Consider the following 54,246-nt stretch of genomic DNA (forward strand, 5'->3'; position numbering starts at 1 on the left):
TTTCTATCCAAATTTTTCGTCTGGGTAGAATTCTATTTAATCTTACAATCTACCGTATAAAAAAAATGTTGATATTCCATCAACATTTTTTGAATTTTTTGTGAAAGCCTTATGACAGAACCTGCCAATGAGGATATTCAGTATCCTTAGTTTCAAATGTTTTTGTCAGAAGATACTCTCTTGCTTTAAGAACCAAAGGAGAACTATTATTAACATTCAATTCAGACAATGGTATCCAAATTGCACCTAACGAATCTTGACCAATAAATTGTGTCACAGTGGTTTGGGCCTTTCCCTGATATTCTTCTATCAGGTTGAACACACAAACATGTTCGTTCCACGTATATCTTTGATACTTCCAAGGAAATCTGAAACTGACTGTTCCCAATTGATGCAACTTTGTTACCTTCAATCTTGTCTCTTCAGCAATTTCTCTAACAGCAGTATTTTCTAATGGTTCTCCCTCGTCCATACTTCCACCAGGCAAATCGTAGCGATTAATGTATGGACCATCATTTTTCTTGATCACCAATAGCCTTCCTGATTTATGAATAATTCCGTAAGATCCGAATGCAAAATGAAAAGTTTTACTGCTCATTTAGCCCAACCTCCCCTATCATTGAATTGAAAGTATTATTATAATAGTCATAATAAATATTAAATTCAATAAAATCTTATTCAAGGGGTAGATATTATGGCAGAGATTTCATCAGACGACTATTTCAAAATTGTTAAAAAAGTATGGGCAGGCGGAAAATTCAAAGACATGGGCGTTACAACTGGTAAGAAATATATTCAAATGTACAATGAATTCATGAAAAATGTCGGCAACGGTCAAACAACTGAAATTGAAGAAAAATTTCATCCCGATGATTGTGAACTAATCGCCTCAACAAATGTTGACGAGGGCCAAATGGTCATCATGTGTTCTCAAGAAAAGAATGGTAAAACCTATTTAGAAACATTTTCAGCCATCACTGATATTGATTTCTCAAATATGACACCCGTTGAAAGTGAATTTTATCATGAAATGATCCGTGCAGATACACAAGGACGTATTAAGGAAATTTAGGGAACAAAAATAAATTCTTAACATACAGCACCAATTATTTAATCCAGTAACAACCAATAAAAATAGTTACTGGATATTTTTGTGTAAAGTAGCGGACTTAGTCCACTACTATGCTATAATATCCTTAATTCAATAAAGGAGGTTTTCTATTGTTAAATCAAAGTGAGATTACATCAATTCGTAGTTTTAATCGTAACTACACTAAATTACTAGGCATTCTTAACAAAAAAGTTTTAGATACTCCTCTTAGTTGGACCGAAGGCCGTGTCATTCTAGAAATATATTTTAATCAAGACAAAACTCCAATTGAGGTTGCCAATCACCTATCCCTTGATAAAAGTTATACCAGTCGTATCCTCAAGCGCTTTGAAAAAAATGAATTACTCTATAAGTCTCCCTCCTCCACAGATCTCCGTTCTAAAAAGATCCATTTAACCTCTCAAGGAACAAAACTCGCTCAACAGTTAGATGAACGTTCCGACCAGCAAATCAAAGATTTATTAATCAATTTGTCCCCTCAACAGCAACAAGAATTTTTTGAAGCCGTCGAAACATTAGATAAATTACTATTCAATAGAAAGTAGGTTCTTTTCAATGTGGTATTCCAAAAAATTTTCAGAATTAAGCACCGATGAACTTTTCAAAATTTTATATTTACGCACAAAAGTTTTCGTAGTTGACCAAAATAGAGTCTATCAAGAAGTCGACGAACATGATCCCGAAGCTATTCATATATTCGACTTAGAAAATGGCCAAATTGTAGCTTATGCTAGAGTCTTTAACCAGAATGACAAAGTTACTTTCGGTCGAGTTCTCACTAGCCCGGACTACCGTGGTCAAGGATTGGGAAATGAACTAATGCAACATATCCTTAACACAATAAAAAAAGACTTTCCAAAGAAAGAAGTCGAAATTGATGCTCAAGTTCAAGTAGAAGGATTCTATCAAAAATTTCATTTTCAAACACAAGGTTCAGCCTTCTTGTTTAACCACACACCTCATTTAAAAATGACTCATGAAATGATTAGCTAAAAAAATTCACTCATCAATTTGAGTGAATTTTTTATTATGCCTAAATATTTATTAACGAGACTGTCTTTTGCCATCCTTGAACTTTTTCATTACATTCATTAATCGACATTTTGGGTTCAAAACTACGATATTCAATTGCAGCCTGCAAGACTTTTTCATCATAAAGATTTAGTTGCAGACCAGCTAAGAAGACTGCGCCCAAAACACTTAACTCTTCCACATTAGGAATCTTCACAGTTGCTTGTAACAGGTCACATTGAAATTGCATCAAGTAATTATTAGATGTGGCCCCACCATCAACTTTCAAAATATTAATTTGACCGCCAGTATCTTTTTTCATTAATTGCAAAATATCATTGATTTGATAGGCAATACTCTCTAAGCCTGCTTTAACAACTTCATTCTTTCGGGTTTTACGAGTCATACCGACAATAGTTCCTGTAGCATCATCATTCCAGTAAGGTGCACCCAATCCAGTGAAAGCTGGTACTAAATAAGTCTTGTCACTCTTATTGGCTTGATAAGCCATCTCTTCAGTTTCAGCACTGTGCTCTATCAATCCCAAATCATCTTTTAACCACTTGATAACTGCTCCGGAATAATTGACATTACCTTCCAAAACGTAATTCGACTGACCATTAATTCTCCAAGCAACCGATGTGATTAAACCATTTGACGACTTAACTGGTTTAGAACCGATATTCATCATGATTGATGATCCCGTCCCATATGTGGATTTAACATCCCCAAAGTTGGTGCATCTTTGACCAAATAAAGCCGCCTGCGAGTCACCTAACACTCCGTAAATTGGGATTTGATGATTCAAGATTCCTTCAAAATCAGTCATTCCAAATTTATCATTTGAATCAACAATTTTAGCTAAATACGATCTCTTTAAATCAAAAATTTTTAATAAATCATCGTCCCAGTCACCACTCTTTAGATCCATTAGCTGTGTTCTGGAAGCATTAGAAGGCTCAGTTTTAAAGCTTTGACCTTCAGTTAATTGATAAATTAACCAACTATCAACTGTTCCCAGACACAAGTCATTCTTTTGAGCAGCATCTTGAACTTCCGGAATATTCTCTAGTAGCCAAGTAAACTTAGCTGCTGTGAAATATGGTGACAAGGGCATACCTGTTTTTTCATAAATAGCTTGTTCAACACCAGTTTTTTCAATTCGTTCACAAATATCTTTAGCACGTGAACATTGCCAGACAACTGACTCTGACAAAGGTTTACACGTAGATTTTGACCAAGCTGTTGCCGTCTCTCTTTGATTAGTAATTCCTAATCCAACAATTTTAGCTGAATCAACTTTAGGGTCATCTAGAATTTTTCTTACCAAAAACAAAATATTTTGGTAAATCTCACGTAAATCATGACTGACCCATCCCTGCTTGCTAATAATTTGTCGATGATTACGTGTTACTTTTCTTAAAATCTGACCATCTTGATCTACTAGAACCACTTTGGTACCCTGTGTGCTCTGATCAATTCCCAACAAATACTTCATAATAATTTCTCCTTAAACTAAGAAATTGATTTTTCAACATTTTTGGCAATTCCGGCACCATCTAGACCATAGTAACTAAAGACTTCATCTTGGGTACCAGCAATTGCAGGTGCATCTGGGAATCCTAGAATATGAAGTTTTGCACTGCCTGATGTAGCAACCACTTCAGCTACGGCTGATCCAATACCGTTATAAATACTATGTTCTTCAATTGTATAAATATCAGAGAACTCATTACTAATCTTACTCAATAGTTCCGTATCTAATGGCTTCAAGCTAACTAAGTCAACAACTGTAGCTTTGATACCTTGTTTTTCAAGTAAATCTGCAGCCTTCAACGCTTCGGGGACTGTTTCTCCCATAGCTACCAACGCAACATCCTTACCGTTTCTCAAGACATTGGCTTTACCAGGTTTTACAAAGGCCTCTTCAGGGTTACTGTAACAATTGTTTAAAGCTTTCTTACCAATTCTGATATAGGCAGGTTTATCCGATTTAACTAAATACTTAAACAAGCCAACTGTTTGATATTGATCACAAGGCATATAAACTTCCAAATTTGGAATAGCTCTAGTGATTGCCAAATCTTGTAGAGAATGGTGAGTACTGCCCAAAACACTATAGGAATTGCCACCACTGATACCTAGCAATTTAACATTAGTATTAGAGTAAGAAACATCCACTTTAACTTGTTCGATACTTCTCATTGTCAAAAAGGCGGCTGGTGATACGGCGAATGGACGTTTACCACTGTGAGCTAATCCAGCACTAATTGTGACAAGATCTTGTTCAGCAATACCAACTTCGACAATTTGCTTAGGCAATTCCTTGGCAAAAGGAACTAAAGACCCCGAACCTCTAGAATCACTAGTTAGAACAACAATATCAGAATCCTTCTTCCCAGCATCTACTAATTGTTCACAGATTACTTCTCCAACTTTACGTGCTTTTTCTTCTGACATTATTTTCTTTCCTCCAATTCTTTATCAAATACATCTAAGGCTTCTTTATATTGTTCTTCTGTTGGTACTTTGTGATGCCATTCAGCCTTGTTTTCCGCGAACGAAACACCACAACCCTTAACCGTGTCAGCCAAAATCAAAGTAGGTTTATTTTGAACTGGCTTCAAATCGAAAACATCAACCAATTGCGACATATCGTTACCATCAATTTCAACGACATTCCAACCAAAGGCTTCATATTTAGCTTTCAAAGGTTCACTATTCATAACATCCTTAGTCTTACCTGTAATTTGAAGACCATTGTGATCAATAATAGCCGTTAAATTATCAAGTTTGAAACTACCGGCAGCCATGGCTGCTTCCCAAACAGAACCTTCTGCTTGTTCGCCGTCACCCATTAAAACGTAAGTATGATAATCTTTGTCATCCATCTTAGCTGCTTTAGCAATTCCAACACTCAAAGCCAAACCATGTCCCAGTGAACCGGTATTCATTTCAATTCCCTTAATGTGATTATTAGGATGGCCAATATATGGTGATTTGAATTGTGAATATGTTAGAAGATCTTCTTTAGGAAAATATCCTCGATCGGCTAAAATATTCAAAAGAATTTCTACAGCGTGACCCTTTGATTGAATGTAACGATCACGATCTTCATTCTTAAATGTTTCTGGAGTTTGATTAAGTACCTTATAGTAGAGAGCAACCAAAATATCTGTACATGAAAGATCTGAACCAGTGTGTCCGCTTTTGGCACGATAAATCATTTCCCATGTCGCCTTTCTCATTTCAATAGCTTTTTTCTCTAGTTGTTCGACATCCATAGTAATTTCTCCTTACAGTCAATTTCAGTAATCGCTTTCAAAATTTATACTAAACTGTTTATCTAAATTTTTCAATAGTTTAGTTAAATAAATTAATCATTTAAAATGATCAGATTTATTTTATATGACATATATTCCCGTCAAATAAGCATTTATAGAAGATTGTTCTATTTTTGTTTAGTTATTAGTTTTCATAAACTATTGAATATTAGTTAATTCAGTTTTATAGTTTAGTTATGGAAACGTTTTCCCAATAATTAATTTATTAAATTAAGGAGCAATTATTTATGAGTGTAGATAAAATCAAATTAGGTTTCGCACCTACTAGAAGAAATATTTTTTCAGCTGACGCTGCTATTGAGTTCGCTAATTACACACGTAAGAAGCTAGATGATATGGGAGTCGATTATGTTGATATTAAAGATGTTAATGATGATGGTCTTCTTTATGATGACGAAGGCATGAACAAGATTGCCAAGAAATTTCAAGATGCTGACATTGGTGGTTTGTTTTTAGCTAATGAAAACTTTGGTACTGAATACGAATGTGCTCGGTTAGCAAAGAAATTAAACGTTCCCGTTTTACTTTGGGGACCAAAAGATGAAGCACCTGCGGCAGATGGTTCACGTTTAAGAGATACTCAATGTGGTCTATTTGCAATTGGAAAAGTTCTACGTCGTTTCCAAATTCCATTCACTTATGTTAAAAACTGTGATCTTGACGACCCTGCTTTTGAACAAGGTGTCAATGATTTCATCAAAGTATGTAATGTTGTTAAGACATTCAAAAATACTCGTATCTTACAAATTGGACCTCGTCCATTCGACTTTTGGAGCACAATGGTCAATGAAGGTGAATTGCTAGAAAAATTCAATATCTCACTCTCACCTATTCCAATTACAGAATTGGTAGAAAAGATTCATGAGTTGATCGACAAGAAGGATCCTGAAATTGCAGAAACTGAAAAGACTTTGAACTCTGTCGCCGATGTCCAAATTTCTGACAAAGATTTACAAATGGTTGCTACACTTAAAGTTGCTATCAAGAGATTAGCTAAGGCCTATGGTTGCAATTCTGCCGCTATCCAATGCTGGACTGCTCTTCAAGACGAAATCGGTATTCTTCCTTATGCTTCTGAATCCTTGCTTCAAGATGAAGGTTTACCCGTAACTTGTGAAACTGATATTCACGGCGTTATCTCTGAACTATTGGTTGAAGCCGCAACTATGGGCGACCACAGAGCCATTTTTGCTGACGTTAACTGTCGTCATCCAGAAAATCCTAATGGCGAATTACTACAACACTTGGGTGTCTTCCCATATTCAACTGCTAAAAACAAACCTATTTTGCCAAAATCACACTTTGTTTTCGATTATCCAGGGTCAGTAGGATTCCAAGCTCAAGATGGTAACTACACTCTCTGCCGCTTTGATGGTGATAACGGTAAGTACTCAATGTTAATGGGTAACGCTAAAACATGTGAAGGACCATACGAACAAGGTACTTATATTTGGTTACAGTTTGCTAACCTCAACCGCTTCGAAACTAAACTAGTTTATGGACCATATATCCATCACATGGCTGCTGTTCGTGATGACGTTGTGCCTGTTCTCTATGAAGCATGTAAGTATTTAGGTGTTACTCCTGATTTCTATGATCCTATCGAGGACGATGTTAAAGCTTATCTTCGTGGCGACACTTCCTCAATCATTAAATAATTCAGTACGCAAAAAGAGTGATGTATTCTATTAAAAATACATCACTCTTTTTATTTCAAAAAAAAAGCCAAACCATTTCTGATTTGACTTCTTCAAATAAATTAACTACAATTCTTGACCATTTGATTCAATAACTTTTTGATACCAGTAGAATGACTTCTTCTTGTATCTGTCCATATTACCATTGCCATCATCGTCTAAATCAACATAGATAAAGCCGTAACGTTTGGACATCTCACCTGTAGAAGCACTAACTAAATCAATGCAGCCCCATGGAGTGTAACCCATCAAGTCAACCCCATCGTCAATTGCACCGGCCATCGCTTGAATATGTTGTTTCAAGTAATCAATACGATAATCATCTTCAACATAATGATTATCATCTGGTTTATCGATAGCACCTAAACCATTTTCAACAATGAATAGTGGTTTTTGATAGCGATCATACAATTGGTTCAAAGCAATTCTCAAACCAGTTGGATCAATTTGCCAGCCCCAATCACTTGCTTTAAGGAATGGATTTTTAACACCACCTAATAGATTTCCACTAACTGTATCGTTATCTTTCTTAGTAGTTTCAACTGCTGAAGACATGTAATAACTGAAACCAATGTAATCAACTGGATACTTCTTGATCAATTCCAATTCTTCATCAGTTCTATCCAAATCAGAAAGTTTCAAACCGTATTCAGCTAACAATCTCTTTGTATAACTTGGATATTGACCACGAACTTGAACATCGCCACAGAAGAAATTGAAATCTTGGTTTTGTTGCAAAGTAGCCAATTGGTTGACTGGATTTGCATCATAACTATAAGTTGTAGCGTACAGAATCATACAACCAATTTGTAGGTTTGGATCCAATTCGTGACCGATTTTAACAGCTTTAGCACTAGAAACAAATTGATTATGCCATGCTTGGAAAACATTCTTCTTGTCGTTAGCACCATTTGAAGGAACTAAGCCTTGACCCATAACTGGGAAATGAGCAGCACTATTGATCTCATTGAAAGTCATCCAGTACTTAACTTTCTTGTAGTAACGTGTCAAAACAACTTTGGCAAATCTTTCGAAGAATGTGATTAACTTCTTATTCTTCCAACCACCATAATTTTTAGCCAAATTTAATGGCAATTCATAGTGAGAAATAGTAATTACTGGCTCAATATTGTATTTTAGACATTCATCGATTACTCGATCATAAAATTCCAATCCCTTTTCATTTGGTTCTGTTTCGTCACCATTTGGAAAGATTCTTGACCAAGCAATAGAGAAACGATAACACTTAAAGCCCATTTCTGAGAATAATTTGATATCTTCTTTAAAACGATGATAGTAATCGATACCGACATGATTAGGATATTTATATTTACTTTCATCAATCGTCCAGTCAAATTCAGGACTTTGAACAATTTGGAATCTCTCTTTGCCACCAGGTAAGGCGTCCGCAATAGATAGGCCACGTCCATCTTCCTTATAGCCACCCTCTAATTGATTAGCAGCTGTAGCGCCACCCCACAAGAAATTCTTTGGAAATTCTGTCATTAGATTCACCTCAAAATAAATTATTTAATTAAATGATACCGCATATTAATCGTTTTTGTAAACGTTTTACTAAACAAATTACATTATTTTACATAAAAAGTGTAATAAATTTTGCAATACCGATTTTAATTTAGTATTATTTTATGTGATAGGAGGTCATCTCATGACAGTAAAAATGGATGACATTGCACGTCTCGCCAACGTTTCTAAATCGGCCGTATCCTTAGCCCTAAATGGTAAAGACGGTGTGAGTCAAGAAACTAGAGACAAGATTTTTGATGTAGTAAACAAATATGGGTATAAACCACTTAGAAAGAACAAGAAGAATACTGATAAAGTTCTTACCAGCGTTAACTTCTTAGTTGTTAAAACAGCCGGCTTAGTTAGTGGAAATTACCGTTCATTACCCTTCTTTGATAGTTTAATTTCTTCGCTATCAGAAAAAGTTAGTGAAACTGGTGGTAGCTTAAAGATAATCACTACTGATAGTGAATCGCTCCCTCAAACATTGGATGAAATTAAAAAGGATCAGACCGATGGTACAATCGTTTTAGGTACTGATTTGAATGCTACCCAAGCGGAACTAATTAACAATAAACTAAACAGTGTAATATTTGTTGATACATATTTCGACAATATAACAGCTGACTTTGTAACAATGGATAATTATCAGGGAGCTATGCTAGCAGGTAATTACATTTTAAGTAAAGGTTATAAAGATATTGGTTATTTTGCTTCCGATAAAATTATTTCCAATTTCATTGAACGAAGACGAGGTTTCCGTGATTCTCTTAAATTGGCCAACATTAAAATTAGCAATGATCATTTTTATTCAGTCTCTCCCACAGAAGTTAATCCAAAGGGATTAGATATTGAAAATATAACTAAAAAAGATTTACCTGAAGTAATCTTTTGTGAAGATGACTATATTGCCATTAGATTAATAAAAGCTGCTCAACAAAAGAACATCAAAATTCCTAAACAATTGGCTATTATTGGTTTTGACGATATTTACGAGAGTTCTTTGATAAGTCCTGAATTAACAACCATTCATGTCCCTGTTGATCAAATGTCCGAACAAGCTCTTTTCCAATTACAAAGACGACTATTCACTCCAAATTGGTCTCCACAGAAAACTCTTATCTCTACTAAATTAATTAAACGTAATTCAATTTGAGTCGAAGCAAAAAAGTTTCGACTTTTTTTATTGTCCAAAAATCCAATCAAATCAGTGTTTTTATAAAACACACATTTTATTTTAGTTCTATTTTAGTAAAATACTCTTGATGTTTAATAATCTATGTGGTAATTTAGAGTCGTTAAAGAAAGCGGATACATAAAAAGGAGGACAACAATGCTTAAAGTAAATAATCATCAAATATATAAAGATGATAAGCCATTCTTCTACTTAGCAGATACTTGTTGGAGTGCTTTTACCAATATTTCAAACAGTGATTGGAAATATTACTTAGATTATCGTAAACAACAGGGATTCGATGCAATACAAATCAATGTTCTTAAACAATGGGATGCTAGTGGAGATGATTTAAATTTATATCCATTCCCCATCACTAGACACGAAGACGGAAGTTACTCATTTGATTATACAAAAATAAATGAAAAGTATTTTGATCGTGCCGAACAAATGCTATTCGAAATGCAAAAGCACGACATGGTTCCTGTTTTAGTTCTAATGTGGTGTAATTACGTGCCCGGAACCTGGGCATCACATTTAGCTATAAACAATCAGTTCCCTTACGAACAAATTGAGAATTATGTTAAATACGTTACAAATAGATTTAAAAAATTCAATCCAATTTATTTTGTAAGTGGTGATACAGATTTTCCGACTGAAGAAACTATTAAATACTACAGAGAAGTTTTTAAAGTAGCTAAAGAAAATGATCCTAACGCAATTTACACTTTCCATATTAAAGGAAGATATGAAGAGTTACCTGAAGAATTTAAAAAGCAAATCGACTTCTTTAGTTATCAATCTGGACATAATTTTGAAGGACAACACACCGCATATGATATTCCTATGCATCAAAGGTCTTTAGGGTTTGATAAACCAATTATTAATACAGAGCCATGTTATGAACAAATCAGCTACAGCCGTAACATGTATGGTCGTTATTCTGCTAAAGATGTTAGAGCTGCTTCCTGGAGTTCGGTTCTATCAGGTGCTAACGCCGGTATTACCTATGGCGCTCATGGCATTTGGAGTTGGCATCACACTGGTGCAACATTCGGTGTAGTTGAAGGTGAAGGATTTGATTCTCCCTTTGATTGGCACGATGCAATTCATTTTAACGGTGCAAACGACATAGCCTTCTTAAAACACATTATGGAAAAAGAATTTCCAAATGGATGTCAGCCAACTAATATCAAAATCAATAAAGAGGAAAGTATTAGATCAGCTATAAATGATAAAAAAGATAAAATGATTATTTATCTTCCAACTAATACTAAAATTGATTTAAAAGATTCTGATTTTAACGAAAAAAATTCTCATGCAACAATTACTGACTTATTAACTTACAACACAAAAAATCTAGATTGGTTTAAACCTAAAACTCTGAATATGAGTAATGTTCAATCCGATTCAATAATTATTCTTTCAAAGGAGTAGAATCATGACTGATAAAGAATTAGCGCAAAAGATTGTTGATCTAGTTGGTGGAAAAAGCAACGTTAATAGCTTAATTCATTGTGTAACTAGATTAAGATTTAAATTAAAGGATGAAAGTATTGCCAAAACAGATGACATCAAAAATCTTGATGGAGTCATGACCATAATTAAAAGCGGTGGTCAATATCAAGTCGTCATCGGTGACAAAGTAGCAGACATCTATAATCAAGTTATGCCTATATTAGGTCTAAAGATTGATGATGATAACGCTGCCGAAAATATCGACAATAACAAAAAAGAAAAGAAAAACATTTGGAATTCATTAGTTGAATTACTATCATCCCTATTTATGCCTGTACTTGGTCCTTTAGCTTCAGCAGGTATTCTAAAAGGTATTTTAGTATTATGTACAGTTACTGGTATTCTCACCGAAAAGTCCGGTACCTACATGATCCTTTACGCAGCTTCAGATGCTGTGTTCTACTTCTTACCAATCATTTTAGGTTTCTCTGCAGCTAAAGCATTTAAAACAGATCCATTTCTTTCAGCAATTATTGGTGGTGCTTTAGTCTATCCTAATATGGTCAGTGCATACAGTGCTGGTAAGGCTCTACACTTTATGGGAATTCCTGTAATTCTTATGAATTATACTCAAACATTAATTCCTATCGTTGCCGCAATTTATTTGCTATCAATCGTTCAAAAGTACTTAAACAAAATTGTTCCTAAACAATTAAAGGGTATCTTTGTTCCTCTATTATCTCTAGTTATCGTTGTTCCATTATCATTCCTTATTGTTGGTCCTGTTACAAGCACTCTAAGTCAATGGTTGGCTGACGCTGTTCTATGGATTTACGGAATTGCACCAACATTTGCCGGTTTTCTTTTAGCTGGTATTTGGCAATTGGCTGTTCTTTTAGGTTTGCACTGGGCATTCATTCCTATTTTCCTAAACAACATTGCAACAAAAGGATTTGATCCAATTAACGCTATGCTTTACTGTACTGTTTTTGGTCAAGTAGGTGCTGCTTTAGCTATGTCTATTAAAGCCAAAGACCCTAAGTTTAAGGAGCTGTCTATTTCAGCAACCATTTCTGGTTTCCTTGGAATTACAGAACCAATTATTTATGGTGTTACCCTTCCACATAAGAAATCATTCCTAATGGCATCTATTGGATCTGCTTTTGGTGGTGCTATCGCCGGATTCTCTGGTGCCAAAATGTTTGGTGGCTTTGCATCAGGTGGTATCTTCGGTATCCCAATGTTCATCGGTAATCATGGTATCAATTCTTCATTTATTGGTTTTCTAATTTCATTGGTAGTAGCGTTCTCAATTGCATTAGTTTTAACATTAGTTTTAGTTCCTAGTGTCAAAACAAGTAAAAAAGATACAAAAGGAGCTACTACCGAAGTAACAGATTCAAGCATTGAATCACCATTATCAGGTACAGTAATGCCTCTTTCATCCGTAAACGACGAAGTATTTTCAAAAGGATTTATGGGTAAAGGAGTTGCAATTAGTCCCACTCTCGGAGAGGTATATGCACCATTTGATGGAGAAGTAGTATCAGTATTCCCTACAAAACATGCGATTGGCTTGAAATCTAATGCAGGTGTCGAATTACTAATTCACATCGGTTTAGATACAGTTAACTTAAAGGGAAAACACTTTGACACTCAAATCAAAGCAGGAGATACTGTTAAATCTGGTCAACTTATAGAAAAATTTGATTACAAAGCAATTCAAAAAGATGGCTATGATATTACTGTTCCAATCATCATAACTAATTCAAATGATTTTAAAGACATTAGTGTTTTAAAATCCAATCAATCAATTGAGCATGGTGACGATTTACTTAATGCGTCAAATCAAAATAATGATGATGAAATTAACAGTACAGTTACTAGTCATGCTTAATCAATAAAAAAGAGGCTTCCAGTCGGAAGTCTCTTTTTTATATAAATCCTAATATCTTAATAACTACCATAGCTAAAACAATGCTGACAATAGCATGAAACATAAACAAAATTGAAAATGCTACAAAGTAAATTGCTCCAGTCATAACAGCTGTCCTTAAATTAAACAAATAAAGTATTGATCCCAAAATTAATAGAATTACGACCCATGGCAAAATGCCTTTATTAACGGTGATAAAATCGTTCTTACTCAAGTCATAACCGGTGCTGGCTATCATGATGGTTAACAATACATATACCAGAATCATCCACCATGAGGCATTAGCAAAACTTGATTTCATATTATCCAAAACGGAATCAAAGATTATGCTAATGGAAACACTCTTGTTAACATTCAAACTCTGAATCAATGTACTAAAACTAAATTGAGCTTTTAACAAGAACTTCTGTAACAAATACAATGCTAACGAACACATATAATACGGTGCTAGGCCTATAAAGAAGTTCCCTAGCATTTGATAAACATTGTGATCATTCCACTTATGATCTACAGAACCTAATGATCCTGATTGACGATAATTCAAGTTTAACAATTGAACGTTAGTTACCTTATGTCCAAACAGATAAGCAAAAATGGCATGACCTAATTCATGAATAATGACGCCGACTCCACCAACAATTAGCTGACTACTGTTTCCCAAATTATTAACCAAAGTAATTTTTGACAGATGTCCCAACCAGGAAGTTACCAGTGACGTTAAGTACGGAATTAAAGTAAAAGTAGCTACGAAAATTAACACGAAATCAAAATAATTATTCCACAAAGCTCATCTCTCCTTAGTGTAATTTTGTAAATTATATAACTATTTTACTTTTTCTATTCCATTTAGCCTGCGATTTGTATCATTCTTAAGTAATTGATAAATAGTTGCGGCTACGGGCACTCCCAAAAGCATCCCGACGATGCCGCCAAGTCCACCACCAACAGTAATTGAAGCCAAAACCCAGATTCCTGGTAGTCCAATTGAAGTCCCGACAACTCGTGGATAAATAACGTTACTTTCAAACTGTTGTAAAACTAATAGGAAAACGATGAAGAAAACTGCCTCAATCGGTGATTTAACAGCAATCAACAGGAATCCAACAATTCCACCCAACCATGCTCCCAAAATGGGAATCAAAGCTGTAATACTGACAAATGCACCAACTGATAAAGCATAAGGAAATCTAAATATTATCATTCCTAGTGAACATAAACTTCCTAAAATAATTGCTTCTGTAACTTGTCCAGCAATAAAATGGCTAAACATATCATCTGCAATATCAACTACATACTTAACCTTTTGGATATGTTCATTTTTCAAATAAGCATGAGCCAACTTTTTAATCTGACGACCTAACTTTTCCTTAGTAGCCAGAATATAAATAGCAAAAGTTAAAGCTAAAATGAAATTGACAAAGCCTTTAGTAATACCAGTCACAATTTTAAAAGTTGAGCCAAAGACACCACCCATTCCGCTAGTCAGATACTTCATAACTTTGCTTTGTACGGATGACCAATCAATATTCATTGACTCCAATTGATCAGAGATAACCGAATTATGATTTATTTTTTCTAACAGAGCCGATAAGCCTTCAAAGAATGAAGGAATATTTTTGAAGAAATCAGCTAAGGCATTGAAAAATTGAGGCAAGACCAATCTAAATACTCCTACCATTACTAAAGTCACAATAACCAAAGTGGTCAAAATAACTAGTGCCCGACGACTCTTCTGTAAAATTTTGATCTTAGTATTAGGAAAAAAATATTTTTCCAACTTAACACATAAGATATTTAAGACATATGCCAATACAGCTCCCAGAATCAGTGGCATCGCAACTCCCAAAATATTTAAAAAAATATTATAGATTTCTACTGGATATATCAGGATAAACAATACTAATACTATGATTATTCCATATTGGATTAATTTTTTTCGACTTAGCTTCATAGACTACTCCCTAATTTACTTGTCTAACCAATATATCATAAAAAAGGATGCCATAAATACCATGACATCCTCTTTCTTTTAAAGATTATTTGCTTTAACCCATCGTTTAATAACTTCAATCTCTTTTTTGTTACCATTAAACTCTGAGAAAACGAGTGCTTTATCGATGTAATCCTGTACTTTCCCATTATTACCGTTAACTCGATTTTCATTCATTGCTAGTTGAGCATAAATTCGAGCAATGTAATATGTAACATGATTCTCAGCACAGACCTTAACACCATAATTCAACAATGCATTAGCTGTTTCCAAATCCTGTTTTTCCGAATAGTAAATCGCAGAATAAAAAATAATATTGATATAACGCCAGATCTTGCTTACATCATCAATAGACATTGTATAAATATTATTGAATACCTTGCTGAAGTAGTATTCACTCTTCGAATCGTCACCTTGCTTGGCATAAACCATACCCATACCTACAAATGATAAGAAGGTAAAAATGGTTTCACCACGAGTATCTAATTCCGATAAAATACGATTGAAATCAAAGACCGCATCAAACAAATCTCCGTCATCCAAAACATTCAAATAACCTCTCAAATAATAATATTGCATCAAGAGGTTCTTATCATTATTCAAAATGTCAGGGTCAATCTTATTAATAATTGCCCAGGCATCATCATATTCCTGAATAATCAAATTGAATTCTGCTTGGCTCATTTCTTTAGCGACTTTTTTACTGCTGCTATCATTTACGCCAATAATACTATCTAAGGATAGACCGAGACGATTACATAATTTAATTAAAATTTTCAATGATGGAATTTTACCATTATTCTCAAACTTACTTAATGTAGCTTGAGTACAGATACCATTGCTCAATTCCTTTTGTGAGAGTCCTAACTCTTTTCTTTCATCAATAAACGCCTGTATATCCACGCCATCGCCCCTGTATAATAAATTTATATATAATTAATATAATTATATACCCATAATTAAAGCGTGTCATTGGTATAAAGTTGTCATATTGTCTAGTCCATTGTAAAAATATTGTTTTATATAATTAATACCATGACAAATAGATAATTTTATTCCATTTATATATTTAAAAGCTATTTAACGCAAAAAAAAATTGGAATTTCTTCCAATTTTTAATAAATTATTTATTTTTTAGATCATTAATGGAATTGATATTAGTCATATATTTTGGAACGGCTAATCCAACTTTGGCACCTTCCAAGTTAGCACCGAGATCTTCAAACTTACCTTTGTAATCAGAATAGAACTTAGCTGATGTCTTAGGCAACCAGGCACTGACAGTTGCATCAGCGGCTTTTGTAGAAATAGAAGCCCAGACAGGTTGCATTTCCATAGCTTGAATAGTTACTTTATAACCTTGATCTCGCAATACTTGTGCAATCACATTAGTTGAGGCAATTTCTGAATCCCAGGCAACATATGTGATCTTCAACGATTGACCATGAACCTTCTTGACGCCTTTAGTCCATTGTTGAACTAATTTAGGATTATTTTTAATCCATTGTTTAGCGGCCTTATCAGGATCCATACCACCATTAACTTTCAACATAACATCTGACATCTGTGAAGGTGTCCAATGGAAACGATCCAGAATAGTGTATGCTTCAGGCTTATCCTTCTTCAAACCTTTACGAACAACAGTACTGATATGTTCTGCTTTACCATAAACGTTCTTAGGATCTTTCAAAAACTTCAATTTATATTTTTTGAACATCCAATGTGGTTGCCATCCGGTAATCACAATTGGTTGTTTATTTTTGTAGGCTTTATCCAAAGTACTTGTCATAGCTGAAGTTGAACTAGGCTGTAATTGCCAGTTGTTCTTCTCCAAACCGTAATCTTTCAAAGCTGTTTGAGTAGAGGCCATTACACCAGCACCGGCATCAATACCTGTAATTGTGTAATTAATTTGTGGGCCCAACTTTTCCTTACTTTTGTACGGAGCTGTTTGGGAACTACATGCGGAAATAATTGGGATGATTAATACTGCTAACAAGAAAAGTTTAATAAACTTTTGTTTTTTCAAAAAATCCCTCCTAGTTCTTTCTGCGTGTTCTTGTTAATGATTGAGTCAATCTATCTAAGATGATAGCTAAGATAACAATAGCTAAACCAGCTGAGAAACCATTACCAGCATCGTTTCTACCAACGGCGAAGTAAACTTTAGTACCAAGTCCCATTGCACCAATCATAGAAGCAATAACAACCATTGATAGTGAAAGCATCATACTTTGGTTAACACCAGCCATTAAACTAGTCTTGGCAATTGGTAATTCAACCTTAAATAGTTTTTGCCATTCGGTTGATCCGAATGAATCAGCGGCTTCGATCAATTCATCAGGAACTTCACGAATACCCATGTTTGTCATACGTACTGTTGGTGGCATAGCGAAAATAACTGAGGCTACAATACCAGGAACCATACCAATACCGAATAAAGCAACAGCTGGAATCAAGTAAACAAAGGCAGGCATTGTCTGCATGAAATCAAGAATTGGTTTCAAAATAATCTCAGCAGTATGACTCTTAGCCATCAGAATACCCAATGGAATACCAATAACTAAGGCAATCAAACTTGAAGTTAATACTAAGGTCAAAGTTTGTGTCATATCACGCCAGTAATCTAGGTTCCAAATCAATAAGAGACCTAAGAATTCGAAGATCAATAGACCCCAATTTTGCTGATCACGATTAACGTAATATGTTAAAGCAATAACTAAAACAATAAAAAGCCAAATTGGAATAATGTCGAATAACCATTGAAAGGCATTATTGATTGATCCAATAAAATTAGTGATGGCATTGAAAAATCCAGTAAATTGAACTAACCAATCAACAAAATTATCAATACAGTGTGCTAATGGAATTTGTGGAATACTACCTAATAAAAGACTATTCAAAATCACTCACCTCATTTCCGGCTAAGGCACCTAGAACGGCACCACGAACGATGATTCCCTTTAATTGCTTCTTATCATTGATAACAGCAAATGGAATACCTGTTTGGGAAATATCATCCATTAAATCAGAAATTGGTGTATCTTCTTCAGTTGTTGGAACTTTAGTTTGAATAATAGGTGTAATATCCCCTTTCTTCTCACGAACTAGTTTAATAACATCATTGGCATCAACTACTCCGAGTAATTTACGTTCGGCATTGACAATATAAGCGGTTGAAACTTCGTTAGCCTTCATCATCTTCAAGGTCAAACGAGGACCAGCCTTTTCAATATTAACTGTCATTGGACGAATCATTACGTTACCAGCAGTCAAAACCTTACTTCTATCAACATTTTCAATAAACTCTTCAACATATTCATCAGCAGGATGTGTCAAGATATCCTCTGGCGTACCAGTTTGAATAACTCGAGCATCCTTCATAATCATGATACGATCACCGATCTTCAAGGCCTCATTCAAATCATGACTGATAAAAATAATTGTCTTATGCAATCGTTCTTGGATATCCAAGAGTTGATCTTGCATATCGGTTCTGTTCAATGGATCAAGAGCTGAGAAAGCCTCATCCATTAATAGAATTTCTGGATCATTTGCAAGAGCACGAGCTAATCCGACACGTTGTTGCATACCACCTGACAATTGATCAGGATACTCATCGTTGTAACCAGTGATACCAACGGTTTCCAAAGCTTCTTTAGCTTTCTTTTCACGTGTATCCTTATCTACACCTTGAATTTCCAAGCCATATTCAGCATTTTCCAAAATAGTTCGATTAGGTAACAATCCAAAACTTTGGAAAACCATGCTCATTTTCTTACGACGAACCTCACGAAGTTCTTTCTTATCCATCTTCATTAAGTTTTCGCCATCAATCAATATTTCCCCATCAGTTGGGTCGATAAGACGATTGATCATTCTTACCAATGTTGACTTACCACTACCAGACAGACCCATAATAACGAAAATTTCACCATTATAAATCTTAAAGTTTGCTCGGTCTACACCAAGTGTGGCACCTGTTTCCTTGAGAATTTCCGATTTATCTTTTCCCTGTCTGCTTAACTCTTTAGCTTTATTGATATGCTTACCAAAAATCTTAGTTAAGTTTTTGACTTCTACTTTTGTACTCTTATTAGTACTCATTAAATCCCCCATTCTTGGAATTGAAATAAACATACTTTCCTATGCTCATTAATTAGAAATAAAAAAGCTATTATTTAAAAGTATAAATAACAGCGACCTTTATAACCCTAACAAATATTTCAAGCTTGTGCAAATATTTGAATCCATTGTAAGCCGTTTAGATTCGTAAAAAGTCCCGATTTTCGGCATTTTCAGGCACCATTCAACTCCACTTATAGTATAGGCTTAAGAGCTTTCACAAAGTTTCTAAGACAATTTATAAAAAAATAATCTATATTTCTCAAAAAAATATTATATTTTTTTCATTTAGCAACACAAAAAAAGAAATCTTTTTCTTTCTAAAAGACAGTTTAGAGTATGAATGTGCTTAAATTTTTATTTTCAAATCAAAAGAGGTGTTCATTATTGACCGAATTTAAACGGTTAATATCAACACCTCTTTTAAAGAACCTTTTAAGGTCTTTCTAAATGCATTTCTTTTTTAACATACTTTTCTGTACCATCTTCCGTGGCTTGTCCATAATACTTACATTTAAAATCAATTGTATTGAGAGTATTTTGCATAGCTTCCATTTGTTTCAAAACAGAAACACGTAATTCTTGAAACATCTGATAACGTTTATCCAAACTGGCATCCCCTTCAAGGGTCCATTGCATAAACTGCTTAATATCTCGAATAGGCATACCTGCATTCTTTAAGCATTCAATCATCTGCAAAGAGCCAATATTTTCTTCTGTAAAGCGTCTCACACCAGCTTCATTCTTATTAAGGTTAGGAATTAATCCTTCTTTATCATAGTAACGAATTGTTGGTAAACTCAATCCAAATTTTTCTGCTACCTCTCCAATTGAATAAGTAGTAATCATTTCTTGCATAAATAAACCTCCATATGCTTAACCTAAAGTTAAGTTTAGGTATTTGAGCTTTATCATAACATCAAAATAAAAAAGATACAGAATTCTGCATCTTTTTTATTTTGTAACATTTTTAGTTTGTGCCCATTCGTTAGATAGGAAGTAATCATCCATCTTATACTGTGTATTTTCAGGATTTGCCTTCTTATCTTTGTAATAGCCTTTCAAATGATGATCTAGCATTAACCAGCCACGCCAGCCCATATGGATAGTATCTTCAGCAATATAGTTAGAATTCTTAACATTAGAAAGGTCTACTATATTATTGAAGCCTTGAGTTCTCAACTGATACTTAATTTTCTTATCGAAGTTAGTAATTGAACTCTTTGGCATTCCAGTATACTTAACCCAATGTGGATTAATAGGTTGAATTACAAACATTACTTCTACCTTATTCCTAGCAAACATATAAAGTAGTGCTTGAAAATCATTATACTCTGGCGAACTAGTATATTTAACGTGACGATGAGTATTCTTATAAGTTCTAATTCTCTTTCTTAATTGACGCTTGTAGAAAGAATCGCCAATTTGCATATCGTTATCACGTGAATTATGCTTTGCCATCTTAGTAGCTAATTTATTTAAATCCTTATAATTATAACTATCAGGCAATTTACTTGCGGCATCATTAATCATATTCTCATGATCATTCATTGATAATGATCCGAACAGATTATCCTGACTTTGTAAGCTTGAACGTACAAATGTCTCAATATAGAAACGTTGGAAACTAGTAATCTGTTTACCTTCAGAAATACGTTCTAGAGCATCATCTTCGATGGGGCCTTTGCTGACTCCCAAATCAAGAATCCTTCCAGCAACATATTTGTTCATTGCTTTATCACCAGTATTAGATTTCAAAATGAAACCTGTTAATTGCAATGGTGATAGGAAATATTTGAAAGCATCAGCTTGAACACCGGATTTACTAAACCATTGTGGAGAAATAATGAATACAGCTTTATTTCCCTTAAGATTAGACATCCCACCAACATTCATTGCTTGTGTCAATGAAGCAGTACCAGGATTCCCCTGCAAAAATGGTTTATTCTTCCAGTGATATTTTTGTGCCATGGAAGATGGATGGAACGGATCCATTCTAGAAAGTTCTGACGAACCAATAATAGGAATATAGTTTTCCTTTTCAGCAGCATTCTTCACACTTTCACCCTTCAAAACTCGGATGTCCAATGAAGTAGCGGCCTGTCTAACTTTTTGCGGTGTAACCGTCTTAAAGTTGATTGGCGCCCAGAGAAGAATTAATAAAGCAGCAATGGCAACTATAACAGGTCCAAAAATCATCCATAACTTTTTTTTCATAGTCTATTCCAATTCTTGTACACGTTGAGCAATTTTGTTAACTGTTGACCATTGTGAACGGTCGAATTCTGAAACTGGTACTTGAATTCCGAAATCATCTTGGAGTGTTACCAAAACTTCTACTGTTGCCATTGAATCTAGAACACCATCTTTAAATAGATCTTGATCAGCATCTTGGCCGACATTGTCTAGGCCTGTAACATCTTGTAAAATACCTACGATTTTTTCTTTAATATCATCCATAATAAACTCTCCTAATTTTTAAATTAAACGAACCATAATTTATTTAAAATACCTGAGAAAATCATAAAACTGAAACATACAACATTAAATGTTAAGAAGATAGCAAATGCTTCTGTAAACTTATTGCTTGGAATTTGTTTACGATGTTTCTTCTTATATCTTAACCAGGCATCATTGGTAATCATTGCGCAGGCGTGGAAAATACCATAAACAATGTAGTACCAAGTCTCACCATGCCAGAATCCCATGATCAGGAACAAAGTAATGTAGCCAACATTAGCAATTGTGACACGGTTCTTTAACCATTTATGTTTGATAACAGTGAACATTAAACGCATATAGATGAAATCACGGAACCAAAATGATAAAGTGATATGCCATCTATTCCAAAAGTCCTTAATATTGTGGGACTTGAAAGGAGCTCTAAAGTTCATTGGTGTCTTTACACCCATGAAATTACTAATTGCTACAGCAAACAGTGAGTAACCAGCAAAGTCAAAGAATAAATACATACTATATACATACATGTAGGCTACTAGTGCCCAAGAAAGTCCTAACGGAGTCTGACCTTTATAAGATAAAGTCAAAATCTGAATCTTCGGTAACAATAATGTGCCAAAGAAGTATCCGATAATGAATTTATATAGCAACCCTTGCATCAATTTGTTAACACCACTGTGCAAAAGTTCAACATACTCATCACGACTAGGAACATTCATAACATCTTTTTGGAAACGTCTAAATCTATCAATAGGTCCAGACGAGATGGTTGGGAAGAATAGTAAGAAACGAACGAATTCATATGGCTTAATATCCTTAATTACACCATCACGAATTTCCATAATTATTTCGACCGCTTTAAAGGTTAAATAACTGATACCTAAAAAGGCAAATAATGAAATGGTTTGATTCTTAAGAAGTGGATCTAACTTTACGAAAACTAGAGGAATGATTGCCAATACAACATAACTGGTAAAGATCCAGAAATTATTGTGTTTTTTACGATACGACAGATATGTAAACACTAATAACATTTCGTAAAGAACATAGAAAATCAATGAAATTCCTTGAGACATATTGCCACCAAAGAATGTGATTATTAAGATAATGACTGTTGCGATAAAATCATAAACTCTGAAACGTTTACCAAACCATAAACCAATCATGATTGGTAACAAGAGCAACATTAAATAGATAAAATAATGTGGACTACTATAGGGTGTAATGTTATTCATTAATCTGGCCTATTAAAGTCTTTCTATCAATTTTTCCATTTTTACTAATTGGTAGTTGCTCTACAAATTTCAAAACGTTAGGAATCATATATTCCATTGTCGTTTCTCTCAATGAGTCTTTAATATCAGAATTTAAATCATTCGCATCATTATCTTTAAATTCATCTTCCAAAACGATACAAGCAATCATCTTGCTTACTTGTTTCTTATTGTTATACAAAGGAACTGTACATGATTGCTTTACCTGTCTTAGGTTACCAAGCATTGAATCCACTTCTTCTAGTTCAATTCTGTAGCCATGCATCTTAATTTGGAAATCAGTTCTACCATGATAGAACAATAAACCGTCATCAGCTTCACTGACCATATCACCGGTATGATAAAACATCTTACCGTCAATCTCTTCAAAAGCTTTTTCAGTTTGGATAGGATTATTGAGATAACCCTTTGATACATCCGGACCACTGACGAGTAATTCACCTGTCATCAATCCAGTTTTTTCATCAATCGCACCGATAATTTGATGATCCATATTTGATTTCAAATAACCAATTGGTAGACGATCAAATTTATCTAATGCATCTTGATCAATTTTGATCGATGTAATTGCAACTGTGTTTTCAGTTGGTCCATAAGTGTTGTAAAGCTCAGCACTAGGGAACTTCTTCAACAGTTTTTTAGCAGTTGCATGAGTCAATTCCTCACCACAGAAGATAAACTTATTCAATTGTGGCATGTGTTCTTCATCAAAGCCTCTAAATAATAGACACATTTCAAAGAATGATGGTGTTGAAACCCATGTATTGAAATCTGATTCAATAATAGCCTCTTGCAATTTACCAAAATTCTTAGTTGTATCTTTATCAACTACATTTAATGTAGCGCCATTCATCAAGCCTGGATAAATATCAAAGACTGACAAGTCGAAAGAAAATGGTGCTTGCAATAACATATTCATTTTATCTGAATAGTTAAATTCTTTCTCAGCCCATTGAACAAAATCCAAAATGTTGTTCGTACTAATTTGTACACCCTTAGGAGTACCTGTTGTTCCTGAAGTAAAAATGATATAGAAATTGTCATTCAATCCAACACTACGATTGCTGTCATAAATGTTGTTGTCAGAATTTAGTACATTGGACATCTCTGCTTTAGTTATTTGCGGAGTATCTACTCCAAAATCTGTTGTGTCACTCCAATTAAGGATCAAAGAAGGTTTAGCAACCGAATTAATTTGAATAATTCTTTGTGGATCCGAACCATCATCAACTGGAATGTATGCGTGGCCGGCTTTAATTGAACCTAAAAACATTACTAACATTTCAAATTGTTGTCCACCATAGATGATAAGTGGACTTTTAGCAGGAAGAAATTTGTCCTGTATAAAACTTGCTACACGGTCTGATTGTTGCATTAATTCTTGATAAGTATGTGTCTCTGACCCATTCTTGTAGCAAACTTTGTCAGGGTTTTGTAATGCGACGGTGGTTATTTTTTCAATGATTTTATTCATTAATATTACCTTCTCCCGTTAAAATTCGTTGTAAATAAATTTGGCACTACCAACACCGTTATACCCATATATATATAAGAGCACTAAGAAAATAGCGAAAAATACAACTGTCTTAATAACAAAAACCGTGGCCGGCTTTTTTAGAAAAACAAGTAAACTATTTTTCATAATTAACACCTCGTTAAAAAGAGTTTGCTTTATGCGAAAACTATCTAACCATTCAATATAAATGGTGTCAAACCAAGAAATGAACCTAAATAATTGATTATTGTTATTTCTATATCATTTGTATAAACATTATAATAAAATCTCTAGTGTCATACGAAGGCTCTTTTTATAAAGAAATTTATTACTTTTTGACCAAACGCAACGCTGACATATGATTGATCGATTATCTGTTTAAACAAATTTATTATAATTGAAATAACTTTAACTTTCCACAATATACGCTTTGTAATTGGCAAGCTTTCTTAATAAAAACTACTTTTCACTTTTTAGAAAATTTCAATAAGGAATTGCTTTACCGTTTTTTATTATGAACGACACATATTAAAAGTAAATGAATGATCGTCACAATTACCAAAGTGTTAGTCTCATGTGACATTTTTGTAAGATAAATCGGTTACATTGAAACGATATATTTTTTGCTTTATTTGTTTAAAATAACAAAAATCACAATTATCATATTTCTTTATTTTGTTATTTTTGAAATAAAGAAATAACTTGATATATTCGATTCCACTAAAACTTTACTAGAATGTGAATACGTTCAAATTCCTGTTTTACACAAAAAGAAGTGTTCATACTGACCAAATTTAATTGGTTAATATGAGCACTTCTTTTTCCATCAATTGATAATTCTACAATGTACGTCTTGGCAAAACTTTAGTAAGATTCTAAATGCTTTGTTTGAAATCAACATAAGCACCAATTAGATTAGCATCGTTACGATACTTACATGCCTTGATCATTGGCATGAATGGGGCGATCTCTACCTTATCTAATATAACTTGAATTTCTTTTTCAATATTTGGTATTAATGTATCTGATTGAGAAATTCCTCCACCTAATACGATCATCTCTGGGTCAAAACCATATTGTAGATTATAAATTGCTACAGCTAAGTGATGATATAAATCATGAGCATACTCTTGAGCTAGCTTATCGCCATTCTTAGCCAAATCAAATATATCTTTTCCAGAATAGTTAGTTCCTTTAGCATCATTGTAACGTTTAGCTAGTGACACAGCTGTACCAACGTTGCTTAACGTCTTATATCCTTCTGCAATAGTGTAACCAAATTCACCACCAAAAAGATGTTTTCCATGATGAACATGTCCGTCCATGATAACTGAACCACCGACACCTGTACCAATAACAATAAAGATCAAATTCTTTAGTCCTTTAGCTACACCACGATCCATTTCGGCCAAAGCAGCACAGTTAGCATCGTTTTCCATGCTTACTGGTAGGCCAAATCTTTTTTCTAATTCAGTTTGTATTTTAAAATTGTGAATATAAGGTAGGGCACTGGCACCCTCAATAACACCAGTTTCCTTATTAACTGCTCCTGGAGTACTCATCCCTACTCCCGCTAGTTCATGATTAGTTTTAAAATTATTAATTACTTTGGTCAAGCCTGCATAATAACCTGTGAGATCTTTCGGAGTATCAAAAGCACCCTTTTCGATTAACTGATCATTTTGACTATCCCACAATCCGTATTTAATACTTGTACCGCCGACATCTATTAAAGCAACATCCTTCATTTTTTCTCTCCTAATGCAATCGTTTTCATTTAATACTTCTAGATTAACATATCTATTAATAAATCGTTCAAAAGATTAGAAATCGAACACTTTTAATATATATAGCTGTTTAAACACAAAATATACTTATTTACATTTTTTTAATAGAAATGGTCTTGTTTTTGTTTATAATCATTTTTCAATTTAGATAAAAAACATTTATAAATTTAGATACAAACCGTCTGGCTTCTTTTGATAAACTCTAAGTATGAAATAGTTTCATGAATATCACAGTTAGGGGGTTAGCTAATGAAATTCTTAAAAAATATCATTCGTCTATTAGCTTTGACAAGTCTTAGTTTGTCTTTAACTCCCCTAACAACTATTAAGGCTGCCGAAGCTGATGCTATTAGTGTTGATAAATCTGACTCCGTTGTTACCTCATTAGCAGCCAATGATTCAACTGAACCTAATTCAACGACCTCAACCGTTACTGTGACCGTTCTTTCAGGTTATTTAACACTTGATGCTGTACCTGATTTCAATTTTGGTAATATTGCTTTAGGCTCAACGGCTAAATTGAAAAATAACACACCTGATACGACTGGTATCAATAATGCTGTTGATGATGGTAACAGCAAAGGACTTTTACAAGTCACTGATTCACGTAATTTAACTTCTAAAGAAGATATTCCCGGATTTAATTTATCAGCTAAAATGGGATCTTTAGTTGGAACTGATAACACATCACTTGATGCTATTTTGGATTTAAGTTCTATGCCTTTATTGGATTCTAATAACAATAACGTATCTAGCAGTTCCACTTCTCTTTCAACTCAAGCTGCTTCTTTAGTTTCAAATGCCAGCTCCACTTCAACTGTTATGGATCTAAAAAAAGGATCATACAATCCTGGTGTTATTAAGGCTGAATTTAATACACCTGATTCAGCAAGTATGACTCTCCCCAAAAATTCTGACTACAGTTACGACAAAACATCTAAAAATATGAATGCTGTGGTAACTTGGACATTAACTGCAAATCCTACAACAACAACTAAATAGATATCAAAATCCTCTAGCTTGAATATAAACTAGAGGATTTTTTATGATTAATTACAAAAAAAGACTTCCATTAAGTATTCAAGATATATTCTTTACTTGAATCTCTTAATAGAGGTCGTTTTTATTTTACAAAATTACGTATTAAACACACTCACATTTTAACCAAATTTGATTTTGATCTAACTGTCTTCTTTAAAATCCGTTATCAGCACTAATTTTAGCATACCATTGTCCTGATTTTTTCAATGTCTTTGTTTGCGTATGAATATCATCGCGAATCAAACCGTAACGATTACGATAGGCATTCTTCCAGGACCAACAGTCGATTGCCGTCCAAACAAAGTAACCATGGCAATTAGAACCAGCTTCGATACCCTTGTGCAATTGGACCAAATGATCATGAATAAAGTTGATTCGATAATCATCTTGAATAACGCCATCTTTCATGAAACGCTCTTCTCTTGAGACGCCCATACCATTTTCGGAAACGAACCATGGAATGTTTTTGTAGTTATCACGAATATTAATTGCAATATCGTAAAGCGTCTGTGGATAAATTTCCCATCCTTTATCAACATTCATAACTCGACCAGGCATTTCGTAATTATCAAAATAAATATCGGGCATCCAGTCTTGAAGACTCTTTGGTGAAACACTAGGTCTCTGGACTCTTTCAGGATGATAGAAATTAACGCCTAATACATCGACTGTATTGTCAGCAATCAACTTCAATTCTTCTGGTGTGCTTTGGAAAAGTACACCTGCATCATCTAATATTTGTACCAACTCTTCAGGAAAGTGTCCTAAGACAGCTGGATCCAAGAACATATTGTCATCCCACATAGTGGCGAATTTAGCAGCTTTGACATCTTCTGGATCATTTGAAGCTGGATAGGCTGGTGTTAAGTTCAAAATGGTTCCAATCTTAGCATCAGATTTGTTAGTTTTCTTCCAAGCTCTGAAACGCTTAATAGCTTTAGCAGATGCCAAATTCAAATTATAGGCAACTTGAACAGATGCTGGTCCATCAACTTTTAGTGGATAGTGAAATTGATACAAATATTCGCCATCCAAAATAACTTTAGGTTCATTAAATGTAAACCAGTTTTTAACTCGATCACCAAACAACTCAAAACATTTTTCAGCATAATCAGCAAATAGGTCAGTTACATGTTTTGATTCCCAACCACCAAATTCCTGATAGAGTTGAATAGGTAAATCAAAGTGAAACAAATTGATATACGGCTCAATTCCATTTTCAATCAAACAATTGATTACATTGTTATAAAATTCAGCACCATCTGGATCAACTTCACCAGTATCCAAATTTTTGATTAGACGTGTCCATTGAATTGAGGTTCTTAAAGCTTTGATACCAGCCTTTGCCATTAATGGAATATCTTTTTGATAGTCGTTATAGAAGTTGGAGGCTTCATCAGGCCCTACCCCATCGTAAAAATCATCCGGTTTCTTTTCAAACCAATAATCAAAGACATTTTGATTAGGCTTGTGAAAGTTACCTTCCGATTGTGGACCTGAAGTAGCTGCTCCCCAGGCAAAATCATCTGGAAATTTTACCATCGTTTAAGCATCCTCCTTTGGATACGTTTGAGCAAAATCAACTGCTGCTCCACGTAAATTAGCCTCGTCAGTGTAGTGACATGGTACGATTTCAGGTTTAATTGAAGCAATTTTAACAACTTTACGGATCTTTTCGATTTCCTTATTAACTTCAGGAATCAGATGTGGATTGTTAGATACTGCTCCCCCCAGAACAATCAATTCGGGATCAAAACTATATTGCAAGTTATAGATTCCTTTGGCTAAGGAATAATACATCGTCTGAACTTCTTTTTGTGCGCGTGTATCTCCATGATCAGCCAAATCAAAAACTTCTTTACCACTATAATTCGTAATTGGTTTGGAATTGGCATTATATCTTTGAGCCACACCAACTGATGTAGCCAAATTACTCAAAGTACTTTTATCATCAGCCAGTGTAAAACCAAATTCACCGCCGAATAAATGTGCACCGTGCCAAATTTGATGATTGATAATTACTGATCCACCGACTCCTGTACCAATAATTAGAAACAGCAAACTTGAAACATCCCTACCAGCTCCTGAATCTAGTTCTGCCAAAGCGGCACAATTAGCATCATTTTCCATGCTAACAGGTAAATCAAAACGTTTGCTTAAAGCCTGTTGAATTTCAAAATTATGAATATACGGAATAGCGGAGGCTCCTTCAACTACACCAGTCTTCTTATTAACAGCTCCCGGTGAACTGATGCCAACACCTGTAATTTGATATTGTGCCTTCATCGAATCCACTTTATTTGTCAAAACTTGATAAAACTCTTCGAGTGTTTGCGGAGTTTTAACTGGTTCTAATTTTTCTAGTTGGTCATCTTTCATCACTGCAAATTTGATAGATGTTCCACCAATATCAACCAAACCTAAATTACTCATCTTTATTCAATCTCCATTTCAAAAGGTGCTAGTGGAGCACCAAATTCATTAAACAAGGTACACTTTGGATAATTTGCATAAGCATAGCGAATCTTTTCAATATCTTGAGCGTTACTGATTACGATAACATTACCAACTGCGGAAACTTCTTGTGTCGACCACTTACCTGCTTTTCTAACTTCCATTTCGGCTTTTCCGCGTTGAACCAAGGCACTTACCGATGCAACAAACAGAATTAATTGATTGCCTACTATTTGTTTCCGATAAACATATGGAGTCGAATTGTAACTTTTATCTGAGAGAATTTTACCAATTCTAGTTCCTGCTATTCGTTTATGAGTAGGATGAATATTGTGTTTTTCACCTGTATCAGCAATAGAAACTAAGTGAACATCATTCAAAGTTTGCGTAATTTCTAATTGGTGTTGTCGAATAATAGCCCAAGCATCTTGTGGTTCATCGTAATAACCTGGCAATTGCACAATATAAAATGGCAATGATTGATCAGCAAACAACTTACGCCAACTCGAAACTAAACCACGGAGCATAATGGCATATACATCAGGATTGTCAGCATCATTTTCTCCTTGATACCAAACAACTTTATTAAAAGAGTAATTACTTACTTGTTCAATCATCGTATGGAACAAACCATTGGGACGTAAATAGGAAGTCGGTGTCATTGGAGGTGGCCACGGTGTGTGACCAACTTTATCCTTGGCATCACTCAATGAAACCTCAGGATTTTCTTTTTGAAATTTGGCTAAATCGGTATTATGTTTTTCCACCGAAGCATTGTAGTCAGCAAACTCGCGGTCATAATCAATTTGAGTCTTACCAGTCGTAGCTTCTTTAAATGGTTCAACATAACGATCAATTAATTCTTGGCTACTTTGCAAAACCTCTTCTGGCACCCATGATGATATTGAAGTTCCACCTTTATAACAGTCAATAATACCAACCACTTCATCAGGATCCAATTTTGATAATTCTTTGGCGATCCAATAACCAATATCGGACATTTCCCAAAGAGTATCTTTGTCTGCAATTTCCCACTTAGATGTAGTTAAACCTTTTGGTAATGTGATTTCATTATCCTGATATTCTAACTGTGGAACATTATAAAAATAAACATTTTGTAGATTCAAATGATCAATTTGTTCTTGATATTCGGCGTCATCTCGAAATTTGAATTCAATATTAGATTGTCCTGTCAATAAAATAACTTTACCCGTTTTAATATCTTTTAAAGTTAACGTCTCGTCTAAATTCTTCAATTCAATATCAGCAACTGTCTTTTCTGGCAAGGCCGAAATCTTAATTGTCCATAAACCATCATCATTAGTATTTGTGATAAAAACCCGATCCAATACTTTGGCACTGACAATCGTATTACTAATAGCTCGTCCACTAATCTTAAAAGACTTATTTTCAGGAACAACCATCTTATCTGTATAGATACCGTCTACTTGTAAAGTCCTATCCATTTACTTGTTCCTTAGCCTTTAATTGAGCGATTTCATCATGCAAATTAATTACCTTTTCAGCCACAGTCATCATAATGTCAGCTGAAATGAAATGATCTTGAGAATGAATCAACATGATTGATTTCTCAACCTTTTCCCCATTCATCTCATCAGTCATCCATTTAGTCTGAATATTGTGTGCCTCATGTAAAGTTTTTTTAGCATCTTTTAAAGTTGTTCTAGCAGTGTCGATTTCACCTTTTTCTGCTTGATTCATAGCATTGATACACATTGATTTAGCAGTTCCGGCAACCGAGATCAATTCCATTGCACGTTTTAATTGTTTTTCATCCAAGTTAATGACATCTCCTATGCTTGACTTGTCTTTAATTCCTTTTCTGATTCTTTATGAGCTTCGTTCATTTCTGTTTCTTTAACAATATCTGGATTCAACTTGTTATCCATCTTAATGAATGGGTAGTAAATGGCTGTTGTAGCAACAACAATAACTGCCTGAACAATTAATCCATTGATTGATCCAGTGTATAGAAGTCCTGAAAGTAACGTAGGCACTGTCCATGGAACATTATTTACGATAGGTCCAATAAAACCAAGTTTTGTAAATAATAGTCCGATGTAGAATGCTAATGGTTGAGCTACTAACCATGGAATAAAGTACAAAGGATTCAAAATAATTGGCAAACCGAAAGTAACAGGTTCAGAAATATTGAAGATAGCAGGCATCAAAGAAATTTTAGAAACTTTCTTTGCGGCAGCTCTCTTTGAAAATAGGATCAAAGCTAAAACTGGTGATACTGAACATGAACCAGCAGCAACAGTTGAGAAATTCATGAACAATGTTGAGTAAATATGATGTGCTTGACCTAGCATGTTTTGAGTATCATTGATATTCCATGTTAAACCAAAGATTGGTCCCCAAATTGATGTTGGATGGATACCAAACCATTGAAGCAAGCTCCATGTTGTTTGCGATACAAAGGCAAATAGTCCAGTACCAGAAATAGCAAGAGCAGGTTTTTGTAAAGCAGTTAATAGCAATTCAGGCATTGTTTCACCAGTGAATGTTGTACTTAAACCTGTCAAAACAATGAAAACACCCATTGTAATAACACCAGGAATCAATGATTCAAAACTTCGTGCGACGGCTGGTGGTACTGAATCTGGCATTTTAATAGTAATGTTCTTTTCAAGAACCTTATTGTAAATCCAAACGGCAAACCCACTAATTAGTAAAGCAGCAAAAACACCTTTTGTACCAAAGAATGTTGTATCCATGTAATTTAAAACATCGATAGGTTTTTTAGCACCATCAGGTGTGTATTGGAACTTCCATGGCATACAGATAAAGAATGCACCTAAAGCATATAGAACAGAAGTCATATGTTCCTTACTCTTTGGGAAATATTTGCGTGAAAATGTATGTGAAAAAATAACAACTAATAGTACAGCAAAGGTATTTAATGAACCATTTGAAATAAGTCCAATCAAATTACCTGTTGTCGTTAAACCTTTAAACAAACCAGATGCAGCCCATGCGGACCATGAACCACTGATCAAACGACCTAAACCTAGACCTTGTTTACCGAAGATCAACCCGTTAGTTGGATCAACGAAAACATTTTGAATCATAATAGCAAAACCAGCAATCATTGATGTTGCAGCAACAATGATAAATGAATCACGTAAAGTTAATAACAACTTATTAGCAGCAATTTTACCAGCCACTCTAGTAAAATTTGCTTGGAAATTTTGTGTTCTGCTTCCTTTGCTCTTTCCCATTTTAGCCAATTCCCTTCTCTTTCAATACATCTACAAGAACTTGTCCGTCCATGCTACCGAATTGTTGCATGGTCAATAGAATTACTTTTGTATTTGGATGAGCTTCCTTAGTTTGATCATATGCCCAGCCAATTTGTGGAGCTAGCAAGATAACGTCAACATCATCACCAACTTCATCAACCATACCAAAATCATAAGCATCAACTTTTACATCGGCACCTTCGGCGTCGTATACCTTTTGCATCTTTGAACCAATTAGACTTGTGGAGAATCCCCCACTACAAAAGATAGCAATCTTTAATTGTTTCATAATGAAACCCCCTTCATTTGTTAACGCTTTCAGTATAAAAGTATACGCTTTTGAAGTCAATACCATTTTTAAATTTGTTATAACAAATTTAGAATGCACATTGTCAACTACTAAACCAATGGTTATCCGAATTGCTTATAAAAGATGTTCAAAAAATGCCCTTTCAGCGCTATCTTGTGTTTTTTAGATAAAAAAAGTGCAAACTTGCTTTCGCAAATTTGCACTTTCTGAAATTAAACATTTGTTTTAAACTGATTCATGTAACGAGAATTGTGATGAACGAATGTAAGTATACGCATACTCGAAGATTTGACCATTATCTAGGAATGAGCGCTGCTCTACTGTCAACAGAGGTTCAGGTTTTGATAGGTCCAATATTCTAGATGTATCATCATTGGAAATTTCTGAAGAGACAGTCCTGATAGCACTATCAATATTCAAATCTAATTCCTTTTCAATGAAGTCATAAATTGACCCCATTAAAGAGCCCATTTGCATTCCCTGAATTATCTTTACGGGCATAAAAATATTCTGTAAAGCAATAATTGTCTTACCATTCATAATCAAACGCTCAATTTCATAGGTCAAATCGAATTGATTGATATTCATTTGATCCATTACTGTAGGGCTAGGCTTACTTACGCCAAAATTAATCAGCTTCACGGAATACTTATTAAAATCAAATATTTCTAGAGATTGCTTACTTTGGACACCCTCACCTGGTTGATTATCCTTGACGAATGTCCCTGAACCTTGTATTCGATAGATCAGTCCTTCATTTACCAGAATATCTAAAGCCTTTCGAACTGTGATTCGACTGACATTCAATGACTTAGCTATAGCCGTTTCTTGGGGTAGCTGTTCATTGATTTGATATTCCTTCTCCAAAATCTGCTGTCTTAAACGATTCGCCACAATCACATATTTGGGCGTCTCTTTCATATACGTGCCTCCGAACTAAACTCAATATTTGTTATAACAAATATTTACTTGAACTATAAGTAATTATAACTCACGGTATAGATAAGTCTAACAATTCATCTATACCATTATTTTTCAATTTTATCTTTAACTTTAATTGTTTAAACATGCTATGATACTACTATAAAGGTCTGAAAGAAGAAGGAATTATTATGATTAAAACTACCACATGGAAACATAATTTCAGCAACTACGATAACCTTGACCATATTAATGCTAATGGTCATCAACATTTAGAAATATTCCAACCTTTTGCTAGCAAAAAAATTCGATTGCAACTCAACAATCTATATGGCGAAGTGCCACTAGTAATTGAGAGCTTAGAAATTTATACTGATTCCAAGAAAAAAGTTGCAGTAACAAAAGATGGTCGAAAATCATTTGCTGTGGAATCTCGTTTAGTGGAATGGTCTGACTGGATTGATTTCAACTTGCCAGCTGAATCCTACCTTTCAATTGACCTTGTCTCACCTACTAAAGCCATTCATACGTTAGGATTAACCATTTCTAACGATTTAATTAGGACTGAAAATTCTGATCCTAAGGAAACTAAATATTTCTTTGGCATTTCAGAAATTCAAATAAAAACTGAACACGCACATAAAAAAATTGGCCTATTCGGTGATTCTTTAACCAATCAGGGTAACTATACCGCTCCACTTTCTATTGATCTGGAAAAAGAATTTCACTGTGTCACCGCTAATTATGGCATCTCAGGTAATCGTCTACTTCATCCTGGCCACAGTACTTCACAATGGTCTACTAGTTTTGGTGAAGCTGGTTTCACCCGTTTCGATCATATGATTGCCGAATATCAGCCTAACATTGTTATATTCATGGAAGGTGTCAATGATTTACTTCATCCTGGTACTGGCGCCCCGGTCAGTGAATTACCTAATGCCAATGCCTTAATCAAGGCTATTCATACTTTAAGGAAAAAATGTAAAAAGCACGGTATTACTTTCGTTCCAATGACCATTACCCCTGCTTATGGCAATATTAACGGTGGTGTTTTTGCTTGGTCCGAAGAAAAGGAAAAAATTCGTCTGGCAGTCAATCATGAATTATTGAAGATGCCACATGTTATTGATATTGCTAGTTTCGTTGGTGAAGACAATAAACTTAAATCAGAATTTGACTATGGCGACCATGTCCATTTATCTGCTGAAGGTGGTAAAAAAGTTGCTAAATTTGTTGAAGAACAGTTAATTCGCAAACGAATGGTTTAAAATAATATTCCATGACATATAAACTACATAAGTTTTTGGAATATATTCTTATATTTATAATTAAGTTTTTGGGTAATATGTTTAAATCATTTTTAATATAATGTAATATGAATAGTATATATTGATCAATTATGTTTATTGGAGATTTAATAATGGTTGAAACTACTAACAGTGATATTTATACAATATTAAAAGAGCGTGTCTTAAGCGGACAATACAACATTAAGATGCGTTTGCCAACTGAAGATGCTCTGATTGAAGAATTCAACGTTAGTCGTTATGCAATCAGAAAGGCCATTAAACAGTTGGTTAATGAGGGTCTTGTTTACAGTGTCAAAGGTAAAGGCGTTGTTGTTTTAGAACAGACTCCTCAAACTAAAGAAATTAATCTTAGCTTGGCAAAAATAAATGGTCTTCAATCTCTCAATAGTGCTCAAAAAATCGATCGAAAAACAATTATTGCCGACTTCCAACAGATTATCGTTGACGAAAAACTTCATCAAAAAACGTCCTTTTCTGTAGGTGTTCCCGTCTATGCTATCAAACGTATTCGTAGAATTAACACTAAAAACGCCGTTTTGGATATCAATTATTTCAACGCACAAATTGTTCCGAAGATCACACCTAAAATTGCATCAGGTTCAATCTATGATTATATAAAAAAAGATTTACAGATGAAAATTGCCGTAGTCAAACGACAATTACGAATTGAACACGCTTCTCAAATTGACTATGAACATCTCAATTTAGGAATCAACAATTGTGTTGGTAATATGATTAGTTTTGCCTTTAATGATGATGGCAAACAATTCGAATATACTGAATCACATTTTATTCCTGATAACTTCATTTTCAATCAAATCATTAAATTCTAATCATAACAAAAAGTGAGTAACCTTTCAGTGGCTACTCACTTTTTTTGTCTCTAATATGATTCAAATCCAACTAATGAGAAATGGTTAGGAATATATTTAGTTTCCGTACATTCAAACAAACTTCCCAAATCAGTATAAACATATTTCTTCAAAACACCGACACAATTAGATTCATTCAAATCCAATAGATCTGTTTCTCTTTCATCTGCTGTCTCTACTGTTGCTACCGATCGAGCAGCCGCAATTTTAAAGAGATCTTCATCACGAATATATTGATAAATGGACTTTTGCGCGTCGTTTTTACTCAAATTAGGCATATTTTCTTTTCTAAAATAACTCGTATCTAAAGCCATTGCCTTACCATTTACCATACGCAATCTTTCGATATGGTAGGCTATATCGCCTAAGCTAAAAGAAGTCTGCTCTGACAATTCACTATCGATCTCAACCTCTTCAAAGGTTAAAACTTTTGTAGCTAATTCCCTGATTGACTTGTTCTGTGGAAAACTGGTCAAATCTTGGAATCCAAAATGATTAGCCGCTGAAAAAACCATTCGATTATCGGTAACGGGTTCTAATACAACTACCCCACGTCCTTTTACTGTGTAAACCAGGCCCTCAGATTGCAGTTTTTTCAAAGCACGGCGAATCGTATTTCTAGTTACACTGAAACGTTCTGATAATTCTTCCTCACCTGGCAAAATTGTTTTTGGTGGATAAACATCACTATCGATTTCACCTTTCAATATGTGATATATATCTGAATATAAATTTTTTGGCATAATTTCTCCTCAATATAATTGCTTAACAGCAACAACCTCATCTATTTGAAGATATTAAATATCTACTTCTTTTCTAACATGACCGATTCATATGGGCGCAAAGTTATTTTTCCTTGATTGAGCTGCATATCGCCATAATTCCCCAAAATTAAATCGAAACCAGCAGCCACATCACGCTCTTGAGCATGTTCAGTAAAATTGGCCATTACTAAAATTTTACGCTTATTATTAAATCTTTCATAGCTATAGACACTATTGTCCTTGGGATTCAATAACTTGTACTCCCCATCAACAAGTACTGTTTTATGTTTTCGTAGAAAAATCAAAGCACGATAAAAATCGAAGATATTGTTCTTCGTTTTCAGCACTTTCTCAACTGAATAGTCATCATGATGTTGCGGTTTTAACCATGGTTGACCTGTTGTAAATCCATAATACTTAGTCGAATCCCATTGCATTGGTAAACGTGAATTTTCTCGCGATTTCTGTTGCAAAATTTGAAGTGCCAGATCCTCAGACATTCCATTTTTTAACATTTCATGATAAGCATTGATCGATTCATGATCCTTATATTGCTTGATATCAGTAAAATAAGCATTCTTCATTGCAATTTCATCACCTTGATAAATATAAGGTGTTCCTTGCAATCCAAATTCCACCATTGCTAACAATTTAGCTGACTGATCACGATATTCATCATCATTGGTAAATCTCGAAATTGCTCGTGGTTGATCGTGATTATTCCAGAATAAAGCATTCCAACCACCGTGACGTTGCATCTGTGTTTGCCAAGCACTTAAAATACTGGTCAAATCAGTTAACTTATAATGTCCCAAAGTCCATTTTTTACCATTAGTATAATCAACCTTCACATGATGAAAGGTAAATGCCATCGACAATTCTTGACGTTTAGGATTAGTATATTTCACAGCTTCAGAAATAGGTGTTGATGATAATTCACCAACCGTTACAAACTTATTAGGTCCAAAGACCTTCTCGTACATTTCGTGAATATATTCGTGGACATGTGGTCCATTGGTATAGAAGTTTCGTCCATCATCCAGAGGAGTGTTAAAAGTATCATTTGGCATATTTTTATCTTTGGAAATATTGTTAATAACATCCAAACGAAAACCATCAATACCCTTGTTAGCCCAATACGTCAGCATTTTAAAAATTTCAGCTCGTAAATTTTCATTACGCCAATTCAAATCGGGCATCGTTACATCATATAGATGTAAATAATATTGGTCTAATTCCGGTACATACTTCCAAGCACTACCACTAAATTTTGAAACCCAATTATTTGGTTCATGTCCATCAACCGGATCACGCCAAATATAATAATTGTGATACGGATTATCTTTTGATTTCAAGGCCTCTTTAAACCAAGAATTTTCATTTGAAGTATGATTCAATACCATATCCATAATGATTTTGATATCACGCTTATGCGCTTCCGATAGTAATTTCTCAAAATCATCCATTGTTCCAAAAACAGGATCAATCCTGTAATAATCAGCGATATCATATCCATTATCATTTCCGGGTGAAAGGTACATTGGCGTTAACCAAATCAAGCCAATTCCCAGCTTTTGTAAATAATCGAGACGTGAAATAATACCGTTGATATCACCGATACCATCCCCGTTAGAATCTTGAAAACTGCGCGGATAAATCTGATAAACAGTTTCTTTTTGCCATTCCTTCATTTTAATACTCCTCAATATAAGTCCTCACTTAACGACGCAATTTTATAATATGTTTATACAACTGTCAATTGTTCTATACCGGATGGAATAATGGAATATAGTCAAAATGACTATTATCACAACATTTCCAGGTAAATTTTAATTTAAAAAATAATATATTTTTTATGAAAATAGTTTATTTAATTTGAAAAAAATCGATGGATTGCTGGAACGTGGTGGACACGACTTGGAGCTAATATTATCAAATAAAATTGCAGTGTTTTGAGATTTCTAGCTCTGTATAATCATCTAATCCAAATAAGAATTTTAAGTCAAAAAAAGCCCTATTAAGTATTCAAAATATATGTTCTATATACTTGAGTATTTCTTAATAGAGGCTGTTCTTAGTTATTATTCATATTTTACAGTAACTGATAAGCAAAGCAGACTTTAGTCTGGAACAACAAGAAAATTGGTTCAGCCATGAGATTCTCTTAGCAATTTATTGTTTAGGGAAAGGTCGAGCTTGAAGCTAAACTTTCTTGTTGAAAAGGACAGCAATTTAAACCATTCTTTTCTTCAGTAATTACTACTCTTTAGTAAATTGACTATTTTACATATTTGTGTAGAAACCATTCTGTGCCATCAACTCTTTATGAGTTCCTCGTTCAATAATCTCTCCATCTTTAACTACTAAGATCAAATCAGCATTCTTAATAGTTGAAAGTCGATGCGCAATGACAAATGATGTTCTGCCCTTCATCAAAACATCCATTGCCTTTTGAATCTGTTCTTCAGTTCTAGTATCAACTGAACTAGTTGCTTCATCCAAAATCAACATAGGAGCGTTTCTAATTAGAGCCCGTGCAATTGTCAATAATTGCTTTTGTCCCACTGAGAGGCTCACTGAATCATCCAGAACAGTATCGTAACCGTTTGGTAGTGTTTCAATAAAATGATCCAAATCGACAGCCTTGGTTGCGGCTTTAATTTGTTCATCTGAAATATTTTTTTGATTGTAAACTAAATTATTTCTAACAGTATCCTCGAAAATCCAGGCCTCCTGCAGAACCATATCGAACTGATTTCTAACGTTGGAACGTGGCATATCTTTAATATCAACACCATCGATCGTAATTTTTCCGCCATTCAAATCATAGAAACGCATTAATAAGTTAACAGTAGTTGTCTTACCTGATCCCGTTGGACCAACAATGGCGACTTTTTGTCCTGCCTTTGCTTTCATCGAGAAATTCTTAATGATTTTCTGATCTAGCAGATAACCGAATTCAACATTATCAAATTTAACATTTCCTTTCGCACCAGATAAGGTTTGCTTGTCAGCATCTGCTTCAACTTCTGCTTCACCGAGAAAATTAAAAACTCGTTTCATAGCTGCTTGAGCTGATTGCAAGCTGGTAAAAGCCTGTGTAATCTGTGATAGAGGTTGCGTAAACAATCGTACATAGATCATAAAAGCTACAATTACACCAATACTGATTTGACCTTTCAATACTAAAACAGCGCCGACAACACTGACCATTACGTAACCAAAGTTACCAATGAAATTCATCAACGGTTGCATTATTCCTGATAAAAATTGTGATTTCCAAACATTTGTCTGTAGATCATCATTCAATTGTGTGAATTCTTGCTTTGCTTGGTTCGTATAGTTATAAGTTTTTACAACATCATGTCCAGCATAGATCTCTTCCAAATAGCCTGAAACATCAGCTAATTTGTTCTGTTGATTGTAAATGTAACGTTGTGATTTTGAGATTAACAGTATTGTCAAAGCAAATCCTACTAACACTGACAAAACGGCAGTTGTTCCTAATTTAATATTAGTAGTAAACATCATAACGATACTACCTAAAAGCAATGTTACAGCTGAAACTAATAATCCTAAACTTTGATTCAATGATTGACCAACAGTATCCAAATCGTTGGTTACTCGACTTAAAGTGTCACCTTCATTATGAGTATCAAAGTATTGTAACGGTAAATTATTAATCTTTTCAGTTATTTTAGTTCTTAACTTTTGAGTAAAACGTTGAGTAATAGTAGCCATAATATAACCTTGACCATATGATAGGACCGCAGCAGCTACGTAAATAGCGGTCAAGATTATTACAATATGCATAACTTTTGTTAAATCAATTTTTCCAAATAGACCTTTACTGATTAAATCAGTGATCTTGCTTAATTGACTAGGACCCACAATTGTGAAGATACTACCTGCCATGGCAAAGACAATTGCTATAATCAATGGCTTAATATATTCGGAACCATATTTCTTAATTCCATCAATTACTTTCATTCAGCTAATTCCTCCTTTGACAATTGTGAATAGGCAATCTCTTGATAAACCTGATTATTCTTAAGTAATTCATGATGTGTCCCTTGTCCAGCAACGTTTCCGTTATCAAGCACAATAATTTGATCGGCATCCATAATGGTACTGATTCTTTGAGCAATAATAACTTTTGTTGTTTTTGCAGCCTTTTCTTTTAAAGCCTTACGTAATTTCTTATCAGTCTCATAATCTAAGGCCGAGAAGGAATCGTCGAAAAGCAAAATTTCTGGTTTTCTAGCAATAGCACGAGCAACAGCCAAACGTTGTTTCTGACCACCGGAGAAGTTGTCACCATGTTGTGCAACCTTGCTATCAAGCTGATCTCGTTTTTGATCGACGAAATCACGTGATTGCGCAATCTCTAAAGCTTGATTGAGCTGTTGATCTGATTTTTTAGCAGTAATATCGGTTTGTCCAAAATCAAGGTTTGAACGAATTGAACCACTAAATAGAACAGCTTTTTGTGGAATATACCCTAAACGATTGTTCAAATCTTCGATAGCATAATTTTTAACATCTACGCCATCAACCAAGACTTGTCCTTGAGTAACATCATACAATCTAGGAATCAAATTCATAACAGTCGATTTACCACTACCAGTTGATCCAATAATGGCAATTGTTTGTCCTTGTTGTGCCGCAAAGCTTAAATTGTGAATCGCATCAGCTTCGGCATGTGGATATCTAAAACTAACATCTTTAAATTCTATGGTTCCTGTCTGTTCAACATCTTCAGTTGTTTCCTTTTCACTAACAACGGATGGTTTTACGTCTAGGACTTGATTGATTCTGGATACTGAAACTGTCACACGTGGTAAAAGAATGAAAATAATTGATAGTAACAAGAATCCTAAGATAACTTGCATGGCATATGATGAGAAAACAATCATATTACTGAACAATGTCAATCTTGTGGCACTAGCGGTTGCTTGATTAATTATGATGGCACCGATCGCATAAACTGAAAGTGTTAGGGTACTGGAAATGAAACTCATTCCGGGATTCATCAAAGCCAATACTCGGTTAGCAAACAAGTTGGTATCAGTTAAATCTTTATTAGCTTGATTGAATTTATCATTTTGGTAATCTTCGGCGTTGTAAGCATGAACGACTCTGATACCTGATAAATTTTCTCTAGTAACTAAATTCAAACGATCAGTTAAACTCTGAACCATTTTAAATTTAGGTTGAACCATACCCAAAATGAACGTTAACATCACGATCAAAACAATAACGGCTACGGCTGTGGCAGTCGTCCATTGCCAACCTTTATTAGCAATCTTCGTGATCGCCCAAATGGCTGTAATTGGAGCTTTAATAATAACCTGTAAGCCCATGGCAATAAATTGTTGTAGTTGCGTCAAATCGTTTGTCGAACGTGTCAACAAACTAGAAACAGAAAATTTCTTAATATCTTGTGTCGAGTAATCCATAACCTGATTGAAAATTTGGCTTCTCAAACGAGCTGTAAATCCTGCCGCCACATGAGCTGCCAAATAACCGACGATGATTGAAGCAATGACACTAAAAATTGATAAGAGAATCATCATCATTCCTGGCTGTAAAATCTGATTGATCGTCGTTCCTTGCTTTTCCAGTCTTTCCGTAATAGTCGACATATAACTAGGAATTTCCAGCTCCAAGCCAACTTGCAATACGATAAAAATCAAACTAATAAAAATCATTGAATATTCTTTTTTATTGATTTTTTTAAATAGTTTTATCATTAAGTCCTCATATAGTTCGCATGCGAACCATAACCGCAAATTTTTTTATTTTGTATTCTTCCTTATTTGATCTATAACTTTAAAAAAGGTTGCCAAATCTTCCGGTGAAATACCTTGTTGGAGTACTTTCTCCGTTGTTTCAGCCTGATTGTTGATCTCATTCATGGCGTCTTTAGCATACGTAGTTAGATTAAGACATTTAACTCTAGCGTCATCGGGTGAAGGAGTTGTGTAGATCAAACCATTCTTGACCATTCGCTGCACTAACCCGCTAGCAGTTGACTTACTAATAGACATCGCTTTCTCTAAGTCTTTTTGAATAACTTGTCGATCTTGATGAGTATACAAAAAGCCTGCTGTCATGCCTTGTAATCGAGAAATGCGTTCACTTCCGTGTGTAACAAACACATTATTACCAACCTTTTTTTCATCATTGTTTTGAATATAATGGGAAATATGATTCGATAAATCTCTAATATTGTAAACAATCGTCTCTTTAAAATTAAGCATCTTAATTTCCTCTTTTGTTCGTATGCGAACTATATTAGACTTAAAAAAATATAAAGTCAATAATTTTTTCTTTATTTTTATTAGTGACTTCTCCATGCCGTCCTCCACAACAAGAAAATTTGGCTGGAACGCCATGGGCCGACTTAGAGCTAATTTTCTTGTTGCTCCGGACTAAATCCTGCTTTGCTAGGTAGTGTCATTGTAAAATTTGAATAATAAATAAGAACAGCCTCTATTAGGAAATACTCAAGTATATAGAACATATATCTTGAATATTTAATGGGGCTGTTCTTTTGATTTGAAATTTTTATTTAGATTATGTAGATCTAAAAATCTCGAAACACTGCAATTCTACTTGATAATATTAGAACTAGGGAACTAGTCGGTAGTAAAAAATTTGTGGTCCCTCAGTGGTGAAATTATACTTAGCTTGCGTAGCAAGGTTAGTATAAGACCGATCTTCGAGATCCATAATTTCGCACAAGGTGCGGAATTATTAGCTTGAAGTCGTGTCCACCACGTTCCAGCGGCCCACAGATTTTTTGCAGACGACGGCATACTTCAGTTATATTTGTTAGCATTACAACAAAAATCATACCTTCTTTACTCTAGATCAAATCTCTATGAATATCCTGCATGCCACGTTCAATATCTTCTAGTTCGTCAGCGTAACCCTTCAAACGATCGCCATACTTATCGACTAAGTTGCTATCAGTATCTGTTTTATAGCGTAACTTATGTTCCAAACTGGCCCACATATCCATACCAACTGTTCTAATTTGAATCTCCACTGGGACATCAATTGGCCCTTTAGATTGAAAAACTGGTACTTTAACTACAATGTGCAAACTACGATATCCGCTTTCCTTAGGATGCTTTAAATAATCTTTTCGTCTCAATAATGTGACGTCAGTTTGACTAGTCAGTAACTTTTCGATTTTATAAATATCATCAATGTAATTAGTTATTACTCTGATACCAGCAATATCATAAATATTCTTTTGAATACTTTCAGCCGTTAAATCATAGCCCTTACGTTGAGCCTTTTCGAACAAACTTTGAATCTTCTTCATACGTGATTCCATATGATGAATTGGATTGTAATCGTAATTAACTTGAAATTCTGAATCCAAATTTTCCAATTTAGTACTGATTTCTTTTTGACCTGCTTGATAAAGTTGATACATTTTTATCATTTTAGATAGTTCCTGTACATCAGGTCGGTTATCCAAATCCCCTAATTGTGACTTTAATTCCCGCAAATTAATAGTATTGGATCTTTCTAGTATCATACTTTCCGTCCTTTTAAATTAGTAATTATCAAAAAAGCAGCCATAGTGGCTGCCCTAATTTTAACTCTAAATATTATAATTTTAATGACGGATTTTCTTTTGACACTTTACGATGCCATAAATAAATTCCGACTAACAATAAAACACTAATAGTACATGACAACCCAAAGGTCAAATGCATTCCATCAATAAATAACTGTGGATCACTCGGTATGTAAGAAGTAACTCTGGAACCTTTCAAGATTGACATTGAACCAAATAACAACGTTGTCGACATTGCTGAACCAACTACCATCCCAACTGTTCTTGCCAAACTATAAACACTACCAGCCGATCCATAATCCTTTTCATCAACTGTACTCATAACCAAAACGTTATTAGGTGAATGGAATAATCCGTTACCCAATCCAGCCATAGCGGCTCCAAAAGCAAAAATCAAAACAGTATTCTGCAATCCACTAAGAACATAGAATATCTGACCAAAACTGATGATAGCTAATCCAATTAAAGTAATTTTAAATGGATCATGTTTATCGGCCAAACTCCCTGAAATTGGTGCAACGAATAATTGTACGACTGGGAAAATCAATAAGAAGAAACCACTGAACAAGGGACTGAACTCTCGAGCATTCTGCAAGTAAAATGGTGCAATCACATCAAAGAAGAAATCAATGATAAAGACCATAAAACAAGTTAACAATTGTACAGAAAACCATTTATTTTTAAATAAAGTTACTGGCAAAATAGGTTCATCTTGTTTATTTTCGTAACGATACAATAATGCTAAAAGAATTAGGCCAATGATTGTTAGAGTCAAAATACGCCAATCACTCCAACCTAATTGCTGACTTAAAAGAATACCAACAAACATACTGGTAAATCCAATAATCAATAAAATCGAACCAAACAAATCAAATTTGGCACTAGCAAATTTCTTATCCAAACTGCTAGGTAAATATTTAAATAGAATAAAAATAGCAATAAAACCAATCGGTACATTTAGCCAAAAAATGATGTGCCATGGGAAGAAGTTCAAAAGAATTCCACCCAAGCTTGGCCCAATAATACCACCTAGTGAGACGAATGATCCCATCCATCCTAGTGCTTGACCACGACGATCATCTGGAAAAATTTCAACAATAATTCCATTTGAAGTAGCCATTGTCATCGCAGCTCCAATTGCTTGCAAACTTCTAGCAATTATTAGAGTCAACCAGCTAACTGATAAAGCGCATAAAGCAGAACTGATGACAAAGATCAAAGTTCCCCATTGGAAAAATTTGATTTTCCCGTACTTATCACCCAATTTTCCAAAAATCATTAAAGTACTACTCATCACAATCAGATACATTGTTACGACCCAATTGATCAAACTCATATTAGTGTGAAGTGCCTTGCTTAAGACTGGTAGCGCTACAGTGACAATGCTACTATCAAGAGTAGACATAAAAATAACGATTCCAACACCAATCAAAATCATCGTTAAATTCTTTCTTTGAACTGTTTCCATAATCGTCCTCTATACTATATATTAATATACAGTTTAATACATAGTAAAAATTTGTAAAGGAGCATTCCATGGCACGTTCTAATACACTTCAATATATGATTCTAGGTTTACTTACTCGTCAACCGATGACTGGTTATGACATCAAACAGATTTTCGATAAAGAAAAAGCCGAATTCTGGACCGCACCCTTCAGCCAAATTTATCCCGAATTGAACCGCCTTTTGAATAAGGAATTGATCAGTTTAATACAGCCGACCGAAGATAATTCTCGAAGAAAAGTTTATCAACTAACTAAATTAGGAACTGATACTTTCACGGACTGGTTAAAATTGCCATTGTCACCAGAAATAACTCAATTAAACAACGACGATTTTATCTTACGCTTACACTTCTTAGGTAAGGACCATATTGATATTTTAAAAGCTTTGTTAAATATGAGAGAGCAAACTTTAAAATTAGAGCTAGCCCAATTGGAACTGGAGTTATCAGAAGTAGTTCACCATCCCGAACAATTTGGACGTGAATTGATTATTCAAAAAGAACTTTCTAATAAGAAGTCAGATTTGAAGCTCTGGCGTTCTGAATTAAAGAATCTATAACACTAAAAAACGGTCTCTATTAAACATATTAATAGAGACCGTTCTTTAATTTATTATCTAATTCAAACGTACACAGATAATAGAACAGGATACTAGTCTGAAAGACGGCAATTTAAGCCTGTGCTCAATTTCAATTAAGCTTCAGAAAAATCAGTCTGTTCCTCTTTAACTTCATGTAAATCAAAAAGAGACTTTTTATCCTGCAATTCTTCGGCGAAAACAACTTTAACAATAATATTCGTCAATACTTCTGGTGATTCCTTCATACCACTCTTAACCCAACGTTTCATAATGCCTTGGACACCCAGCATGATATAAGTAGCTTCATACTTATCCATCGTTGTCTTAATCATCTCCTCATGATCATGAAAATGACTCATCCGATCTAGCAATTTCGTTTTGCCTTCTACAAAGACTAAATTACTCAATACCGGATTTTTATAGAATTCCCTTAGCATAATTCTCAATCCTTCAATCATTGAAGTACCCTGAGGGATTTTTAAATTGTCTAAAAAATCAGTCTCGATACTGTCGACACACGAATATACATCATCGTAATAACGATAAAAAGTTGTTCGATTAACGTCAGCAGCTTTGCAAACTTCCGTTACAGTTATAGAATCAATCGATTCTTTTTGTAAAAGTGATAAAACTGTTTCTTTAATAATCTTTCTGGTATATTGTGCCCGACGATTATTTTTTATCCCGACCATGGTTTCTCCTTGAATGCAACAAATAAATGATTTTCGTTTAATTAATGACACTTTGTCTCAAATTGATGGTTGAAAATTCATTAAATTGTTTTTATTATGTGAAACATAGTGTTGCAATAATGACATTCTAACAGAAATTTTATTAGAATCCATTAAAAATTTGAAGATTAGAGAGAGTTCAATTAATGCTGGAATTAAAACACATAAAAAAATACTATTATGTCGGCGATTCTGTTACTAAAGCCTTAGACGATGTGTCTGTCTCCTTTAGAAAACAAGAATTTGTCGCTATTCTGGGACCTAGTGGTTCCGGTAAAACTACTATGCTGAACGGTATCGGTGGCTTGGACATTTACGATTCAGGTGACTTAGTCATCAATGGTAAATCTACTAAAGATTTTTCCGAATCTGATTGGGATGCCTACCGTAACAATTCTGTTGGTTTTATTTTCCAAAGTTATAATATTATCGGTCATTTAAGTATTATCGATAACGTTGAATTGGGGATGACACTTAGTGGTGTCAATGCAGATGAAAAAAAGCGTAAGGCTCGTGAAGCTTTGGAGCGAGTTGGCTTAGGTCCTCATATCAACAAGAAACCTAATCAACTATCCGGTGGTCAACTTCAACGTGTTGCCATTGCTCGTGCGATTGCTAATGATCCTGAAATTTTACTTTGTGATGAACCAACTGGTGCCCTAGATACTGAAACCAGTGAAGAAATCATGAAATTGATCAAGGAATTATCAAAAGAACGCCTTGTCATCATGGTTACTCATAATCCTACTTTGGCTAAAGAATATGCTGATAGAATTATCAACTTTGCTGATGGTAAAATTTTAGACGATTCTAATCCTTTCGTTGATGATGCTACTAAGGATAATTTCGAACTTAAGAAAACTAAGATGACCTTCTGGACTGCTTTGAAATTATCCTTCACCAACTTGAAGACAAAGAAAGCCCGAACAGCTTTGACAGCTTTTGCTTCTAGTATTGGTATCATCAGTATTGCCATCGTTTTAGCCTTATCATCTGGTTTCCAAAAACAAATTGATAAGACTCAAGGCAATACCTTGGCACAGTTCCCAGTTACAATCTCCCAAACAGCTTCTAAGCAAACTGCTCCGGATACTAAGGTTAAGAGTTCCAGTTCTAAAAAGGTAACTGCTAAACTTAGCCAACAAGAAAAGTCAACACACACAAACAAATTGAGTAAAAGCTATGTAAACTACATTAAGAAACTTAATCCTGAATTAAGTAAAGACATTACTTATAATTATTCAACCGGAATGAATCTTTTGAGTAAAGTCGATGGCAAAGTTAAAACAGCTCAATTCTCAAACACAAGTAGCTCTAATTCAATGAGCAGCATGTCAGCTGCCATGGCTTCATCCACAGGTGTTGGTAGTTCTGTATATCCTTCATCAAATAACAATGGAACTAACTTCTTGAAGAAACATTACAAGGTTATCTCCGGTTCACTTCCTAAGAATGAAAATGATGTTGTTCTGATTGTCGATCGTGATAACTCTACTAATGTCAATGCTCTAAAGAATATCGGTATGAAAGTTAAAGACAATCAAAAATTAGACTTCAATAAAATTGTTGGCCAAGAGTTCAAAGTTGTTTCTAACAATGATTACTATAAACAAGTAACAGCTGGTCTCTTCACACCAAATACTGATCTTGCCAGTCTTTACAATAATTCTAACAATAAGACTTTAAAGATCTCAGGTATCTTAAAGGTCAAATCAAAATCATCAGAAAACATTCTCTCATCAGGTATCGCATATAGCGACAAGCTAACTAAAGATATCGTTAATACTAATAAAAACTCTGATATCGTTACTGCCCAAAAGAACAGTGATACTAACGTTCTAACTGGTGCCAGCGTCGATGATGCTACAACTAAAGAGAGCCTTGTTAGCTACTTAGGTGGTTCCACTACACCATCAAGTATTCTAATTTACCCAAGCACATTTAAGACTAAAGACAAAGTATTAAGCTACCTTGATAAGTACAACAAAGACAAAAAAGCTTCTGACAAAGTTATTTACACTGACCTTGCTGGACAAGTTTCAAACCTTACAGGCGGCTTAATGGATGCTATCACTTATGTCTTAGTTGCCTTTGCTGGTATCTCATTAGTAACAAGTATGATCATGATCGGTATCATCACTTACACATCAGTTCTTGAAAGAACCAAAGAAATTGGTATTTTGAAAGCCTTGGGTGCTAGAAAGAAAGACGTTACCCGAGTCTTCGATGCCGAAACAACTATCTTAGGTGTCTCATCAGGTGTCTTAGGTATCGTAATTGCTTGGTTAGCAACCTTCCCTATCAATGCTATCTTGAAAGGACTAACCGATTTAAGCGGCGTTGCTCAATTGAACCCTGTACATGCGATAATCTTGATTGTCATCAGTACTGTTCTAACCGTTATTGGTGGACACATTCCTGCTCGTATGGCAGCTAGAAAAGATGCAGCTACTGCATTAAAATCAGAATAGAGAGCGAAGCAAGGGCGGTTAGCCCACGAGGATTTGCCTAAGTATCAGAATTACACGCGTATTTTGCGGATGATTTTGATACTGTAGCAAACCGGAATGGGTTGCCCTCGCGTAGCTCATTTCAATAGAGAGCGAAGTAGGCTTGGGAATTTCCGAGGATTTACCTAAGTATCAGAATTGCACGCGTATTTTGCGGGTGATTTTGATACTGTAGTAAACCGGAAGAAATTGGCCTACGCAGCTCATTTCAATAGAGAGCGAAGCAAGGGCGGTTAGCCCACAAGGATTTGCCTAAGTATCAGAATTGCACGCGTATTTTGCGGATGATTTTGATACTGTAGCAAACCGGAATGGGTTGCCCTCGCGTAGCTCATTTCAATAAAGAGCGGAGTAAGCCCGCTTCCACTATAAAACATAGACCCATGGTTATTTCCCCAAAAGGACCAGTACTCAAATTCCGAGTACTGGTCCTTTTATGTCTATAAACTAAATTTTAACTACCGCGACCCCAATCAATCCAGGTCCGGTATGAACACCTAAAGCTGGTCCCACTTGCTCCGTAAATTCTTGTTGGCCTTTAATGCCATTTTCATGCAATAAATCCAGCATATTCTTACCACCAGCCTCATCAGCACCTTGTCCAATACCAATTAGATAATTTTTATCTTCACCAATAAACTTTTGGGCAAAGTCTAGCATCATCTTTTGACCTTTTTTCATACCTCGTGCTTTAGCAGCAATGGTATATGAACCGTCTTCTTTACAAGTAATAATGGGTGCTAATTTCAACATTCCACCAACTACAGAAGCGGCAGCGCTAATTCTACCACCAGCTCTTAAATAAGTCAGTGTGGGAATACAGAAGTAAACAACAGCATGTTTAATCATAGTCGCTACTTGAGAGGCTACTTCATCAAAGCTTTTTCCCGCATCTATTAAATCTTTAGCACCAATTGCAATTAAACCTGAGGCTATTGCTACTTGCTTGGTATCAAAATATTTCGTCGTGAAACGATCATCGTCATCCAAAAATACTTTGAGAAAGTTGAAGGTTCCACTTAATCCTGAAGAAACAGAAATGGAGATAATATGAGTACAGCCAGCTTCAGCAATATCATCTAGAGCTTTTTCGATTGATTCTCCTGAGGGTAATGAAGTCTTAGGAATTTCAACAGGAAGATGTTCATAAACTTCTTCGGCTGAAATGTCGACACGATCAAGATAAGTCTTGTCATGATAAGCAATTTGCATTGGTAACTCATAAACGCCATTTTTATCACGGTATTCTTTTGGTAAATCGCAGCAAGAATCTACCAACACAGCAATTTTTTCCATTTTTATTCGCTCTTTTCGTCTTGATTATTACTTTCAATCATTAATATTTTCTTAGTTATTAGCTTTGTTGCAAAAGACATTGTAGCCATTTCAACCATTAAGTAGGCTGAAGACTGATTCTTCTCTGAGAGGATTTGTCCCTCTTCACGATGATTTAACATTTTCAAAGCTAACTCTTGCTTATCACAGAAGAAATCAAAGGCCTTAGCAATTCCACCATTTAAATTGGTTTGAATTTCCAATCCCGCTTGAATCTCATTGATGGATACGACTTGTTTTAAAAAAGTTATCGCAATCAGATATGCTAAATGTTCGCGTGTGTAACGTTTCTTGATGGGATGTGGCAATAGTCCATTTTTTACGTAATTATTGACCATCGATGTTGTTACTACTGGTCCGTCCTCCAACCAAATTGGTCCAATATATTTATCAACTAAGGTTAAAAGTTGATCACGATACAGATCTAATTCAGGTAGATCTTCAAACCTAGGTAAACGATAATTTTCTAATTTGTCTAACCATTCTTGTAACTCATCCATGAACACGCACTCCTTTTATAATTACAAATATAATTTATCATAATTATTAATACTATTCAATCTAGTTTTAAAAGCTAGATATATTTATAATAAAAAGCCTTGAACATTACTCAAGACTTTCTTTAAGATTATATTCACGCCAACCGAAAGCAACCGTCATAACGATGCCAACTGCTGTCAATAAGACGATATAACCAACATTACTACTGAAATTAGTATCTCCCAGATACAAATCACCAAGTAAAGTTGCTAAGACAGTTACCCAGATTCCAATTCTTTGAGTTCTGGTAAAAGCTGTACCTGTCTGACTTCTCTTTTCTCTCTTTGTTATATATGGTAATACAAAACCCAAGCCAATTAAAACAAATATGGCTACAAAATTAATAACTAATTCATACCACCACATTGAAGATCCGAAAGCAACATCCTGTGGGCCAACCGCAGCAATTGTAGCTATCCCTGTCAGACCTAGACACCACCAGCCGACGATCAATGACATGGTTTTATTCTTAATATAAACATACCCTGACGAATAGATATCATCCCTCATTCTAACTTTGATGAAGGACCAGAAGATCCAACAAGTAACTCCTGGTGAAATAATTCCGTTCAGGTTTAATAACCAATTGAAAATATCTTTCATGTTTGGCAACAAGATGCCTAAGAACATGATAAAAGCACTCAACCCAACTGTGAGTAAGTAACCATTAATAGGCAATCCAGCTGAGTTAGTTTTTCTCAAAAATTCTGGCATGTATTTATTACCAGTATCAGAAATCAACATTCTAGTCATCGCATTCAATAGTACTGCTAACAAGGCTGCTAAGTAAAAGATTTCCGTGAAGGCGAATAAATACATTAAAGTATTGCCCATATGAAATTTATTACCTAAAGCTTGAAAAGCATAATAGGAACCATTGATCTTCAAATCATCTGGTAGATGATAGGCGTTAAAGAAAACACCTAAAGAGAATGATCCAAAGATTGTCAAAAAGCCTGTCATAACAGATAACATAATCATGGCTTTAGGAAAATCTTTATTAGGATTACGCATCTTTGTAACAAATGGCGCAATTCTTTCAGCTCCGTTAATAGCAAAAATCAGAAATCCTAAAGTTGTTAAATAGTGGAGATTGAATGAAGGCACAATCGTATGGAATGTTAATGGTTTAGTCGCAATGTGACCTCCCATCATTAAAGCAGTAACGGTCATTATTACGAATAAAACAGTCATACCGAACATGGCAATTCCGCCAATTGTACTCAGTACTTCCAATGAATGTTCAAATCGTGACTGAATGATAATGAAGAAAATAAATATCAATAAGGTAAATAGTGCGAAATGACTGTTCGACATCTGTGTCTGCATTCTGTCACTACCATTAACGACCCAGCCCATAGCTACAGCAATCGTATTTGCCGTATCAACGACATAAGGAATCGATGCAGCCCAATATGTCCAAGCTGCAAAATATCCTAAAAATTCTCCACTAGTTTCTCTGACCCACGATGTTAATCCACCACCATCATCATCAAAGGTTGAACCTAATTGGCCTACCATCAATGAATACGGAATAACATACAATAAAATCATGATGATCCAGGACGTAATGACGCCCATTCCTTGATTTTGAAAATTGTAGGTCAGATCATCGAATCCAACTACAGTTACAAAATCCATTAAAGCTAGCACAGGCCAGCTGATATACTTCTTTTTTGTTCCTAAATCTGTCATGGCGTTTTCCTCAGTGAAAATAAATCATACTTTCTTAATTTACTCACCAAACGGTTACTTAAAATATACAATATTTTTTGCTAAATAAATTAAAAAATGATTCGAAAGTATAAAAAAATTTAAGCGTTTACTTCCCCGACATGACCGCAACAGTAGCTGTTGCCTATTTTGTGTACAATTTGGAAAGTTAGCGACTCGAAATATTCTACCATAAAAGCAACGAACTAGATATATAAAATTTTCTTATCAAAAAGAAATTCTCTCGGTTTTAATTAAAGTACCATTAAATCCAACTGTTGATGAAAATGCTTCGACTTTAGACAAAAAATGTCGAACAGATTATAAATATTTTGAATTAATCTAATCAAAAATTACAAGAACAAGTTAGCCACTTGTCCAAAAAATAAATACGAAATATATCAG

General features: G+C 34.6%; 48 protein-coding genes. 12 read left to right on the forward strand and 36 right to left on the reverse strand.

The window, feature by feature from the left end; genetic code table 11:
• Nucleotides 1–109: 109 nt before the first annotated feature.
• Nucleotides 110–598: an NUDIX hydrolase gene (locus FD33_RS04765; protein WP_025085692.1), complete on the reverse strand. Its 489-nt coding sequence runs from the start codon at nucleotides 596–598 to the stop codon at nucleotides 110–112.
• Between the two features lie 96 nt (nucleotides 599–694).
• On the opposite strand from FD33_RS04765, the gene FD33_RS04770 reads away from it, so the two are divergent.
• From FD33_RS04770 to FD33_RS04780, 3 genes are all read left to right on the forward strand, one after another.
• On the forward strand, nucleotides 695–1,072 hold the full coding sequence (locus tag FD33_RS04770; RefSeq protein ID WP_056955800.1) for a hypothetical protein: 378 nt from the start codon (nucleotides 695–697) through the stop codon (nucleotides 1,070–1,072).
• A 149-nt stretch (nucleotides 1,073–1,221) separates the two neighbouring features.
• On the forward strand, nucleotides 1,222–1,656 hold the full coding sequence (locus FD33_RS04775) for a MarR family winged helix-turn-helix transcriptional regulator (protein WP_056955801.1): 435 nt from the start codon (nucleotides 1,222–1,224) through the stop codon (nucleotides 1,654–1,656).
• 10 nt (nucleotides 1,657–1,666) lie between these two features.
• Complete coding sequence (locus FD33_RS04780; protein ID WP_025085690.1) at nucleotides 1,667–2,104, forward strand: GNAT family N-acetyltransferase; 438 nt, start codon at nucleotides 1,667–1,669, stop codon at nucleotides 2,102–2,104.
• A 40-nt stretch (nucleotides 2,105–2,144) separates the two neighbouring features.
• Here FD33_RS04780 and FD33_RS04785 read toward each other — a convergent pair whose 3' ends face one another.
• Genes FD33_RS04785 through FD33_RS04795 form a run of 3 tightly spaced genes read right to left on the reverse strand, consistent with a single transcriptional unit; the run spans nucleotide 2,145 to nucleotide 5,406 of the window.
• Nucleotides 2,145–3,620, reverse strand: coding sequence for an FGGY-family carbohydrate kinase (locus FD33_RS04785; RefSeq protein ID WP_056955802.1), 1,476 nt, complete (start codon nucleotides 3,618–3,620; stop codon nucleotides 2,145–2,147).
• A gap of 17 nt (nucleotides 3,621–3,637) precedes the next feature.
• Nucleotides 3,638–4,582, reverse strand: a complete 945-nt coding sequence (locus FD33_RS04790; protein WP_025085689.1) for a transketolase family protein — start codon at nucleotides 4,580–4,582, stop codon at nucleotides 3,638–3,640.
• Nucleotides 4,582–5,406 (reverse strand): transketolase, encoded by an 825-nt coding sequence (locus FD33_RS04795; RefSeq protein WP_025085688.1) that lies wholly within the window; start codon nucleotides 5,404–5,406, stop codon nucleotides 4,582–4,584. The genes FD33_RS04790 and FD33_RS04795 overlap by 1 nt, the downstream gene beginning before the upstream one ends.
• A 287-nt stretch (nucleotides 5,407–5,693) precedes the next feature.
• Here FD33_RS04795 and FD33_RS04800 point away from each other — a divergent pair, with 287 nt between their 5' ends.
• On the forward strand, nucleotides 5,694–7,124 hold the full coding sequence (locus FD33_RS04800) for an L-fucose/L-arabinose isomerase family protein (protein WP_056955803.1): 1,431 nt from the start codon (nucleotides 5,694–5,696) through the stop codon (nucleotides 7,122–7,124).
• Nucleotides 7,125–7,229: 105 nt separating this feature from the next.
• Here the strand turns inward: FD33_RS04800 and FD33_RS04805 are convergent, their stop codons facing one another.
• Nucleotides 7,230–8,669, reverse strand: coding sequence for a glycoside hydrolase family 1 protein (locus FD33_RS04805; protein ID WP_034544268.1), 1,440 nt, complete (start codon nucleotides 8,667–8,669; stop codon nucleotides 7,230–7,232).
• Nucleotides 8,670–8,832: 163 nt separating this feature from the next.
• Between FD33_RS04805 and FD33_RS04810 the strand changes: the two genes are divergently transcribed.
• From FD33_RS04810 to FD33_RS04820, 3 genes are all read left to right on the forward strand, one after another.
• Nucleotides 8,833–9,846 (forward strand): LacI family DNA-binding transcriptional regulator, encoded by a 1,014-nt coding sequence (locus tag FD33_RS04810; protein ID WP_025085686.1) that lies wholly within the window; start codon nucleotides 8,833–8,835, stop codon nucleotides 9,844–9,846.
• Nucleotides 9,847–10,023: 177 nt separating this feature from the next.
• The gene (locus FD33_RS04815) at nucleotides 10,024–11,301 is read left to right on the forward strand and encodes an apiosidase-like domain-containing protein (protein WP_025085685.1); all 1,278 of its coding nucleotides are present in this window, start codon (nucleotides 10,024–10,026) and stop codon (nucleotides 11,299–11,301) included.
• Nucleotides 11,302–11,305: 4 nt separating this feature from the next.
• Nucleotides 11,306–13,219 carry a beta-glucoside-specific PTS transporter subunit IIABC gene (locus tag FD33_RS04820; RefSeq protein WP_025085684.1) on the forward strand — a complete coding sequence of 638 codons (1,914 nt, stop codon included), beginning with the start codon at nucleotides 11,306–11,308 and terminating at the stop codon, nucleotides 13,217–13,219.
• Between the two features lie 37 nt (nucleotides 13,220–13,256).
• On the opposite strand, the gene FD33_RS04825 is transcribed toward FD33_RS04820, so the two are convergent.
• The 13 genes from FD33_RS04825 to FD33_RS04885 all read right to left on the reverse strand — a co-directional run bounded on the left by FD33_RS04825 (nucleotide 13,257) and on the right by FD33_RS04885 (nucleotide 26,350).
• Nucleotides 13,257–14,042: a hypothetical protein gene (locus tag FD33_RS04825; RefSeq protein ID WP_056955804.1), complete on the reverse strand. Its 786-nt coding sequence runs from the start codon at nucleotides 14,040–14,042 to the stop codon at nucleotides 13,257–13,259.
• 39 nt (nucleotides 14,043–14,081) lie between these two features.
• Nucleotides 14,082–15,209 carry an AI-2E family transporter gene (locus FD33_RS04830; RefSeq protein WP_056955805.1) on the reverse strand — a complete coding sequence of 376 codons (1,128 nt, stop codon included), beginning with the start codon at nucleotides 15,207–15,209 and terminating at the stop codon, nucleotides 14,082–14,084.
• Nucleotides 15,210–15,287: 78 nt separating this feature from the next.
• Nucleotides 15,288–16,151 carry a helix-turn-helix domain-containing protein gene (locus tag FD33_RS04835; protein WP_056955806.1) on the reverse strand — a complete coding sequence of 288 codons (864 nt, stop codon included), beginning with the start codon at nucleotides 16,149–16,151 and terminating at the stop codon, nucleotides 15,288–15,290.
• 220 nt (nucleotides 16,152–16,371) lie between these two features.
• On the reverse strand, nucleotides 16,372–17,277 hold the full coding sequence (locus FD33_RS04840; protein WP_025085935.1) for a glycine betaine ABC transporter substrate-binding protein: 906 nt from the start codon (nucleotides 17,275–17,277) through the stop codon (nucleotides 16,372–16,374).
• A 10-nt stretch (nucleotides 17,278–17,287) separates the two neighbouring features.
• Entirely contained in the window at nucleotides 17,288–18,151 is an 864-nt protein-coding gene (locus tag FD33_RS04845) for an ABC transporter permease (protein WP_025085934.1), read from the reverse strand.
• Entirely contained in the window at nucleotides 18,144–19,355 is a 1,212-nt protein-coding gene (locus FD33_RS04850; protein WP_056955807.1) for a quaternary amine ABC transporter ATP-binding protein, read from the reverse strand. The genes FD33_RS04845 and FD33_RS04850 overlap by 8 nt, the downstream gene beginning before the upstream one ends.
• Nucleotides 19,356–19,808: 453 nt before the next feature.
• On the reverse strand, nucleotides 19,809–20,222 hold the full coding sequence (locus FD33_RS04855) for a MerR family transcriptional regulator (RefSeq protein ID WP_025085933.1): 414 nt from the start codon (nucleotides 20,220–20,222) through the stop codon (nucleotides 19,809–19,811).
• A 105-nt stretch (nucleotides 20,223–20,327) separates the two neighbouring features.
• Entirely contained in the window at nucleotides 20,328–21,590 is a 1,263-nt protein-coding gene (gene dltD / locus FD33_RS04860) for a D-alanyl-lipoteichoic acid biosynthesis protein DltD (RefSeq protein ID WP_025085932.1), read from the reverse strand.
• A 3-nt stretch (nucleotides 21,591–21,593) separates the two neighbouring features.
• Complete coding sequence (dltC, locus tag FD33_RS04865) at nucleotides 21,594–21,833, reverse strand: D-alanine--poly(phosphoribitol) ligase subunit DltC (RefSeq protein WP_371125783.1); 240 nt, start codon at nucleotides 21,831–21,833, stop codon at nucleotides 21,594–21,596.
• Between the two features lie 23 nt (nucleotides 21,834–21,856).
• The gene (gene dltB / locus FD33_RS04870; RefSeq protein ID WP_025085930.1) at nucleotides 21,857–23,068 is read right to left on the reverse strand and encodes a D-alanyl-lipoteichoic acid biosynthesis protein DltB; all 1,212 of its coding nucleotides are present in this window, start codon (nucleotides 23,066–23,068) and stop codon (nucleotides 21,857–21,859) included.
• Nucleotides 23,061–24,581 (reverse strand): D-alanine--poly(phosphoribitol) ligase subunit DltA, encoded by a 1,521-nt coding sequence (dltA, locus tag FD33_RS04875; protein WP_025085929.1) that lies wholly within the window; start codon nucleotides 24,579–24,581, stop codon nucleotides 23,061–23,063. Before dltA ends, dltB begins: the two co-directional genes overlap by 8 nt.
• Nucleotides 24,582–24,599: 18 nt before the next feature.
• Nucleotides 24,600–24,749, reverse strand: coding sequence for a teichoic acid D-Ala incorporation-associated protein DltX (locus FD33_RS04880; RefSeq protein ID WP_025085928.1), 150 nt, complete (start codon nucleotides 24,747–24,749; stop codon nucleotides 24,600–24,602).
• Nucleotides 24,750–25,477: 728 nt separating this feature from the next.
• Complete coding sequence (locus FD33_RS04885) at nucleotides 25,478–26,350, reverse strand: ROK family protein (protein WP_025085927.1); 873 nt, start codon at nucleotides 26,348–26,350, stop codon at nucleotides 25,478–25,480.
• A gap of 288 nt (nucleotides 26,351–26,638) precedes the next feature.
• On the opposite strand from FD33_RS04885, the gene FD33_RS04890 reads away from it, so the two are divergent.
• Nucleotides 26,639–27,391, forward strand: coding sequence for a WxL domain-containing protein (locus tag FD33_RS04890; RefSeq protein WP_025085134.1), 753 nt, complete (start codon nucleotides 26,639–26,641; stop codon nucleotides 27,389–27,391).
• Between the two features lie 192 nt (nucleotides 27,392–27,583).
• On the opposite strand, the gene FD33_RS04895 is transcribed toward FD33_RS04890, so the two are convergent.
• From FD33_RS04895 to FD33_RS04925, 7 genes are all read right to left on the reverse strand, one after another.
• On the reverse strand, nucleotides 27,584–28,972 hold the full coding sequence (locus FD33_RS04895; protein ID WP_025085135.1) for a glycoside hydrolase family 1 protein: 1,389 nt from the start codon (nucleotides 28,970–28,972) through the stop codon (nucleotides 27,584–27,586).
• 3 nt (nucleotides 28,973–28,975) lie between these two features.
• Nucleotides 28,976–29,863 (reverse strand): ROK family protein, encoded by an 888-nt coding sequence (locus tag FD33_RS04900; protein ID WP_056955808.1) that lies wholly within the window; start codon nucleotides 29,861–29,863, stop codon nucleotides 28,976–28,978.
• Between the two features lie 2 nt (nucleotides 29,864–29,865).
• A complete protein-coding gene (locus tag FD33_RS04905; RefSeq protein ID WP_056955809.1) occupies nucleotides 29,866–31,350 on the reverse strand; it encodes a sialate O-acetylesterase in 1,485 nt (494 codons plus the stop codon).
• Nucleotides 31,343–31,684, reverse strand: coding sequence for a PTS lactose/cellobiose transporter subunit IIA (locus FD33_RS04910; protein WP_025085137.1), 342 nt, complete (start codon nucleotides 31,682–31,684; stop codon nucleotides 31,343–31,345). Before FD33_RS04910 ends, FD33_RS04905 begins: the two co-directional genes overlap by 8 nt.
• 14 nt (nucleotides 31,685–31,698) lie before the next feature.
• Entirely contained in the window at nucleotides 31,699–33,129 is a 1,431-nt protein-coding gene (locus FD33_RS04915) for a PTS sugar transporter subunit IIC (protein ID WP_025085138.1), read from the reverse strand.
• 1 nt (nucleotide 33,130) lies between these two features.
• Nucleotides 33,131–33,439, reverse strand: a complete 309-nt coding sequence (locus FD33_RS04920) for a PTS sugar transporter subunit IIB (RefSeq protein WP_025085139.1) — start codon at nucleotides 33,437–33,439, stop codon at nucleotides 33,131–33,133.
• A gap of 246 nt (nucleotides 33,440–33,685) precedes the next feature.
• The gene (locus FD33_RS04925) at nucleotides 33,686–34,381 is read right to left on the reverse strand and encodes a GntR family transcriptional regulator (RefSeq protein WP_054642886.1); all 696 of its coding nucleotides are present in this window, start codon (nucleotides 34,379–34,381) and stop codon (nucleotides 33,686–33,688) included.
• Nucleotides 34,382–34,572: 191 nt separating this feature from the next.
• Here FD33_RS04925 and FD33_RS04930 point away from each other — a divergent pair, with 191 nt between their 5' ends.
• Both FD33_RS04930 and FD33_RS04935 read left to right on the forward strand, forming a co-directional pair.
• Entirely contained in the window at nucleotides 34,573–35,649 is a 1,077-nt protein-coding gene (locus FD33_RS04930; RefSeq protein ID WP_025085142.1) for a GDSL-type esterase/lipase family protein, read from the forward strand.
• 152 nt (nucleotides 35,650–35,801) lie between these two features.
• A complete protein-coding gene (locus FD33_RS04935; protein WP_025085143.1) occupies nucleotides 35,802–36,524 on the forward strand; it encodes a GntR family transcriptional regulator in 723 nt (240 codons plus the stop codon).
• Between the two features lie 50 nt (nucleotides 36,525–36,574).
• On the opposite strand, the gene FD33_RS04940 is transcribed toward FD33_RS04935, so the two are convergent.
• From FD33_RS04940 to FD33_RS04970, 7 genes are all read right to left on the reverse strand, one after another.
• Nucleotides 36,575–37,306: a GntR family transcriptional regulator gene (locus FD33_RS04940; RefSeq protein ID WP_056955810.1), complete on the reverse strand. Its 732-nt coding sequence runs from the start codon at nucleotides 37,304–37,306 to the stop codon at nucleotides 36,575–36,577.
• A 62-nt stretch (nucleotides 37,307–37,368) separates the two neighbouring features.
• Complete coding sequence (locus FD33_RS04945) at nucleotides 37,369–39,018, reverse strand: alpha,alpha-phosphotrehalase (protein WP_081784508.1); 1,650 nt, start codon at nucleotides 39,016–39,018, stop codon at nucleotides 37,369–37,371.
• A gap of 592 nt (nucleotides 39,019–39,610) precedes the next feature.
• The gene (locus FD33_RS04950) at nucleotides 39,611–41,317 is read right to left on the reverse strand and encodes an ABC transporter ATP-binding protein (RefSeq protein WP_034544078.1); all 1,707 of its coding nucleotides are present in this window, start codon (nucleotides 41,315–41,317) and stop codon (nucleotides 39,611–39,613) included.
• Nucleotides 41,314–43,080, reverse strand: coding sequence for an ABC transporter ATP-binding protein (locus tag FD33_RS04955; RefSeq protein WP_025085145.1), 1,767 nt, complete (start codon nucleotides 43,078–43,080; stop codon nucleotides 41,314–41,316). Before FD33_RS04955 ends, FD33_RS04950 begins: the two co-directional genes overlap by 4 nt.
• 45 nt (nucleotides 43,081–43,125) lie before the next feature.
• Nucleotides 43,126–43,686, reverse strand: coding sequence for a MarR family winged helix-turn-helix transcriptional regulator (locus tag FD33_RS04960; protein ID WP_025085146.1), 561 nt, complete (start codon nucleotides 43,684–43,686; stop codon nucleotides 43,126–43,128).
• 512 nt (nucleotides 43,687–44,198) lie between these two features.
• A complete protein-coding gene (locus FD33_RS04965) occupies nucleotides 44,199–44,882 on the reverse strand; it encodes a GTP pyrophosphokinase (protein WP_056955811.1) in 684 nt (227 codons plus the stop codon).
• Nucleotides 44,883–44,955: 73 nt separating this feature from the next.
• The gene (locus FD33_RS04970; protein ID WP_056955812.1) at nucleotides 44,956–46,392 is read right to left on the reverse strand and encodes an MFS transporter; all 1,437 of its coding nucleotides are present in this window, start codon (nucleotides 46,390–46,392) and stop codon (nucleotides 44,956–44,958) included.
• 68 nt (nucleotides 46,393–46,460) lie between these two features.
• Between FD33_RS04970 and FD33_RS04975 the strand changes: the two genes are divergently transcribed.
• Entirely contained in the window at nucleotides 46,461–46,991 is a 531-nt protein-coding gene (locus tag FD33_RS04975) for a PadR family transcriptional regulator (protein WP_025085147.1), read from the forward strand.
• Nucleotides 46,992–47,125: 134 nt separating this feature from the next.
• On the opposite strand, the gene FD33_RS04980 is transcribed toward FD33_RS04975, so the two are convergent.
• Nucleotides 47,126–47,704, reverse strand: coding sequence for a TetR/AcrR family transcriptional regulator (locus FD33_RS04980; RefSeq protein WP_025085148.1), 579 nt, complete (start codon nucleotides 47,702–47,704; stop codon nucleotides 47,126–47,128).
• A gap of 185 nt (nucleotides 47,705–47,889) precedes the next feature.
• On the opposite strand from FD33_RS04980, the gene FD33_RS04985 reads away from it, so the two are divergent.
• Nucleotides 47,890–50,214 carry an ABC transporter ATP-binding protein/permease gene (locus FD33_RS04985; RefSeq protein ID WP_025085149.1) on the forward strand — a complete coding sequence of 775 codons (2,325 nt, stop codon included), beginning with the start codon at nucleotides 47,890–47,892 and terminating at the stop codon, nucleotides 50,212–50,214.
• A gap of 486 nt (nucleotides 50,215–50,700) precedes the next feature.
• On the opposite strand, the gene FD33_RS04990 is transcribed toward FD33_RS04985, so the two are convergent.
• The 3 genes from FD33_RS04990 to FD33_RS05000 form a co-directional block, all read right to left on the reverse strand.
• Nucleotides 50,701–51,549: a DegV family protein gene (locus tag FD33_RS04990; protein WP_025085150.1), complete on the reverse strand. Its 849-nt coding sequence runs from the start codon at nucleotides 51,547–51,549 to the stop codon at nucleotides 50,701–50,703.
• A gap of 2 nt (nucleotides 51,550–51,551) precedes the next feature.
• Nucleotides 51,552–52,088 (reverse strand): DUF1836 domain-containing protein, encoded by a 537-nt coding sequence (locus tag FD33_RS04995; RefSeq protein ID WP_025085151.1) that lies wholly within the window; start codon nucleotides 52,086–52,088, stop codon nucleotides 51,552–51,554.
• A gap of 106 nt (nucleotides 52,089–52,194) precedes the next feature.
• Nucleotides 52,195–53,823 (reverse strand): APC family permease, encoded by a 1,629-nt coding sequence (locus FD33_RS05000; RefSeq protein ID WP_025085152.1) that lies wholly within the window; start codon nucleotides 53,821–53,823, stop codon nucleotides 52,195–52,197.
• Nucleotides 53,824–54,246: the final 423 nt, after the last annotated feature.

It is taken from the genome of Companilactobacillus paralimentarius DSM 13238 = JCM 10415, from assembly GCF_001434985.1.
Classification (GTDB): Bacteria; Bacillota; Bacilli; order Lactobacillales; family Lactobacillaceae; genus Companilactobacillus; species Companilactobacillus paralimentarius.

Coding starts and splice junctions, on each gene's coding strand:
- FD33_RS04995 (WP_025085151.1), bottom strand. CDS start 52,088: ATGGATGAGTTACAAGAATGGTTAGACAAATTAGAAAATTATCGTTTA.
- FD33_RS04950 (WP_034544078.1), bottom strand. CDS start 41,317: ATGAAAGTAATTGATGGAATTAAGAAATATGGTTCCGAATATATTAAG.
- FD33_RS04905 (WP_056955809.1), bottom strand. CDS start 31,350: ATGGATAGGACTTTACAAGTAGACGGTATCTATACAGATAAGATGGTT.
- dltC (WP_371125783.1), bottom strand. CDS start 21,833: ATGGATGATATTAAAGAAAAAATCGTAGGTATTTTACAAGATGTTACA.
- dltB (WP_025085930.1), bottom strand. CDS start 23,068: ATGAATAACATTACACCCTATAGTAGTCCACATTATTTTATCTATTTA.
- FD33_RS04935 (WP_025085143.1), top strand. CDS start 35,802: ATGGTTGAAACTACTAACAGTGATATTTATACAATATTAAAAGAGCGT.
- FD33_RS04850 (WP_056955807.1), bottom strand. CDS start 19,355: ATGAGTACTAATAAGAGTACAAAAGTAGAAGTCAAAAACTTAACTAAG.
- FD33_RS04785 (WP_056955802.1), bottom strand. CDS start 3,620: ATGAAGTATTTGTTGGGAATTGATCAGAGCACACAGGGTACCAAAGTG.
- FD33_RS04970 (WP_056955812.1), bottom strand. CDS start 46,392: ATGGAAACAGTTCAAAGAAAGAATTTAACGATGATTTTGATTGGTGTT.
- FD33_RS04795 (WP_025085688.1), bottom strand. CDS start 5,406: ATGGATGTCGAACAACTAGAGAAAAAAGCTATTGAAATGAGAAAGGCG.
- FD33_RS04960 (WP_025085146.1), bottom strand. CDS start 43,686: ATGGAGAAGTCACTAATAAAAATAAAGAAAAAATTATTGACTTTATAT.
- FD33_RS04800 (WP_056955803.1), top strand. CDS start 5,694: ATGAGTGTAGATAAAATCAAATTAGGTTTCGCACCTACTAGAAGAAAT.
- FD33_RS04915 (WP_025085138.1), bottom strand. CDS start 33,129: ATGGGAAAGAGCAAAGGAAGCAGAACACAAAATTTCCAAGCAAATTTT.
- FD33_RS04890 (WP_025085134.1), top strand. CDS start 26,639: ATGAAATTCTTAAAAAATATCATTCGTCTATTAGCTTTGACAAGTCTT.
- FD33_RS04975 (WP_025085147.1), top strand. CDS start 46,461: ATGGCACGTTCTAATACACTTCAATATATGATTCTAGGTTTACTTACT.
- dltA (WP_025085929.1), bottom strand. CDS start 24,581: ATGAATAAAATCATTGAAAAAATAACCACCGTCGCATTACAAAACCCT.
- FD33_RS05000 (WP_025085152.1), bottom strand. CDS start 53,823: ATGACAGATTTAGGAACAAAAAAGAAGTATATCAGCTGGCCTGTGCTA.
- FD33_RS04805 (WP_034544268.1), bottom strand. CDS start 8,669: ATGACAGAATTTCCAAAGAATTTCTTGTGGGGTGGCGCTACAGCTGCT.
- dltD (WP_025085932.1), bottom strand. CDS start 21,590: ATGAAAAAAAAGTTATGGATGATTTTTGGACCTGTTATAGTTGCCATT.
- FD33_RS04855 (WP_025085933.1), bottom strand. CDS start 20,222: ATGATTACTACTTATTCAATTGGAGAGGTAGCAGAAAAATTTGGATTG.
- FD33_RS04820 (WP_025085684.1), top strand. CDS start 11,306: ATGACTGATAAAGAATTAGCGCAAAAGATTGTTGATCTAGTTGGTGGA.
- FD33_RS04880 (WP_025085928.1), bottom strand. CDS start 24,749: ATGAAAAATAGTTTACTTGTTTTTCTAAAAAAGCCGGCCACGGTTTTT.
- FD33_RS04895 (WP_025085135.1), bottom strand. CDS start 28,972: ATGGTAAAATTTCCAGATGATTTTGCCTGGGGAGCAGCTACTTCAGGT.
- FD33_RS04925 (WP_054642886.1), bottom strand. CDS start 34,381: ATGAAAGAGACGCCCAAATATGTGATTGTGGCGAATCGTTTAAGACAG.
- FD33_RS04930 (WP_025085142.1), top strand. CDS start 34,573: ATGATTAAAACTACCACATGGAAACATAATTTCAGCAACTACGATAAC.
- FD33_RS04770 (WP_056955800.1), top strand. CDS start 695: ATGGCAGAGATTTCATCAGACGACTATTTCAAAATTGTTAAAAAAGTA.
- FD33_RS04985 (WP_025085149.1), top strand. CDS start 47,890: ATGCTGGAATTAAAACACATAAAAAAATACTATTATGTCGGCGATTCT.
- FD33_RS04900 (WP_056955808.1), bottom strand. CDS start 29,863: ATGAGTAATTTAGGTTTGGTTGATATTGGTGGAACATCTATCAAATTT.
- FD33_RS04815 (WP_025085685.1), top strand. CDS start 10,024: ATGCTTAAAGTAAATAATCATCAAATATATAAAGATGATAAGCCATTC.
- FD33_RS04940 (WP_056955810.1), bottom strand. CDS start 37,306: ATGCCAAAAAATTTATATTCAGATATATATCACATATTGAAAGGTGAA.
- FD33_RS04955 (WP_025085145.1), bottom strand. CDS start 43,080: ATGATAAAACTATTTAAAAAAATCAATAAAAAAGAATATTCAATGATT.
- FD33_RS04810 (WP_025085686.1), top strand. CDS start 8,833: ATGACAGTAAAAATGGATGACATTGCACGTCTCGCCAACGTTTCTAAA.
- FD33_RS04965 (WP_056955811.1), bottom strand. CDS start 44,882: ATGATACTAGAAAGATCCAATACTATTAATTTGCGGGAATTAAAGTCA.
- FD33_RS04830 (WP_056955805.1), bottom strand. CDS start 15,209: ATGAAGCTAAGTCGAAAAAAATTAATCCAATATGGAATAATCATAGTA.
- FD33_RS04790 (WP_025085689.1), bottom strand. CDS start 4,582: ATGTCAGAAGAAAAAGCACGTAAAGTTGGAGAAGTAATCTGTGAACAA.
- FD33_RS04765 (WP_025085692.1), bottom strand. CDS start 598: ATGAGCAGTAAAACTTTTCATTTTGCATTCGGATCTTACGGAATTATT.
- FD33_RS04885 (WP_025085927.1), bottom strand. CDS start 26,350: ATGAAGGATGTTGCTTTAATAGATGTCGGCGGTACAAGTATTAAATAC.
- FD33_RS04980 (WP_025085148.1), bottom strand. CDS start 47,704: ATGGTCGGGATAAAAAATAATCGTCGGGCACAATATACCAGAAAGATT.
- FD33_RS04990 (WP_025085150.1), bottom strand. CDS start 51,549: ATGGAAAAAATTGCTGTGTTGGTAGATTCTTGCTGCGATTTACCAAAA.
- FD33_RS04945 (WP_081784508.1), bottom strand. CDS start 39,018: ATGAAGGAATGGCAAAAAGAAACTGTTTATCAGATTTATCCGCGCAGT.
- FD33_RS04920 (WP_025085139.1), bottom strand. CDS start 33,439: ATGAAACAATTAAAGATTGCTATCTTTTGTAGTGGGGGATTCTCCACA.
- FD33_RS04780 (WP_025085690.1), top strand. CDS start 1,667: ATGTGGTATTCCAAAAAATTTTCAGAATTAAGCACCGATGAACTTTTC.